Consider the following 57,671-nt stretch of genomic DNA (forward strand, 5'->3'; position numbering starts at 1 on the left):
GGTATAAAGAGGTGGAAGAATCCGGGTTTAAAAGCTTCCAAACAGTAGCAAATAGTATTCGCTTGAACTATCGATCAATTCTAAACTACTTTGTAAACAGAAGTACAAATGCCTCAGCAGAGTCCTTTAATGCCAAAATAAAAGCCTTTAGAGCACAATTTAGAGGTGTGAAGAATACTGAATTTTTCCTATTTAGACTATCCAGAATTTTTGCGTAGTCCCCAACTTTTAGGAATGATCCCTTTTGAACGTACTTTGAATGCTCTTTTTGTGTGCAATCTATGTGCGAATTTCAGACAATAAAAAAATCTCAATTACCTAGTAATGAGATAATTGAGATTGTGAATGTGCCCACGACTGGATTCGAACCAGCACGTCCTTGCGAACACCACCCCCTCAAGATGGCGTGTCTACCAATTTCACCACGTGGGCGAGGCGAATTGTGACCTGACTGGGGCTCGAACCCAGGACCCTCTCCTTAAAAGGGAGATGCTCTACCAACTGAGCTATCAGGTCATTCATTAAATCATTATTTAAATACAAAGTGAAGAACTTATTTTCTCGTTTTTCCAGGTTGCCAATTTCAACTTTGAACCTTCCCTTCGGCTTTGCTCAGGGACCAAATCTTCAACTTTGAATTTAATAGTGACCTGACTGGGGCTCGAACCCAGGACCCTCTCCTTAAAAGGGAGATGCTCTACCAACTGAGCTATCAGGTCATTATTGTTTTTCGCCGGATGGCGCGCCATTGCTGGCGGAAAGCCTCCTTCTCGGTAGGCGGGTGCAAATATAACATCAATAATTTATTTTTCAAGGTGATTTTACTATAAATTTGTGTTTTTTTTAGGTGAAGAGTATAACATATTGTTTTTAAATAGATTAAAGTTTTATGGTAATTGTATTGATCGGATATATGGGGAGTGGCAAGAGCGCCGTTGGTAAAGTATTGGCCGAAAACCTGTCCTGCACATTTGCGGATATGGACGACTATATAGAGGAAAAAGAACAAAAGACCATCCCGGAGATCTTCCGGGACAAGGGAGAAATTTATTTCCGGAAGGTGGAAAGCCGTTATTTACAGGAGATACTTTCCGGGGAAAAAGGCGCAGTGATATCTCTTGGAGGGGGCACCCCCTGTTACGGGGACAACATGGACCGGATAAAAGAGCTTGCGGACAAGGTTTTCTATCTGAAAGCATCCGTAGGAGAACTCACTGCACGACTGGGCAAAGAGAAGGATCACAGACCGCTGATAAAACACCTTTCTGATGATGAACTGGAAGAATTCATCCGAAAACACCTCTTTGAAAGGAATTTTTATTACCTCAGGGCTGATAGTACCGTGAATGTGGACGGAAAGACAATAGAAGATATTGCCGGGGAGATCATTTCCGGGATAAAGTAAGGAAAGACAATGGGGCTCGCACCGGGCCGGTTTTTTTCACGGCCTCTGACCGATCATTGCAGGTAAACGGCATTTCCTCCATTGCCGAACTCCACATGTACATGTTCCTGAAGCGAAGTGGACAGGGAAATTCCTTTAAAATCGGCCTTGACCGGGTAGCGCTTGTGGTTCCTGTCGATGAGTACCGCTGTTTTCAGTTTCTTGAGGGGGACATTCAGAAAGTGTTTTACGCCATAAATAAGGGTAGCACCGGAATTGAGAACATCATCTATAAGGACAACGGCCTTGTTCTGGTACAGGTCTTCCGGGATGGAGGTATATACGGGATTGGTGGGGTTTACTTTGTCTACCGTGACTTCGCACAAGGTTATTTTTAAACTGGAAATGTCTTCTAATGTCGTAGCGATCCTTTCTGCAAAAGTAAGGCCGCCGGAAACGATACCCGCCACAATAATTTCCTCTTCATTGACAAAGGTCTCGTAGATCTGGTAGGCGATCCTCTTGATTTTGTGCTCTATTTCTTCGTGATCCAGTATCTTGTTTTCTATGATGGTCATAACCTTTTATGTTTGATGACAGGAACAAAAATACACTATTTTTTCGGCCTGAGGATAAAAAAGAGTTCCCTGCCTGACCGTGGTTTTATGGAGTTGTAACAGCGTTCCATCGTTAGTATATCAAAGTGGGGGGAAAAATGCTCCAGGTACTCTTCTTTGCTTCCGCCAAAGGGAGGGCCTTCATCAGATAAAGGGAAGTCAAAGAGCAGGCCTGCAAGTTTTCCTGCCGGAGATAGCAATTGCTGCATTTTACGTGCGTATTCCGGCCTCGATTTCGGGGGAAGGGCACAAAAGAATGCCTGTTCCAGTATAAGGTCGAAAGACATGCTCAATGTAAAGAAATCCTGATGAAGCAACTGGGCATCCGGGAAGTCCGGAACCCGCTTTTTAAAATTGAGCAGGGGAGGCCGGGCAAAATCCAGGACGTATACATGTTTAAAGCCCTTCCGGAACAGGTATTCCGCTTCGTAACTGTTCCCGGCACCGGGGACCAGTATTTTCAGGGCCCTGTTTTCCAGCTGGTCTATATAGGTCTTGAGGGGAGTGGAGATATGTCCTATATCCCAAAAAGTATTACTGGAGTTGTATTTGTGTTCCCAGAATTGTTGAGTTCCGATATTCATGGCAGCAGGGTTTTAGTTCGGAGTTGATAAGTTTTGGAGTTCTTAGTTTTTTAGTAAGTGAATCCCACAACTAACAAACTCCAAAACTCCAAGACTCCAAAACCATTTTCATTCATCATCCAGGTAATCGTCAATGTCCCTCCGGTCTTTTTTGGTAGGCCTTCCGGTACCTTTTTTACGGTAGTGGTCTTTGGCGTATTTCAATAGTTCAGCACTTTCAAAGGCTTCCGGAGGTGTAGTGTCCTTGCGGTAAATATCGGTGAGTTTAGCCCCCACGCGACTGGCCGGGATGTCAAGGACGGTGAGCTCATAGTTGATCTGGTTTTTTCGCAGGCCGATCTTATCGGCAGGGTAAACCTCCCGGGAAGGCTTAACGGTCTGGCCGTTTATTTCCACATGTCCTTTCTTGCAGGCCTCCGTAGCCATGTTCCTTGTTTTATAATAGCGGACACACCACAAATACTTGTCAATTCGCATATGCTAACAGAAAATCTACGTTAATTTAAACAGTTTCTAAAAACAAATTTACAGAAAATTGTATCTTGCGCATTCAATTTTTTTACAATGATGAAGATAAACAGACTAGGTTTGATTGCTGCGGGGGCTTTGGCCTTTTTGAGTTCGTGTAATAATGACGATGACGGTGGAAGGATAGAAATTCGCGATCCGGCCGAAGTAAAAGCGGAGAACGATTCCGATATCAGGGAGTACCTGAGCACACATTTTTATAATTACGAAGAGTTTCAGGCTGCGGCAGATGCGGACAGTACGGATTTTGACTTTAAGATCGTTATTGATACCATAGCAGGAGAGAATAGTGATAAGATCCCTTTAATGGAACAGGTGGAAGAAAAGACGGTAGCTGTTGAAATCTCAGAAACGGAAACCCTGGACCATACCTTGTATTATCTGGTGGCCAGGCAGGGCGATAGCATTGCTCCCAAAAGGATAGATTCCACACTGGTAAGGTATAAAGGATTTTTGTTAAATGATGTTGTTTTTGATAGAAATGAGAATATCCCGGTATGGTTTAAATTAAAAGATATAACAGATGCCGGTTTTGGACAGGCTGGCAGGGGATTTGCAGAGTTTATGCCCGAATTGAACTCAGGAGGAAAGATCGAGATCAATGAAGAAGACGGTACTTATTCGATCAGTGGGGGTTATGGTGTGGGGATGGTATTCATGCCTTCAGGACTTGGATATTATTTCAGGGGACAGGGAAGTATTCCGCCATATGCTCCGATCGCATTTACGATAGATCTTTTAAGGGTTAAAGATGTCAAAGAAGAAGAATAGGGAGATAGGAGAGATCGGTCAATCACCATATAAAAAACGGTTTGGATTTTCTCCAAACCGTTTTTTTGGTTCAAAAGAAAGCCGTTGGAAACCTTCCGGGCCCAACCGGCTTTTTTGATTTAAAACTTATAAGACAGCCCGAAAATCACCTGGTTAGGCCTGCTGTCTATCGTTATGTCGCTATTGGTGTTATTATGGACAATTTTGGATTCGGAATCTGAAAGCCCTCTTTCCCAGCGTACATCAAGGCCGAGGCTGCCGAATTCCACCCCGAGGCCCATTTGCATGCCCAGCGTAAAGCTGTCGGTGTCTATGTCCTTAATATCCTCCGCATCGAAATCGGAATCGACAACAAACTGGAATGCAGGCCCTATAAAGCCATGTGCAAATCCGAGGAATTTTTTACCTACCAGGATAGGTACATCCAGTTTTTGCAGGTCAAAGTTTCCTTTGTTGCCCTGGTATTCGTATTCGCTGCTTATTTGAGTGTATACGAATTCCGGTCGGAGGTAGAGGCCAATGATCGGCACATCGCCACGGAGCCACACCCCGGCATGATAACCGGCTTTTCCTTTACCACCATCCAGTACATCTCCGGCCTGTTCTTTTAAATCTCCTGTTTTGTTGTAGTTAAAACCGGCCTTTACCCCAAAGTCGATCTGGGAAAATCCGACTGCACTTACAAAAAGCATAGCAATAATTAAAAGCGATCGTTTCATAGGTTTTGTTTAATTCCCGGGATTTTCTGATTTCCGGGAGGGTTAATAAATCTCTTTTTTCGGCTTAGCCCTGCATGTTAAAACTGGGTGTAGCCTGCTTTCTTTCCAATACCTTTTCAACGGCTTTTACTATCGCTTTATTGTTTAGTCCGTATTTTTCCATAAGCTGGTCCGGTGTGCCGCTTTCGCCAAAAGTATCGTTGGTAGCAATGAATTCCTGGGGTGCGGGATGGTTTTTAACCAATACCCTGGCTACGCTCTCTCCGAGCCCGCCGTAATAATTGTGTTCTTCTGCTGTGACCACACAACCTGTTTTGGCCACGGAGGCCAGGATAGCTTCCTCGTCCAGCGGTTTTATAGTGTGAATATTGATCACTTCGGCAGAAATGCCTTTGGCTTCCAGGGCCTCTGCGGCGAGGAGAGATTCCCATACCAGGTGCCCCGTAGCGATGATGGTAACATCGGTACCTTCATTGAGCAGTACGGCCTTGCCTATTTCGAATTTCTGGTCTTCGGGAGTAAAGTTGGCCACTTTTGGCCTTCCGAAACGGAGGTAAACCGGTCCCTGGTGTTCGGCGATGGCAATGGTGGCTGCCTTGGTCTGGTTAAAATCACAAGGGTTGATCACGGTCATTCCCGGCAACATTTTCATCAGCCCGATGTCTTCCAGTATCTGGTGGGTGGCCCCGTCTTCCCCGAGGGTAAGGCCTGCATGGGAAGCACATATCTTTACATTTTTACCCGAATAGGCGATGGATTGCCGTATCTGGTCGTACACCCGCCCGGTGGAAAAGTTGGCAAAGGTACCCGTAAACGGTATTTTACCTCCTATGGTAAGTCCTGCGGCGATTCCCATCATGTTGGCTTCGGCAATACCTATCTGGAAGAAACGTTCCGGATTTTCATCGATGAATTCCTGGATCTTAAGCGATCCTATGAGGTCGGCACAAAGGGCTACCACATTCGGGTTGGTACGGCCCAGGACGGTCATTCCGGCCCCGAATCCGCTTCTGGTGTCTTTTTTTCCTGTATCTGTATATTTTTTCATGTCGATCTTTCTGTTTTAAAAGGTTTAGGCACGTTTGAGACATACGACCCTCCACGTTTGAGACGCACGGCCGTGCGTCTCTACCTGGTGACCCAGGTATAGATTAATAGTCTCCTACGGTTTCCGGGTTTTGGGCCAGGGCGGTTTCCAGTTGTTCGTCATTGGGTGCCTTACCGTGCCATGCGTGGGTATGCATCATAAAATCAACTCCGTTACCCATGACCGTATGGAGCAGAACGCATACGGGCTTTCCTTTTCCGGTCCTGGTTTTGGCTTCTTTCATACCGTTGATCACGGCTTCGAGATTATTTCCTTCTTTTATTTCCAGTACATCCCAGCCAAAGGCCTCGAACTTGGCTTTGAGGTCGCCCATGGGGAGTACATCGTTCGTAGCTCCATCAATTTGCTGGCCGTTGTAGTCTACGGTGGCAATATAGTTGTCTACCTTATTTCCGGCAGCATACATAATGGCTTCCCAGTTCTGTCCTTCCTGTAATTCACCATCGCCGTGCAGGCTGTATACCAGGTGGTTGTCCTTGTTCAGCTTTTTGGCCAGGGCTGCACCAATGGCCACAGACATTCCTTGTCCCAGTGATCCCGAGGCTATACGCACTCCGGGAAGTCCTTCGTGGGTGGTTGGGTGGCCCTGTAAACGGGAATCGATCACGCGGAAGGTATTGAGCTCTTCCACCGGAAAATATCCCCTTCGTGCCAGCACGCTGTAATATACCGGAGAAATATGCCCGTTGGAGAGGAAGAACAGGTCTTCGCCGATGCCGTCCATCTCAAATTCGTCATTCAGTTCCATGATCTCGTTATACATGGCTACAAAAAATTCCGTGCATCCCAGGGATCCTCCCGGGTGGCCGGAATTTACTTTGTGTACCATCCGCAAAATATCCCTGCGAACCTGTGTTGCTAAGTCGTTTAGTTGTTGATTATTAGACATTTTTAACAGTTGAAATTATTCACCGGCAAAAATAAACTTAAAAAGGGCTTCCCCCAAACGTTTTCTGTGTTAGTTTTCAGGCTTTCACAAATTATTTGTTGAATTTGACCAAAAGTCAATCTAAAGTTAGAGGTTAGAAATACGAAGTACGAAGTTAGAAGTTGAAAATTCGGAGCCGAAGGCAACATCCAAAGACTTCTAACTTCGTACGTCTACCTTCGAACTTTAAAATATCCCTATCTTTGCCGACTGATTGATATTGTATTTATGGAGTTCGAATTACAGGCAAACGACCCCGGAAGCAAGGCCAGGGCCGGGAAGATCACCGCAGGCCACGGTGTTATAGAAACCCCTATTTTTATGCCCGTCGGAACCGTGGCATCCGTAAAGGGTGTGCACCAGCGGGAATTGCGGGAAGACATAAACCCGGATATTATACTGGGCAATACCTATCACCTCTACCTGAGGCCACAGACGGATATTCTGGAAAAGGCAGGAGGCCTGCACAAGTTTATGGGCTGGGAGCGGAATATCCTCACAGATAGCGGAGGCTACCAGGTGTATTCCCTGTCGGCCAACAGGAAGATCAAGGAGGAAGGGGTGAAGTTCAAGTCGCATATCGACGGTTCATATCATTTTTTCTCTCCGGAAAACGTAATGGAAATACAACGCAGCATCGGGGCAGACATTATTATGGCTTTTGACGAGTGTACACCCTATCCGTGCGATTACCGCTATGCCAAACGCTCCATGCACATGACCCACAGATGGCTCGATCGCTGTGTGGATCACCTGAAGAAGGTCCCGGAAAAATACGGGTACAGCCAGTCGTTGTTTCCCATAGTGCAGGGTTCGGTCTACAAAGACCTCCGGGAACAGTCTGCCGAGTATATAGCCGGTGTCGGTGCTGACGGTAATGCCATAGGCGGACTATCTGTCGGGGAGCCGGCAGAAGAGATGTATGCCATGGCCGAGGTGGTCTGCAATATCCTTCCCGAAGATAAGCCCCGCTATCTCATGGGAGTGGGAACCCCCGTAAATATTCTCGAAAACATTGCATTGGGCGTGGATATGTTCGATTGTGTGATGCCCACCCGTAATGCGCGGAACGGTATGCTGTTCACGGCCAATGGCATTATCAATATAAAGAATAAAAAGTGGGAGGACGATTTTTCTCCCATAGACGAAATGGGCATTACTTTTGTGGATACGCAATATTCCAAGGCCTATTTAAGGCATCTTTTTGCCGCAAATGAGTATCTTGGCAAACAAATTGCTACCATTCACAACCTGGGCTTTTATCTCTGGCTGGTTCGCGAAGCCAGAAAACATATCTTAGCCGGGGATTTTTACGAATGGAAAAATACCATGGTAAAAAGACTGGGGCAACGGTTGTAGCTACAAAATGTGGATGAGGAAATGGGCCAAGGCTAAAACAAGATTAAAAAGATAATACTCTCCCCTTTGGGGAGATGCCGCAGGCAGAGGGGATCCCCCCTTGATCCCCCCAAAAGGGGGAGATATTTGTCCTTATAAATATTAGTATTTCTTACCGGGATGCAAGCTCATAAGTTGTTTCGGCCAACACCGGTGGGAGATTTTAAACAACAAACTGTAAACAGTGAAAATAATAGATTGGTATATCCTCAAACGATACCTGGGCACCTTTACGGTAATGCTCCTGCTGTTCATTCCTATCGGGATCATGATCGACCTTTCCGAAAAGGTGGGGAAAATGATCGAACAGGAAGCACCGACCACCGAGATCATAAAATATTACATCAACTTTACCTTCTATTTCGCCAACCTGTTGTTTCCCATATTTCTTTTTCTTTCCATTATATGGTTTACGTCAAAACTGGCCAACAATACCGAGATCACAGCAATATTGAGCTCCGGAGTGCCCTATACCAGGTTTCTGAGGCCGTATCTTATGGGAGCCACTTTTGTTGCGGTCATTGCTTTTGTTATGGGGATGTTTATTGTTCCGTCGGCGAGTAAAGGATATAAGGAATTTTATTATAAATATTTAAAGAAAGGCAAGCAGGACCGGGAAACCACCAATCTATACAACCAGATCAACGATAACGATTATATCTATGTGAGTAGTTTCGATCCCAAAAACAAGATCGGATATAATTTTACCTTCGAACATTTTGAAGGAGAACAGCTCACTTACAAAATATCCGCAAGAAATATCCGGTGGATCGAAAAGGATAGTGTTTACAGGCTGTCCTCCTACGTAAAACGCAAGATAGGGGAGACTGATGACATCCTGGAAAAACAGAGCAGGATGGATACGCTTTTTTCCTTTAACCTGGACGATCTGACCCCCGTGTCTTATATTGCCGAGACCAAAAACCTTTTTGAGCTGAACAAATTCATCGAAAAAGAACAAAAGAAAGGGTCGGCCAATATCAATACCTATCTCCTGGTGAAATACAAGCGATGGGGGCTAATGGTGTCTGCATTTATTCTTACCATTATAGCTGTGGCTGTGTCGTCCAAGAAAAAACGGGGAGGGATGGGGATCAATCTTTTCCTTGGGATCGCCCTGGCATTTATCTTCATCTTTTTTGACCGTATCTTCGGTACGATGGCGGAGCAATCGGGATTTTCACCTTTGCTTGCGGCTGCCTTCCCCAATATCATATTCGGAGTGCTGGCGGTCTTTTTGCTGAACAAAGCCAAACAATGATAGATATGTAAGATTGAAGAAGACTGAACACAAAAAAATACGTAAGTTTGTAGGCTAATTAAATCAAAATATAAGTACCAATGGAATATTTGGATTTTGAATTACCCATTAAAGAATTAGAGGAGCAATTATCCAAGTGTAGGGTTATCGGGGAGGAGAGTGATGTAGACGTCACCGAGACCTGTAAACAGATAGACAAGAAACTGAAACAGACCAAAAGGGAAATATATAAAAACCTCACTGCCTGGCAACGCGTACAGTTGTCGCGCCATCCTTCCAGGCCGTATACGCTGGATTATATAAGAGCGATCTGCGGAGATACTTTCCTCGAGCTTCACGGCGACCGTACTGTAAAGGACGACAAAGCCATGATAGGCGGCCTCGGGAAAATTGAAGGGCAGAGTTTTATGATCATTGGCCAGCAGAAAGGATACAATACCAAGACCAGGCAATACCGCAATTTCGGGATGGCCAATCCCGAAGGATACCGGAAAGCATTGCGCCTGATGAAAATGGCCGAAAAATTCGGTATTCCCGTGGTATCCCTGATCGATACTCCCGGTGCATATCCCGGCATTGAAGCCGAAGAACGCGGACAGGGCGAAGCCATAGCGAGAAATATCCTGGAAATGACCCGGCTCAAAGTGCCGGTCATCGTGCTTATCATCGGAGAAGGTGCTTCCGGAGGAGCCCTCGGTATCGGTGTGGGAGATAGGGTGCTGATGCTGGAAAATACATGGTATTCCGTGATATCACCCGAGTCCTGTTCTTCCATATTGTGGAGAAGCTGGGAATATAAAGAACAAGCCGCAGAAGCCCTGAAGCTCACGGCCAAGGACATGAAAAAACTGCACCTGGTAGACGATATTGTCAAGGAGCCCCTTGGCGGAGCACATTCCGACAGGGAAGCCACCTTTAAAACCGTGGCCCAGGCCATTATAGAGAACTACGAAGAGCTGAAAAAACTCCCCACCGAAGAGCTCGTGGAAGACCGTATGGAAAAATATGCCAGTATGGGGGTGTATAAAAACTGATCTTCCTAAAATATCAACCGTCGTATTTTCCGGAATGGGAAATCAAAACACGAACCGAAGTAAAGAACTTCGGTTTTTTTTACATTTATGAACATAAAGTTGTAACTTGTTAACATGTTAAATGTTGACGAGAGGTGGATATAAAGTAACCCGATTTTTAAATAGTTAAACTTTCATTTTCTACATTCGCGTTTATGGAAAAAACAGGCCCTGTGTCCGGAATTAAAATAGAAAAACCAACCGCAGCTGCCGGTAGAGCAGGAATAATACCATTGGAAAGGGGAAAGCTACCTCCTCAGGCGCCAGATTTGGAAGAAGCAGTGCTGGGAGCGATGATGATCGACAAAAAGGGGGTGGATGAAGTTATTGATATTATACATCCGGATGCCTTTTACAAAGAAGCACACCGTTATATTTACGAGGCCATTGTAAAACTGTTCGAAAATACGGAGCCGATTGACCTGCTTACCGTTTCATCCCAGTTGAAAAAGGACGGTAAACTGGAACTTATAGGGGGGGATTTTTACCTGATACGGCTCACTCAGAAGGTCTCTTCTTCAGCGCATATCGAGTTTCATGCGCGTATTATCCTGCAGAAATTCATACAGCGAAGCCTGATCAAGATCTCTTCGGAAATTATCGAAGAAGCCTATGATGAGACTACCGATGTCTTTGACCTGCTGGACAGTGCCGAGGCCAAGTTGTACGAAGTGACCCAGGGCAATATCAAGAAGTCCTCGGAAACTGCTCAGAGCCTCGTTATGCAGGCCAAGAAAAAGATAGAAGAAATATCCAATAAAGAAGGGCTGAGCGGTATTCCGTCCGGGTTCGACAAGCTGGATAAGCTCACCTCCGGATGGCAACCCAGTGACCTTATTATCGTGGCAGCACGTCCCGGTATGGGTAAAACGGCCCTTACACTGTCCATGGCCCGGAACATGGCCGTTAATTCCAATACACCGGTGGCCTTCTTTTCTCTGGAAATGTCTTCCGTACAGCTCATTACCCGTCTGATTTCTTCGGAGACCGGACTGTCTTCCGAAAAACTGCGTACGGGGAAACTGGAAAAACACGAATGGGAACAGCTCAACGTCAAGGTAAAATCGCTGGAAAAAGCGCCCTTGTTTATAGATGATACACCTTCACTTTCCATATTCGACCTTCGGGCAAAAGCCAGGAGGCTTGCGTCACAACACGGAATAAAGCTCATTATTATCGACTACCTTCAGCTGATGACGGCCGGAGGAAGCCAGAAAGGAGGGAACAGGGAGCAGGAAATATCCACCATTTCCCGGAACCTCAAGGCCCTGGCCAAGGAGCTGAGCGTACCTGTGATTGCCCTGTCACAGCTTTCGCGTGCAGTGGAAACCCGTGGAGGCAGCAAACGCCCCCTGCTTTCTGACCTCAGGGAATCGGGAGCAATCGAACAGGATGCGGATATTGTGGCCTTTATCTATCGTCCGGAATATTACAAGATCGAAGAGTGGGACGATGAAGAACGTACCCCCACCCAGGGACAGGGAGAATTTATCGTGGCCAAGCACCGTAACGGGGGGCTGGAAAATATCCGTCTGAAGTTTATCGGACACCTCGGTAAGTTCGACAACCTGGACGATTTTGACTCGCCGTTTGAGTTCCAGTCCAAAATGAATGCTTCTGAAGATGATACCTTTAACCCGGGTAACCTGCCCAGTGCGGACGATGCCTTCGGAAGTTCCATGAATGACGGGCCGGGACCGGATGATGATAGTGATGTGCCTTTTTAATTATTGGAGAAATAGCAAACAACAAGTCTCAATAAATCACTATAAGCCGATTAAAAGTCAAAATAAAACCGGAGACCAGGCATTATAAGGAGAAGTTAACGTGTAACGCTTGTTTCCAAACTCTGTACTTCCAAACCTTTTCCGTAAATTTGATGCTAAACCCGTTTGTTATGCGTTTTAATCCATCATACAGGTTGTTGCTTGTTGTGCTCCTGCTGATGTCTGTCGTGTCGGTACGTGCTTCGCGTGTCCTGATACCGATGGATGCCGAATACCAGAAAGATCATCTGAAGGCATACGGTATAGCCTATTGGACACTTTCGAAGGATTTAAAGGTGCAGTGGCTGCTCAATTATCGCGGAGGGTCTTTTCTTCTGCCCGACAGCGAAGAAATACGTAAAGAATGTACGATAAGGGGTGTGTCTTACGAAGTACTGTCAGACAACAAGGCTAAAGGTATTCTGGATGAGATAAGCAGTCCGGCGAAGAACCAGGAGGCCGTAGTATTGGAAAAAGCACCCAGGATCGTGGTTTATTCGCCCAAAGGCAATGCGCCCTGGGACGATGCGGTGACCATGGTACTTACCTATGCCGAAATTCCATATGATGTGGTGTATGACGAAGAAGTGCTGGCAGACAAACTGCTTATGTATGACTGGCTGCACCTGCATCACGAAGACTTTACAGGGCAGTATGGTAAGTTTTACAGGGCCTATAAAATGGCACCCTGGTATATAGAACAAAAAAAGGAAGCAGAAAAACTGGCTGCCAAACTCGGTTATGACAAGGTGTCTGAAGCCAAACTCGCCGTAGCCCTTAAAATCCGGGACTATGTGGTGGGCGGGGGCTTTATGTTTGCCATGTGCTCCGCTACCGATAGTTTCGATATTGCCCTTTCGGCCGAAGGGGTGGACATCTGCGAACCCATGTTCGACGGGGACCCTTCCGATCCCAACTATCAGTCCAGGATCGATTATGACAAGACCTTTGCTTTTACCGGGTTTGCTTTGGAGAGAGACCCTAATGTCTATGAGTTTTCGTCCATAGACATGACCGCAAAACGCAGAATAGCCAGGGAGGTCGATTATTTCACCCTGATGGAATTTTCCGCCAAGTGGGACCCTGTGCCCACCATGCTCTGCCAGAACCACACAGCGCTGATCAAAGGTTTTATGGGGCAGACGACCAGTTTTAACCGGGGAGAGGTAAAATCTTCCGTATTGGTGCTCGGTGAGAACAAAGCCAACGGTGAGGCAAGGTATATTCATGGCATTAAGGGAAAGGGCTTCTTTACCTTTTACGGCGGGCACGACCCGGAAGATTATCAGCACAGGGTAGGGGACCCCAAGACAGAGTTGGAGTTACATCCCAATTCCCCCGGCTACCGCCTTATCCTGAACAATATCCTTTTTCCGGCAGCAAAAAAGAAGAAACATAAAACCTGAAGCGGGTATTACCCAAAACCTTCATCTGAAACCTGATCCGTATATGCATTTTTACCAGAAAGAGATACAGCTAGAACCCCGGGAAAGAGGGTTTCATATTATTACCGACGAAATACTGAAGGCCTTACCACAATTCAGGGATATCCGGGTAGGTCAGTTGCATGTCTTTATAAAACACACCTCGGCCAGCCTTACCATCAATGAAAATGCAGACCCTTCGGTAAGAGAAGATTTCGAAAGCCATATGAACACGGTGGTTCCGGAAAACGAACCTTATTATATCCATACCCAGGAAGGCCCGGACGATATGCCGGCACATATCAAGGCCTCGTTAATGGGGAGTTCGTTGACTATACCCATAACCTCCGGCCGGTTGAACCTGGGGGTGTGGCAGGGCATTTATCTTTGCGAACACCGAAACCACGGGGGAGGCAGGTCTGTTGTAATTACTGCTTTCGGGGTTTGATCCTATAACCCGGTTACAGCCATTTTTCGGGCTTCCAGCAGTTTTTCAAGGATATGTTCCACGCCGTGCTCGTCATTGCTCAAAGTTTGAAACCTGGCAGCATTCAGTACGTTGGGATGAGCATTTTTCATGGCATAGCTGAAATAGGCCTGTTCCATCATTTCCAGGTCGTTATTGTAGTCTCCGAAAACGAGGGTCTCTTCTTTTTTTACCTTTAGCAGTTTCTGGAGTTCCTGTAAGGCATGGCCTTTATTGGCATCCATACTTGAGACGTCGAGCCAGTTTTCGCCGGATACCTTGATCTGCAATGAGCTTTCCAGGTGACGTACATGGGGGTAGATGTTTTTTTCAGAGCCCTCAAAGCTGTATACGGCGATTTTCAGGGCTTTATCGTCCTTTATTTCGGTGAGGTCGGGAACCCTGGTGTATTCGTAGTAATACTCTTTGAACATATTTTCGAATGCGGTATTATCTGTTTCGATATAAGCGCGTTCTTTTCCGCACAACACAATGTAGGCATCTTCTATCGGGCGGAGCAGGGAAACGGTTTCATTAACAATATGGCCGGGCAGGGGTGTGACCAGCAATTCCTTTTCCTGTTGCCTAGTAATAGCACCATTTTCGGCGATGATGGTAATGTTGTCCCGGATGCTTTGTAGCTTTTTTACGATACTGTGATGTTGCCTTCCGCTGGCGGCAACGAAGTGAATGTCGTGCTTGCGGAGTTCTTCGAAAAGCTCAAAAAACCGGTCACTTACCTGGCTTTTGGAGTTCAATAGGGTGCCGTCCATATCGGTGGCTATCAGTTTTACCTGAGAGAGGTCCATAATAGCGATTTTTAAGGTGCAAAGGTAATGTACAATAAGGATTTTCCTTGTTAATGAGGTGTTATTTCCTTGTTAGATTGTGTATTCCGGTGGAGAAAACAAAAAATCCGGCCTTTACGACCGGATTTTGATAAGCGAAATATGATTAATAAACGTTTATTTTACTTTGTCCACAATTGCCTTGAACGCTTCCGGGTGGTTCATGGCCAGGTCGGCTAAAACCTTACGGTTGAGCTCGATGTTGTTGGCTTTTACCTTGCCCATAAACTGGGAGTAGGACAATCCGTGCAATCGGGCACCTGCATTGATACGGGTGATCCACAGTGCGCGGAAAGTTCTCTTTTTGTTCCTGCGGTCTCTGTACGAGTATAGCATTGCTTTTTCAACCGCATTCTTGGCAACGGTCCAAACGTTTTTACGTCTTCCGTAGTAGCCTTTGGCCTGTTTAAGGATCTTTTTTCTACGGGCTCTTGAAGCTACTGAATTTACTGATCTTGGCATAATTTTCTGTTTTTTTGTAGCAGGCGGCCGTTAACCGGCACTTTCCCTCGGCTCCCTTCGGCTCCACTCAGGGACCGTCATTTGGGAACCGGATTTAAAATCTCAGATCTAATATCTAAAATCTCAAATCTATTTGCCTGACTCCAGGGTTATACAATAATACTAACCGAAAGAACAATTATTTTAAACGCAATTGTTCTTTGATACTGTTAACGTCACTTTCGTGTACCAGGGTACTGTGCGTTAACGCCAGCTTACGCTTTTTGCTCTTCTTTGTAAGAATGTGGCTTTTAAAAGCGTGCTTTCTTTTAATTTTTCCGGAACCTGTGAGCTTAAATCGCTTTTTGGCACTGGATTTGGTTTTCATCTTAGGCATAATTCCTAAACTATTTTAATTATTTCGCTTATTTTTTAATTTTCTTCGGTGCGATGAACATAGTCATCCGTTTGCCTTCCAATTTGGGCATCTGTTCCACTTTTCCGTATTCTTCCAGGTCCTGGGCCAGTCTCAGGAGTAATATTTCACCCTGGTCCTTATACACGATGGAACGCCCTTTGAAAAACACATATGCTTTGAGCTTGGCGCCGTCCTTCAGGAACTTTTCGCCGTGTTTCTTTTTAAATTCATAGTCGTGTTCATCGGTTTGGGGGCCAAAGCGGATCTCTTTGACTACAATCTTGGCGGCCTTTGCTTTCAACGCCTTTTCCCTCTTTTTCTGTTCGTAAAGGAATTTTTTGTAATCCATGATCTTACAAACAGGGGGCGTGGCCTTGGGTGAAATTTCCACCAGGTCCAGTTCCAGTTCTTCAGCTTTGGCAAGGGCTGCTTTGGTTGGGTATACGCCGGTATCTACATTGTCCCCCACCAGTCGTACTTCCGGAACACGGATATCCCTGTTGGTCCGGTGCGGATTTTTATCCTCTCGTTGCGGACGCCGGTTTCTGTTAAATCTTCTTTTAATTGCTATGGCTTACAGATTTTTTAATTAAACTTCGTTTTTTAAAACTGTTTTAAAGTTCGGTTTATTTCTTCTTCTACCAGTTTGGCAAATGCGTCTACCGTAAGGGTTCCCACATCACCTTCACTGTGTTTTCTCACCGAAATAGTACCTTCCTTTTCTTCGTTTTCACCGACGATCAACATATAGGGAATTTTGTTCATTTCGGCTTCCCGGATCTTTTTGCCGATCGTCTCGTTTCGGTTGTCGGTTAGGGCGCGAATTTCGTAATTTTCCAATAAAATTAAAACTTTTTCAGCATATTTTTCATATTTCTCGCTGATAGAGAGAATAATAGCCTGTTCAGGCATTAACCACAGCGGGAAATTCCCTGCCGTATGCTCCAGAAGAATGGCTACAAAACGTTCTATACTTCCGAAAGGCGCACGGTGGATCATTACTGGCCGGTGCATTTCGTTGTCACTGCCCTTGTAAGACAGGTCAAAACGTTCGGGCAGGTTATAATCTACCTGTATGGTACCCAACTGCCAGCTTCTTCCCAAGGCGTCCTTGACCATAAAATCGAGTTTCGGGCCGTAAAAAGCGGCTTCCCCGGTCTCGATGACATAGTTGAGGCCTTTTTCTTTGGCAGCATTAATGATCGCATTTTCCGCTTTTTCCCAGTTTTCGTCACTCCCGATGTATTTTTCCGGAGTATCGGGATCGCGGAGGGATACCTGTGCGGTAAAATTCTCAAAGCCGAGCGAACCGAACACATAGAGCACCAGGTCGATCACGTTCTTGAATTCATCGTCGAGCTGGTCGGGTGTACAGAAAATGTGGGCGTCGTCCTGGGTAAAGCCTCTTACCCTGGTGAGCCCGTGCAGTTCCCCGCTTTGTTCGTAGCGATAAACGGTGCCGAATTCGGCATATCTCTTGGGCAGTTCTTTATAGCTCCACGGCCTGGCATTGTATATTTCACAGTGATGCGGGCAGTTCATGGGTTTCAGCAGGAATTCCTCACCTTCGTGGGGCGTGTGAATAGGCTGAAAGCTGTCTTCCCCGTACTTGGCATAATGCCCGGAAGTGACATAGAGTTCCTTTTGCCCGATATGTGGCGATACCACTTGTTCGTATCCCGCCTTTTTCTGGGCCTTTTTCAGGAAGTTCTCCAGGCGTTCGCGCAATGCGGCCCCTTTGGGCAGCCACAAGGGAAGTCCCTGTCCTACCTTGTGCGAAAAGGTGAATAGCTCCAGTTCTTTCCCCAGCTTCCTGTGGTCCCGCTTTTTAGCTTCTTCCAGGAGGTGGAGGTATTCCTTGAGTTCTTTCTGCTTCGGGAAGGACACCCCGTAGATCCGGGTGAGTTGTTTGTTGTTCTCGTTACCCCGCCAGTAAGCGCCGGCCGTATTGAGCAGTTTCACCGCTTTTATGATGCCGGTGTTGGGAATATGCCCGCCGCGGCAGAGATCGGTAAATGTGGAATGGTCGCAGAAAGTAATGGTGCCGTCTTCCAGGTTTTCGATGAGCTCTACTTTATATTCATTTCCCTGTTTCTTATAATAGTCGAGCGCGTCGGCTTTGGAAATGGAGCGCATTTTATAGTCGTATTTCCCCTTGGCGATCTCGAGCATTTTCTGTTCTATGGCCGGGAAATCTTTTTCTGATATGGTCTTGCCCCCCAGGTCAACATCGTAATAAAAACCGTGATCTATGGCCGGGCCGATGGTGAGTTTTACACCCGGATAGAGTTCTTCCAGGGCCTGGGCCAGTACGTGGGCCGAAGAGTGCCAGAAGGCTTTTTTGCCTTCGTCGTCCTTCCAGGTATATAACACGAGATTACCATCAGTTGTGAGCGGGGTTACCGTTTCTACCGTTGTGCCGTTAAAATTTGCAGAAATGACATTTCGTGCCAAACCTTCACTGATGCTTTTGGCAACGTCCATAGGAGTGGAATTTTTCGGGAATTCCTTTACAGAACCATCGGGTAGGGTAATCTCAATCATTAATTTTCGGTTTTTAAGATGCAAAGATAAGGGGAAGTAATCAAGCATGCAATACGAAAGGTGTTTTCCGAAGGGCAAATGTGTTATAAGTGGAAAAACGGGGTGCTCGGTAATCAGTAACCGGTATTCAGTGTTCCGGTTAATTAACGTGAATAATGGATAAGAAAAAAGGCTCCCCTCCTCAGGCGAAGACACGTGCTGAGCTTGTCGAAGTAGGGGTGTCCCGCTTGCGGGACGGGGAGTTTGACCTGGCCCAAACCTTAGGTATAACTCTGAATTTTTATATTTTTCCCATAGCTTGGGCTTTCAAACTCCCGATATCTCGGGACAGGCTCTCCGATCCCGATTAAAATCGGGACCACCTCCCTTCAGAAGAAGGGAGGAGCTCTTTGGAAAAATTCAAATAAGGGTATTGTTTAAACCACCTTCATTTCAAAGAGCTTATCCATTATTCACGTTAATTACTGATTACCGGATACCGATTATCAACCTCAGTCTTCGTTCAGCCTGCCGTTCTGGGTACAGTCGAAGGATCACATAAACTCATTTTACGGGTTCCCGGAGAATGGTCTTCAGTCTTTCGGGGGGAGTTTTTCTGAAATCAGACAGGTAGATCTCGTGGTGGTGGCCGTTTTTCTTCAGGTTGTGTTCCCGGATAAAAGAAATAATTTGCTGAAGGGTTTTGGGTTCCGAGGAAAAGGGGCCTGTATGAAGCATCTGAACGCATTTTCCTTCGTGCATCCGGAACAGGTGTACATCTCTGGCGATGGAGGGCCCTTTTTTTGATAGTACCGATATGATAGCTTCCTTCGTTTCTTTTTCTGAAACATAGTCTGGCATTCTTATTAACAGGCGGTAGAACCATTCTTCCCTGGGAACTTCTGTGGGGGTGGAGGCAGGGGTGAGTTTTGGGAATTTACGCTCGTCATACCACCACAACCCTTCCAGTTTCGGGACCACGAAATCCCTGTCTTGTTTTTTAAACATGAATTTGATCGTATAAGCGATAGGATAAAGCGCCTGTATTCTTTCTGTAAATTCAGGCGCAGAAGGATCGCCTTTTCCGGTGATGGAGAGGTACTGCACCGGGCCAATTTCAACGATTTCGGGTTTGCCCTTAGCGGTATAATATTTTTTATGTGCTTTGGTGAGGTTTAGTTTTTCCATGAGAAACAAGTTTTTATGTATGTGCCAAATTAAAGATGGCCAGTGACAGCCCTATGTCAGCAATACAAAAAGATGTTTCCGGGGGAGATTGTGTTCAGGTTTGGAGTCATTAACTTTCGTCACGGATGTGTGTTATTTTTCTGTCTTTGAAGTCGAAGATAGATCTGCCTTTCAATGTTATAGTATCACCTTTTTTCATTCCGTTTGGGAGATCCTGAGCCAGGATGCCGGTATAGTTGATGTCAACCGTTACCGTGTTGTTGTTTTTGTTTATGGAGGTAATGGCCTGTTTCCTTTGGCTGAAAAAAGCTATGGCTTTCCGGGCCTGCTGTTCGAAATCGAAGATTCCGCGGAGGGTGAGATCTGTTTTTCCGCCGGAAACATTCTCAAAAAGAATATCCGGGTGCAGGTCATTGAGCATACCTTCTATATCAAAATTGTTGTACGCCTCGATATAGTTTTTAACGATTTGTTCCTGGTCAGTCATTTTTTTTGCTTAAAATGGTTTTGCCAGGAATAAAGATAAACATTTAAGATGTAACCGGGTGTTTCGGGGAGCTGTGCTTTATCAGTAATACCAGCCCGAAAAATGTTAGAAACCCGTTGAGGATAAGGATGAAAAACCCGAATTCAAAACCAAACCAGGCCAGTGCGCGATCTGCAATAATATAGGAGAGTATGGGAGAAAGCACACCAATAAGGGGAACCAGTTTGTCATAGACCTTCCACTTAGTGAACAGGCCAAAACTGAACAATCCCAGCAAGGGACCGTAGGTGTATCCGGCAAAGACAAAGAGTTTGGCAATGACGCTTTCGTTCCTGATAATATATTTGAATGTAATAATGACAAGGATGAGTACGATGGAAGTAAGTATATGTACCTGCTTTCTGATCCTGATCTGTTTCTTTTCGTCATATCTTTTTTCGATATTCAGGATATCCACACTGAACGAAGTGGTGAGCGAAGTAAGCGCACTGTCCGCACTGCTGTATGCCGCAGCGATAAGCCCTATGAGGAAAAACACAAAAACCCCTGTGCCCAGGTGATTTTTAGCCAGGACGGGAAACAGGTCGTCCTTGTGGGCATCGATGCCGTATTGTTGTCCGTATACGGTGAGAAGCAATCCCAGGGACAGAAAGAAGAAATTGACAATAACGAGTACTACGGTAAACCAGAACATATTCTTCTGGGCGTCTTTCAGGCTTTTGCAGGTGAGGTTTTTTTGCATCATGTCCTGGTCCAGCCCGGTCATCACCACAGCGATAAAGGCTCCGGAAAAGAATTGTTTCCAGAAGTAATCGGCGCTTTTAAAGTCGTCGAAAAAGAACATTTTGGACAGCTCGCTTTGCGATATGTATTTTACGATCCCGACATCGGCAACACCCAGGTCCTGATAGACCGAATATGTGGCCACCCCCACGGCAATGAGCATAAAAAGGGTTTGCAGCGTATCGGTCCAGACGATGGTCTTTATACCCGATTTAAAGGTGTAGAGCCATATCAGTATAATGGTCAGGGTTACCGTGGCCCAGAAAGGGATTCCTATTTCATCAAAAATGATCACCTGCAGCACATTGGCGATAAGAAACAGGCGAAAACTGGCACCTACCACCCGGGAAATGAGAAAGAACGAGGCCCCTGTTTTATAACTGCTACGGCCAAAGCGTTCACCGAGATAGGTGTATATGGAAGTGAGGTTGAGGCGGTAGTACAACGGCAGGAGTACCGTTCCTATAATAAAATAACCTAGAATATACCCGAAAACGACCTGTATATAGCTGAATTTCGAGGCCTCGACCCATCCCGGAACGGAAATAAAGGTAACCCCGCTCAGCGATGCCCCGATCATCCCGAAGGCTACGACATACCAGGGCGATTGCCGTTTGGCCTTAAAAAAGGTTTCGTTGCTGTCTTCGTCTTTTCCGGTAAGGTAGGATATAAGGATCAGCACTCCGAAATAGGCAGCTATAATGAGAAGTATATATGTCGGTTGCATAAAAGAGCCCGGTTTTTTGAGCGACCAAAGTACAAAAAAGAATGATTATCCGGATACCCTGGTTGTTTTTCAGGTCCGTATGAAATTTTTAATCAATGTGTTGATGAGTCAAGGCGATGTGCCGGGCAGAGCCGAAGGGTGCCAGTTGTAGAATTGTCACCTGGGCACATGATCAAATTAACTCAATTATCTTATAGGCCCGGGTTGAACTCTACCCTGAATTTCGTATTTTTGCGGGTATGGAATTCTCCTCTAAATTATTGGAAAATGCGGTCCGGGAAGTGTCGCAGTTGCCTGGTATAGGCAAGCGAACAGCCCTGCGGCTGGTGTTGCATTTACTCCGGCAGCCGGCAGAACAGACCGAAAAGCTGTCTTATGCGCTCCGGAACCTGAGAAGTGAAGTGAAATACTGCAGGAGCTGTCACAATATTTCCGATACCGATTTGTGTGAAATATGTGTCAATCCCAAACGCGACGAATCCCTGGTATGTGTGGTAGAAGACATACGCGACGTCATGGCCATAGAGAATACAAGTCAGTATAAGGGGCTGTACCATGTGCTGGGCGGAAAAATATCGCCTATGGACGGTATCGGCCCGAATAATCTGAATATTTCAACCCTGGTGGATAAGGTGAAAGAGGGGAAGATCAGGGAAATTATTTTCGCCCTGAGTTCCACTATGGAGGGCGATACGACCAATTTCTATATTTATAAACAGATAGAACCCTATGGTGTAACCACTTCCACGATCGCAAGAGGTATAGCCATCGGGGACGAACTGGAGTACGCGGATGAGATCACCCTGGGGCGCAGTATTTTGCATCGCATCCCGTTTGAAAATTCCCTGAAAGGATAGGGGGGGCGAAAGTTACAGGTTACAGGTTACAAGTTAAATTCAAACCTGCAACTTGTAACTTGTAACCTTAAATACGGACTCTCAACGTTCAGATTAAGACAGGTTTATCCTAAAAGAGGTGGGAAATAGCTGTAAAGAAATAAAAGTGGTTTATTTTCAATAAAAAACAGTTATTTTGATTAATTTCGCAATCGAAAAACAAAAAAGCATCTTTAAATTATTGATATGGCAAAATTCGAACTTAAATTGCCCAAAATGGGGGAAAGTGTTGCAGAAGCAACCATTACATCATGGCTAAAAGAGGTGGGAGATACCATTGAGATGGATGAGGCGGTTTTGGAGATAGCTACGGACAAGGTAGATTCGGAAGTGCCCAGCGAAGTGGATGGAGTGTTGTTGGAAAAACGTTTTGATGTGGATGATGTGGTGGAGGTAGGACAGGTGATTGCCGTGATCGAGACGAACGGAGAAGTGGTGGAAGGAGGAGAGCAGGAAGGTGCCCCGGAGGAAATGGTGGCCGAAGTAGAGAAAACCGTGGAGGTTGCTAAAGAAACGACAGCACCTGTTACAGCAGAAGCGACAGATTTTTCTGCTTCCGAAAGGTTCTATTCTCCCCTGGTAAAAAATATAGCTAAAAAAGAAGGGGTATCCCTTGACGAACTGGAAAGTATATCCGGTACGGGAAAAGACGGGCGGGTAACAAAGAACGACATTCTCGGTTACCTCGAAAACCGCGGAACACAAAAACAGGAGCCTGTACAGGCAGCAGGCCCGGCAAAAGAAACCGGCAAGAAGGCAGAAATGGTACATGTGCCCCCGGTGATAAGCGGAGAAGACGAGATCATCGAGATGGACAGGATGCGGAAACTCATTTCGCATCACATGATACAAAGCGTGCAGACCTCGGCTCACGTGCAGAGCTTCGTGGAAGTGGACGTCACCAATGTTGTCCACTGGCGCAATAAGAAAAAAGGAGAGTTTGAAAAACGCGAAGGTGAAAAACTGACCTTTACCCCGATATTTATGGAAGTAGTGGCCAGGGCGTTGCGCGATTTCCCCATGATGAACATCTCTGTGAACGGTGATAAGATCATCAAAAAGAAAAATATCAACCTGGGTATGGCGGCAGCCCTTCCCAATGGCAATCTCATCGTTCCGGTAATCCGCAATGCAGACCAGCTGAATCTTGTGGGACTGGCCAAACAGGTTAACGACCTGGCAAAAAGAGCCAGGGAAAACAAGCTGAAACCGGACGAAGTACAGGATGGTACTTATACGGTGACCAACGTAGGTACTTTTGGCAGCATTATGGGAACACCTATTATCAATCAGCCTCAGGTGGGCATACTCGCCCTGGGGGCCATACGAAAGATGCCTGCAGTAATCGAAACCCCCGAAGGCGATTTTATAGGAATACGGCATAAGATGTTCCTGTCCCACAGCTATGACCACCGGGTAGTTGACGGGGCGCTGGGCGGTATGTTCGTCAAGCGTGTGGCCGACTATCTCGAGGCCTGGGATCCGGACAGGACCATATAAAATCTCAAGCTGTTGTTTGAGGACGTAAGACTGCAGGACTTATGACTCATCGTCTTGTATCCGGATAAGAGATCATATATCCTTATGAAAAAACCCTGAACATTGTTCGGGGTTTTCTTTTGCAATCTGTATCTTTACCGTGATTTAAGGATAAGAAATTTTTAGTATTTGTAATGGAACTTAAACTTACCAGACCCATCTGTTTTTTTGATCTGGAAACGACAGGAACCGATGTAGCCAAAGACCGGATCGTTGAAATATCGGTCCTCAAAGTATACCCCAACGGCAATAAAGAGAGTAAGACCTGGTTGGTAAACCCGGAAATGCCCATACCCGAACCCTCTTCCGCCATTCACGGCATCACAGACGAAAAGGTGGCAAACGAACCTACATTCAGGGAATTGTCCAGGGAGATTTATAATATGATAAAGGACAGTGACCTTGCCGGATATAATTCCAACAGGTTCGATATTCCGCTGCTGGCCGAGGAAATGTTGCGCGCCGATGTGGATTTTGATATGAAAAACCGTCTCGCCGTGGATGTACAGACCGTTTTTCACCTCATGGAAAAACGGACCCTGGAAGCCGCATATAAATTTTATTGCGATAAAGACCTGGCCAATGCCCATTCTGCAGAGGCCGATACCACCGCAACCTACGAAGTGCTGAAATCACAGCTCGACCGGTATGACCAATTGGAAAATGACATTAAGTTTCTCTCTGAATTCACTACGAGAAAACAAACGGCAGACTTTGCCGGGTATATCGTGTTTAACGAACAGGGGGAAGAAATGTTCGGTTTCGGTAAACACAAGGGGAAACTGGTAGAAGAAGTACTCGAAAAAGAACCGGGTTATTTCGGCTGGATCTTAAATGCCGATTTTCCGCTCTACACTAAAAAAGTACTGACCGCGATCAAATTGCGGAAACTGAATAACAAACTTTCCTGAATACCTGAAAATGAAAAGCAGACGTAAGACAACAGGACTTAAGATATAAGACCTGAGATTATTGGGTGATTTTAGATATTTCATCTTTTTAAGATAGTCATACGTCCTATGTCTTAAAGTTCTAAGTCCAATAATCACCATATTATACAAATGAAAATAATCTGCATAGGGAGGAACTACACCGAGCATATCGAGGAACTGGCCAATGAAAAGCCTGCGGAGCCGGTGATCTTTATGAAGCCGGATTCTGCCCTGCACAGGGAAAAGGTCCTTTACATACCGGATTTTAGCGACGATGTGCATTACGAAGTGGAGTTACTCGTTAAAATAAACAAGGTAGGAAAACATATCGATACCCGGTTTGCTCATAAATATTATGACGAAATAGGCCTGGGAATAGATTTTACGGCAAGAGACGTACAGGCAAAACTCAAGGAAAAGGGGCTGCCCTGGGAAAAAGCCAAGGCTTTTGACGGTTCTGCCGTGATCGGGGAGTGGCGCCCAAAAGATGAGTTCACCAATATAAACAACATCAATTTCCGCCTGGAAAAGAATGGAGAAGCGGTGCAAAAGGGCAATACGAACCTGATGCTCTGGAAAGTGGATGAGCTCGTTGCCTACGTATCCCGGTATTTTACATTGAAAAAAGGTGATGTCATTTTTACCGGTACCCCGGCCGGAGTTGGTAAAATAGATCCGAATGATTATCTTGAAGGCTTCTTAGAAGACAGGAAATCGTTTGCTCTGACTATAAAATAAATGGTCTGAGCATAACTCTGAACCTCAAAACTTTACCCCCCTAAACACGAAAATATGCCATATAATCTCGAAAAACTGGAAGAACTGTCCGGCGGAGACAGGGATTTTATAGTCTCTGTGGTCTCCGTATTTGTGGAAGAAACCCCTTCGGACCTGCAAGACCTGGAACAAGCCGTAAAAGCAGGGAATTACGATGCCGTTTACAAACAGGCACACAAGATAAAACCCAATGTGGACCTGCTCGGTATGGAAGGTACCAAATCGCTGATACTGCAAATGGAGGGGCAGGCTAAGATGAATGACGGGCTGCCGGCCATAGAAGAGATGTATACCCTGATTGCAGGACAGGTACGGGAAGTTATTACGGAGTTAAAAACTGATTTTTCACTTTAATGCAGGCCGAGATCATCACTATCGGCGATGAGATCCTCATCGGGCAGATCGTAGACACCAATGCGGCTCATATGGCCCGGGAGCTGAACAGGATCGGGATATCCGTATACCAGGTCACCTCTGTACAGGATGAGAAAAACCATATCTTACAGGCTCTGAAAGAAGCCGGGGGCCGGGCAGAAGTGGTTGTTATTACCGGCGGACTGGGCCCTACAAAAGACGATATCACCAAACACACGCTCTGTGAGTTCTTCGGCGATACGCTCGTACGTAATGAAATGGTGCTGGCCCATATCGAAAAATTATTTGCCAAATACATAGATGCCCCCATATCCGACCTGAACCGGAACCAGGCGATGGTCCCTTCCAGGGCTACGGTTTTGATGAACCGCTATGGAACGGCACCGGGCATGTGGCTCGAAAAAGACAGGACAGTCTTTATATCCCTGCCCGGAGTACCTTATGAAATGAAGGCTTTGATGGAGGATGAGGTGCTGCCCAGGTTGCAGGAAGCATACGATCGTCCCTATATCCTGCACAAGACTGTGATCACCTACGGTATGGGCGAAAGTGCCCTGGCCGATCGTATAGAAGACTGGGAAAACAGCCTGCCTCCCTTTATAAAACTGGCCTATCTGCCCCACCCGGGCAAGGTGCTGCTGAGGCTTACCGCAAAGGGAACGGATAAAAAAATGCTCGAAACAGCAGTAGACGAAAAGATCAGGGCCCTGCATCTGCTTATTGGCGATATGGTCTACGGCATGGAAAACGACCAACCCCTCGAAGCTCTTATCGGGAAAGCCATGTCCGGAAAAAATATAACCCTGGCCCTGGCCGAGAGCTGCACTGGTGGCAAGGTTGCGGAACAGGTGACCTCGGTGCCCGGAGCATCTGCCTATTTCCGCGGAGCGATAGTGAGCTATTCCACGGCAGTGAAAACCGATGTGTTAAAGATCCCCGAAACCCTTATAGACAAACACAGCGTAGTCAGCGCAGAAGTGGCAGAAGCCATGGCCCGCGGGGCACAGCAATTGTTAAAATCTGATTTTGCCATATCAACAACAGGGAATGCAGGCCCTGAAAAAGGAGAATCCGATGCCGATGTAGGTACAGTATATATAGGAGTAGCCACCCCGCATAAGGTCTATTCGGAAAAATTCAATTTCGGAGCCCCTCGGGAGAAAGTGGTGAACAAGGCCGCAAACAGGGCGCTGGAGATACTTTGGAAAGAAATTTTAAAAAATTGATATTCACACTTGCCTGTCACTTAAAAATTTCGTTAATTTGCACCCTGTTTTTAGATAACTAATAGTATAGAAGAAATGTCAAGAGTTTGTGAGCTTACAGGAAAAAGGGCAATGGTGGGAAACAATGTTTCTCATGCGATGAACAAGACAAAACGTAAATTCAACGTTAACCTTACCAAAAAGCGCTTTTACATTCCCGAAGAAGACCGTTGGATCACGTTGAAGGTCTCTACTTCCGCATTGAAAAATATCAACAAAAAAGGGATCTCTGCGGTATTGAAAGAAGCAAAGGCAAAAGGATTTTACAAATAATCGTTTGTTAAGAAAAGCATAGAAAGATGGCAAAGAAAGGAAACAGAATCCAGGTGATTTTAGAGTGCACCGAGCACAAAGAGTCCGGTAAGCCTGGAACATCGAGATACATCACAACCAAGAACAAAAAGAATACTCCGGATAGGTTAGAGGTTAAAAAATACAACCCTATCCTGAAGAAAATGACCGTTCACAAAGAAATTAAATAATTCGATATTTTTGTAGAAAATATCAAATAGTACCAACTGGATATTTTTACAGAAAATATCAAATAGCATAGAGTCATGGCAAAGAAAACCGTAGCAACCTTACAGACCAAATCGAAGAGATTGACCAAAGCCATAAAAATGGTAAAATCTCCGAAATCAGGCGCATATACTTTTGTAGAATCGGTTATGGACCCTTCAATGGTTAATGATTGGTTGAACAAAAAGTAAAAGTTCACAATATTTTATATATATAAGCTACTTTCATATCGGAAGTAGCTTTTTGTTTTTATATCTTTGGGGCAGGTAGTTATTAAGATATCAGGATATTGAATTATTGGGAGATACTATGATATTCCTGCAGCTCAATAATCTGATAACCCACTAACCTGTCACCCCGAGCGTAGTCGAGGGGCAATAACTCAGTGACCGAACAACATGAATCTCTTTAAGAAAATATTTTCTTCGGAAAAGAAGGAAACCCTGGACAAGGGGCTGGAAAAGACCAAAACCAGTTTTTTCAGCAAGTTGAGCAAGGCCGTAGCCGGGAAATCAAAGGTGGATGATGAAGTGCTGGACAACCTCGAAGAAGTGTTGGTAACCAGCGACGTGGGTGTGGAGACCACTCTGAAGATCATAGAACGTATAGAAGACCGGGTTTCGCGCGATAAATATCTCGGAACAGAGGAACTCAACCAGATACTCCGCGAGGAAATTGCCGGACTGCTATCTGAAACCAATATAGGCGAAGCTACCGAATTTACAATCCCTGAAGATAAAAAGCCTTATGTGATCATGGTTGTCGGGGTAAATGGTGTAGGAAAGACCACCACCATAGGCAAGCTGGCCTACCAGTTTAAAAAACAGGGCAAGAAAGTGGTGTTGGGTGCAGCCGATACTTTCAGGGCCGCAGCCATAGACCAGTTGCAGATCTGGGCAGAAAGGGTAGGGGTGCCTATCGTAAAACAGAACATGGGCAGTGACCCTGCATCCGTAGCCTTTGATACGCTGAAGTCCGCCATAAACCAGGATGCCGATGTGGTGATCATAGACACTGCCGGAAGGCTGCACAACAAGGTAAACCTGATGAATGAGCTTTCCAAGGTAAAACGTGTAATGCAAAAAGTGGTAGGCGATGCCCCTCACGATGTGCTGCTCGTACTCGATGGCTCCACCGGGCAGAATGCTTTCGAACAGGCTAAACAGTTTACCAAAGCTACCGAAGTGACCTCCCTGGCCGTAACCAAACTGGACGGAACCGCCAAAGGAGGTGTGGTGATAGGTATTTCAGACCAGTTCCGTATCCCCGTAAAATATATCGGTGTAGGAGAAGGGATCGAAGACCTCCAGGTATTCAATAAATACGAATTTGTGGATTCTTTTTTTAAATGATCCGTAAAAATAAACAGTGAATCATGCCCTGTCAAAATCTATTGACAGGGCTTTTTTTATACCGGAAATTACAAGGCTTTGTATGCTGGAATAAAGTTCAATTGTTAAAGATTGTTAATGAACCTTTATTCAATGTAACAATATGTGCATTTTCACGACTTTTCATATTATCTTGATCCTTTTTTTAAACGACTAACCCGAATAATTCAAAATCTCTATGAAGAAAATTACAATGGCGATAGTGATCTGTCTTTTTACCGGATCGTTATTTGCCCAGGAAAACGCACGATGGTTGCGGTATCCGGTTATTTCCCCGGATGGAAAGACCATCGTATTTGGTTACATGGGGAATCTCTACAAGGTGGGTTCCGCAGGAGGAACGGCTGTTCCCCTCACAGTGGGTGATGCTCATAATATGCGTCCCGTTTGGAGCAGGGATGGAAAAACCATTGCTTTTGCCAGTGACCGTTACGGCAATTTTGATGTATACACCATGCCGGCAACAGGGGGAACCCCGGTGAGACTTACGTATAACAGTGCGGACGATTTTCCGTATGACTTTACTGTAAACGGCGGTTCGGTACTTTTCGGAAGCGGCCGTAACGCCCCGTCCCGTAGCGTTCGTTTTCCCGGCCCCGGTTATTTTAAAAACCTCTATACCGTTCCCGTAAAAGGTGGCCGCCCGCTGCTGGTCTCAGCCGCAGGAGCAGAGGAAGCACACTACAACGGAGATGGTACCAGCATAGTTTTCCAGGACAGGAAAGGTTATGAAGATCCGTGGCGAAAACACCACACCTCTTCGGTGACCAGGGATATCTGGCTATACGATACGGTCAAAAACGAGTACAAACAACTCAGTACTTTCCGGGGAGAGAACCGCGATCCCGTATTTAGTGCCGATGATGCTTCAGTGTATTACCTCAATGAAAAGGACGGCACCCAGAACCTGTATAAAAGATCACTGGCCGGAGGTACGGAAGAACAACTGACCTCATTCAGTGGTTTTCCGGTGCGTCACCTAAGCATTTCCGGTGATGATACCACAACCTTTACCTGGAAAGGTGACATTTATGTTCTGGCACCAGGCGGAGCGCCCCGGAAACTCGATATCCGGGTGATGGACGATGCCGCTTTTCAGATGATGAAGAACATGGATATTCACAGCGTCACCGAGTTTGCCGTAAACCCCAACGGAAAGGAGATCGCTTTTGTAAACCGGGGAGAGGTCTTTGTCACCGGAATGGACGATGCCAGGACCAAGAGGGTTACAGAAACCCCCGGACAGGAAAGGATGATAAGCTGGTCTCCGGATGGAAAAACACTGCTGTTCTCGGGAGAACGCAATGGTAGCTGGAGTGTATACAAGGTTACTTTAAAACGCCCTGACGAGAAGTATTTTTACGCCTCCACAGTACTCGATACAGAAGCCGTAGTGGCTACCGGTGCCGAGGAATTTCAGGCGGAATATTCCCCCGACGGAAAGAAGATCGCCTTTATTGAAGAGCGCAATATCCTTAAGGTACTGGACCTGGACAGCGGAAAAAAGGTAACAGTATTCCCCGAAGGCCGTAACTACTCTTATAGCGATGGCGACTGGTCTTACCGGTGGAGCCCGGACAGCAAATGGTTGCTGGTAGATGACAATAAAGGATATTTTTTTAACAAGAACACCGCCCTGATCAAGGCCGATGGTACCGGAAAGATCTTTCACCCGGTAAACGGAGGTTTTGGAGAGGGAAGCCCCAAATGGGCGCTCGATGGCAAGATGATGACGTATAAGAGCAGTCGGGAAGGAAGAAAATCGCTGGCGTATCAGGGGAGCAGGGAAACCGATATTTATGCCGTGTTTTTCAACCAGGAAGCCTATGACCGCTTTGTACTGAGCAAGGAAGAATTTGAACTTCTCAAGGAAAAGGAAGAAGAAGACAAGAAGGAAGACGAAGAAAAAGAAGAGAAAAAATCAGGGAAAAAGAAAAAAGAGAAGAAAGAAAACAAGAAACCCCTGGTCCTTGACCTTGAAAACCTGGATAACCGAAAGGTAAAACTCACTATAAACAGCTCCAGTATCAGTGATTATGTACTGAGTGAGGATGCAGATAAGGTGTATTACCTGGCTGCTTTTGAAAAAGGTTATGATCTCTGGGTTACCGAACCCAGGACCAGGAAGACCAAGGTCCTGGCCAAACTCGGAGGCAGCCCGAGCGGTATTGAGATCAGTGAAGACGGAAAGACATTATACCTGAGCAACAAAGGCAAACTGGTAAAAGTAGATGCCGAAAGCGGAAAGGTAGAAAATATAAAGATCGATGCCGATATGGTTGTAGATGCTGCGGCCGAGCGCCAATATATGTTTGAGCATATGTGGCGACAGGTAAAGAAAAAATTCTATGACCCCGATATTCACGGTATAGACTGGCAGATGTATCACGACGAATATGTGAAATTCCTCCCTTACATCAATAATAATTACGACTTTCAGGAACTGTTGAGCGAACTTCTCGGAGAACTCAATGCTTCCCATACCGGGGGACGTTTTTATCCGGACAGGGAAAAAGGTGATCATACAGCGTCCCTGGGCCTGTTGTTCGACGAAACCTATTCCGGGGAAGGTATCCGCATATCCGAAGTGATCGCCGGGGGGCCGTTTAACACGGCGAAAAGCAGGGTAAAGGCCGGGGATATTATCACAAAGATCAACGGAAAGACCATTGGCGCCGGAGAAAACTGGAACAAGTACCTGGTGAATATCCGTAACAAGAATGTATTGCTCACTGTAAAGAGTGGTAATTCCACCTTTGACGAAACTGTAAAACCCGTTTCCAAAGGAGCAGAAGGGAAGTTGATGTACAATCGCTGGGTGAAAACAATGGAGAACATGGTCGATTCCCTCAGTGACGGCCGTCTGGGATATGTGCATATACAGGGCATGAACGACGGCAGCTTCCGGGACGTCTACGAAAACGTGCTCGGCAAAAACCTGGACAAGAAAGCCCTGGTCGTCGATACCCGGTTTAACGGAGGCGGATGGTTGCACGACGACCTGAATACATTTCTCGGCGGTAAGGAATACCTGAAATTTGCTCCCCAGGGGCACCTGGTGAAAGGAGGGGAACCCATGTCGCGCTGGACCAAACCCAGCATTGTGGTTATGAGTGAAGGGAATTACAGCGATGCCTTTATCTTTCCTTATGTATATAAACAGAACGGTATAGGAAAACTGGTGGGAATGCCCGTAGCAGGGACAGGAACTGCCGTGTGGTGGGAGCGTCAGATCGATCCTTCGATCATATTCGGTATCCCCATGGTGGCCACTATCGGAGAAGAAGGCAGACCTACGGAAAACCTGGAACTGGAACCGGATATCCTGGTACCCCTGCCATATAACGATTTCCTGAGCGGAAAAGACCCCCAATTGGAAACGGCAGTCAGGGAACTACTGAAAGAAACAAAATAACAGAGCATATAAAAGGCCCGGTAAAAACGCCGGGCCTTTTCTTATAAACTTTGTGTCTTAGTGTCTTTGTGGCTGTTTACCTTTTCACTACTTTTGCACTCCAAATACGTGCAGCACAATGAGGACCAAGTCTCTGAAAAAGAATAAAATAAATGTAGTTACCCTGGGGTGTTCCAAAAATGTTTACGACAGTGAAGTGCTTATGGGGCAACTGAAGGCCGGAGGCAAGGAAGTTGTCCATGAAGAAGAGGGGAACATCGTGGTGATCAATACCTGTGGTTTTATCAATAACGCCAAGGAAGAAAGCGTCAATACTATTCTGGACTTTGTACAGAAGAAGGAAGAAGGCGTTGTAGACAAGGTCTTTGTTACAGGCTGCCTCAGCGAACGCTATAAGCCCGACCTGGAAAAGGAGATCCCCGATGTAGACCAGTATTTCGGTACTTCCGACCTTCCTGTGCTCTTAAAAGCCCTCGGCGCGGATTACAAACATGAGCTTATAGGCGAACGGCTGACCACTACCCCGAAAAACTACGCTTACCTCAAGATAGCCGAAGGCTGCGACCGCCCCTGTTCGTTCTGCGCCATTCCCCTGATGCGGGGAAAACACCGGAGTACTCCTATCGAAGAACTGGTCATGGAAGCGGAAAAACTGGCCGCAAAAGGCGTAAAAGAACTGATCCTTATTGCCCAGGACCTCACTTATTACGGCCTGGACCTCTATAAAAAACGAAACCTTGCAGAACTCTTGCGTGAACTGGCAAAGGTAGATGGAATAGAGTGGATTCGCCTGCATTATGCCTTTCCCACCGGATTTCCGATGGATGTGCTGGATGTTATGCGTGAAGAACCGAAGATCTGTAACTATATAGACATTCCGTTGCAACACATTTCCGATCCCATCCTGAAATCAATGCGGAGGGGTACAACAAAGGCCAAAACCACAAAATTGCTGCACGATTTCCGGGAAGCCGTGCCCGATATGGCCATCCGTACTACACTGATCGTCGGTTATCCCGGGGAGACCGAAGAAGATTTCCTGGTGCTGAAAGACTGGGTACAGGAAATGCGTTTCGAGCGGCTCGGATGCTTTGCCTATTCCCACGAAGAAAATACTCATGCCTATACCCTGGAAGACGATGTGCCGGAAGAAGTAAAGCAACAGCGGGCGGCGGAGATCATGGAAATACAATCACAGATATCCTGGGAACTGAACCAGGAAAAGATCGGCAAAACCTATCGCTGTATCATAGACCGGAAGGAAGGGAACTACTTTGTGGGACGGACCGAGTTCGATTCGCCCGATGTAGACAATGAAGTACTTATCGATGCTGCGAAGCACTATGCGAGGACCGGAGAGTTCACGGACATAAAGATCACCGAAGCCTCCGACTTTGACCTGTATGGCGAGCCGGTATAAAAATAAATACCAGACCCCAAACTTCAGAATATTTTTCCGGGGAAATGATTTAAACTTCTTAAAAAAACATAAGGCTCCTCCCTTTTGACAAAGGGAGGTGTCACACCTGCGGTGTGACGAAGGGTTAGAAATCCCAGGCCATTGATAAAACGCAAACGTTTGGAATTAAATGCCAGAGCCTGGGCATGGTCAAACTCCCCGTCCCACTAAAGTGGTCCACCCCTCTTTGTCTAAAGAGGGGAGGGGAGCTTTAAACCTTATGCTTTTTTAAGAAGTTTAAATCACTTTGGAGCGTTGGGTTTCCCGCCTCCTGATATTTCCCGGTAACTACGACTGCAACAACTCTATCATAATATCCAGTTCTTCCACTAATTTTTCATTGTTGCCGCTATAACCTACCGACCTGAAATTGATCCGTCCTTCCGGTCCTATAATCACCTTAGTGGGGATACCTTCCACACCGTATTTGTCGACAATATCAAATTCCCGGCTTCCTTCTGTTACCGGAGTATCCAGTAAAACCTGAAAAGAGTATTTATTCTGATTGATAAAGTTTTTTACAGTCTTTTTACGGACTTCCGGCTTACCGCTTTCCCAGGTATTGACAAACAAAAATTCCACATTGGGATCGTTTTCGTATTTAGTCACAGCGTTCTGCATTCCGGGAAAGGAGTTTTTACACGGTCCGCACCAGGTAGCCCAAAAATCCAGGATCACAACTTTTCCTTTCATGGAACTGAGGGCAACATCTTTTCCCTCCAGGTTTTTCAAGATAAAATCCGGGGCTTCCTCGTCGAGCATGTTCTCCCTGGCTTCTTCCAGTATTTTAGCCCGGGCAACTTTTTCGAGACCGGAGAGGTAGGTGTCAAATCCTTCTTCTGAACCCTTGTTCTCTGCATAGGCAGATTTCAGGTATTCTTTTATTTTTTTCGTGGAAGCACCTTCGCGTATAAATTCCCCGGCTTTTTCCTGTGCAGTGTCGTAACTTTTGTCGGCCAGGAGGAACTGGATGTAGCGTTCGTTGACCTCCGGAGATTTTCCTTCTCCTATAGCTTCTGCCTGATATTTTACGGCCTCTTTTACCTGTCCTTGTTGAAAAAGGATAAAGGCATAGGTGTCTGCATACATTCTGTAACTGCCCTCCAGGTTGCTTTTGTATTGGCTTTCGGAAAACTGATCGGGCTTGTCTTGAAGGTTTTGCTGGAGAGAGCGGACGATGTCCAGGGATTTTTTGGAGATCCCGGCAGCAAGATCGAGATCTTTTCCTTCTTCGGCCAGCTTCCAGGCCACACTGTTATATAATCCTGTTTTTTCCCTGCTCTGTTCCGGGATTTGGTCGGCATATCGGGTAAATGCCTCATAATTGTTCTGATCGGCATATTCTTTGGCCAGCACATACAGCATGAAATTTTTTCCGTCCGTATCGCTAAAGGAATTTGCATATTCCTTCAACAGCTCTTCTTTTTTAGTGATATCTTTTTCTTCGTAAAATTTCTTTGATAATTCTCTTTTGGCCAATGTTCCTTTAGGATAAGCAGCTATGGATTTTTCGGTCAGGGTTTCTGCCACAGAGTCGTTCCCCGTAACGTTATGCAGTGCCACCAGGGTAGTGTAATCTTTGTCGGTGAGCTTCTCCCTGCCCTGGTATGCGGCAATACGTTCTTTGATCCATTTTTCTCCCTCTTCCTTGTTTTCTTTATACAATATTCTCGGATAGATATTGTCCCAGATACCCACTATATCCGGATGAGCGGAAAACTCCTGTTTAAACAGGGCAATCGATGAATCCCTTTCCACTTCAACATCCATAGATCTTCCGTAATAACTTTGGTAATAGGAAGCAATGCTGGCCAGGGTACCTTTAAGTAATTCCCCCTTTTCGGTATAAAGCGGTAATACAAAACCCTGTTTATCATTACTGTCAAATTCGCCGCCTGCTTTAAAAAGAAAGGTCACGGCTGTTGCAGAATCGGGAATGGCCAGAGCTCCTTCCCATTTCCCGGAAGCATCTTTTATCGGGATGTCTACGGGATACATATTATTGTGAACAGCATAATAGTAATAAGCTGAAGGGGCTTCTTTATCTGTGGTATACCTGATGTACAGGGAATCTCCCGGGCTCGGTTTTTCCTTGGAGATGTAAAGGGAGCCTATCGTCTTTCCCTGGTCAGCCTCCGGTTTTTCATTTTTGCAGGACATGAAGAACACGCTTGCACAAACAATTAATAAACAAGATGTAGTTTTCATAATTTTCAAATTACTTTTTACGGTTGACTACATCAATATACGACGATATGTGAGAAATATCTCTTTTTTTGTCCGGAAACATAAGTTTTTTAACAAAAACAGCCGTTCCTAGTACAATTTGGCTGTAACGATAACCGGGTAATGATCGGAAGCGAACCTTGCGCCACGCTGGATGTCCAGCACATGGTGTTTGTATATTTCTATATTCCCCTTAAAGAAGATATAGTCGATAACGTGATGTTTTTCCGGGTCCGGATCGATCTTCCAGCTATTAAAGGTATATCCGGGGCCGTAGCTTTTTTTTGCCTTTCCGGAAGTGTTCAGAATGTCCTTGTCGTTATCGATGACCTTGTAGGCTTTTGAATCGGGAGTGGAATTGAAATCGCCTGTAATAAAGGCAGGGAGTTCTCCGGCAATTTCCTTTACCCGGGCTGTGATGAGCCTGGCACTTTCCTCGCGGGCCTGCTTTCCCTTGTGGTCGAAATGGGTGTTAACGAAATAGAATGTTTTCCCCGTATTGCGGTCCCTGAACTTTGCCCAGGTAACGATACGCGGCAGGGCAGCATCCCAGCCCACAGAACCGACCTCTTCGGGGGTTTCGGACAGCCAGAAGGTCTCGTTCTGCAAGAGTTCAAAGCGGTCTTTCCGGTAGAGAATGGGGGAGAACTCTCCTTTGGTCCTGCCGTCGTCCCTTGCTACACCTACGTGGGCGTAACCCGGCAGGAGGGTAAGGAGGTCCTGTAATTGCGAATACAGCACTTCCTGTGCCCCGACAATATCGCCACCGAAAAAGGAAATACTTTCGGCAACCCATTCTTTCCGGTTTTTCCAGGCATTGATACCGTCATCCGGGTTGGCATAGCGGATATTATATGAAAACAATGTAAGTGTGGAATCGTTTTTTTGCATCGGGTTTCCGTGTATGGTTTGTAACAGGAACAATCCGTATACTAAAAATAATGTTGCTCTTTTCATATGTATATTTTTTATTTGTTTTTCAACGGTCATGCTTCGACAAGTGATATACTGAGTTTACCGAAGTGCTCAGCACAGGCATGGAGCACCCGTATTCATGCTTGTTTATGTTAAAGGAAACTTTATCATGGGGGTTTCATTTTGAATAAATTTAAGTTTAGGGCTGCTTTTGCCCGAAGTCGGAGGCCATAACTTCAAACCTCCGACTCCTGACTTCCGACTTCGGACTTCTAACTCCCCTCAGTTACCATCCGGGGTTTTGTTCCAGATTGGGGTTTAGCTGTAATTCCACCCGGGGAATGGGATAAAGATAATCTTTATCTTCATCAAATGTTCGATTGTTAAATGTAGGGTGCGGATCTATGAGATTGTCAGCGTCCAGAAAGACATCCGAATTTATTTTCAGGTACTGGATACCATCCACCTGATTGTCGGGGGCATCGCCTTCATACAGGACAATATCGATATCCCCGTCGCCTTCCAGGTCGTATTCTCCTGCACCGGGCAGATAGAGCCCCCGAAGCGGCCGGGTGATCTTTTGGCCTGCTTTCCACCGGACGATATCGTCCCACCGGAAGTCTTCCATATACAATTCTATACGGCGTTCCCGGCGTATTTCCAGGATCACGCCTTTGTTAGCCCCGTTTATATTGAGGTATTGATCTGCCATAAAAGGGTCGGGGGTGGCATTGGCCTCTGCCATTTGAATATTGGGCATGCCTACACGGTCGCGAATGAGTTTTATGGAAACATCCAGGTCTGCCTGTGTCAATATCCCCAGTTCTGCTTTGGCTTCTGCATAATTGAGCAGTACCTCGGCATAACGGAAGAGGGGGAGATCTGTTATAGACTCGTCATAGGTGTCGTATTGCGGTTCGTTTACGAATTTAATGGGCTGATACCCGGTAACGGTAGCCCCCATATTGGGAGGGAGGGTAATGTTCTCTCCCATCCGTGTATAGCCGGGAGCTCTTACCGTTTGAGACAAACGCGGGTCCCTGTTTGTCATTTCTTCGGTGAACGACATGCTGTTGTGATCCGGATTGTCGGTAAAACGGGAGCCGTCTGCATTCAGATAGCTGTTTACCAGGTCTTTTGGCATTCCGGGCCTGCCGTAGGAAGAAGTGGTCATATAATAATTGGCCTTGTGGTCCACGGCCTGTGAGGTCAGGAACTGCCTGGCCAGTATCATTTCGTCAGTAATGGCGTCGTGGGAGGCGAAAAACACCATATAGTCTTCTTTCGTATTGCCCGTACTGTATATCTTATAGGGCGAATCGTTCATCAGTTGTTCTGAGGCCTGGTATGAAGCCGTAAGGTATTTTTCGTATCCATCCATCCCCCGGTATTTCATATAAGTACCTTCGTAGAGGCCCACCCTCGATTTCAGGGCCAGGGCCGTCCATTTGGTAATGCGGAACGCCTGGGTGTTGTCGTCCAGGTTTTCAATGGCAAAATCGAGGTCTTCTATTATTTTATCGGTAACAGACCCTCTGGGATCACGCGGTTTTTGAAGGGCTTCTTCGTCCGTGGGGTCTATGGTCTGTTCGTACCAGGGTACATCCCCGAAACGCCTTAGCTTGTCAAAATAAAACCAGGCCCTGAAAAAACGGGCAACACCGCCAAAGTGTTTTTTTGCGGCCTCATCTTCACATCTTTCGTAGTTTTCCAGGAAGTAATTAATGTCCCGGAGGTATTCCCAGGACCATCCTTCATTCTTTTTTGTGGTAGGGACGATCCTCGCTCCCCGCATCTCTTCGCTCAGGGTTGTTTCTATGATATTATCGGCAGCCCGGTCCCCGTTGTAGATCCCTTCTTCGGGGAACATCCTGTAGAAATTGTTAGTGTATAGTTCCAGGTCGCTCGCCTTGATAAAAAAGTTTTCGGGGGCAACCTCAGAAACGGGATCTCTGTCCAGAAGGTCTTTATCGCAACTCCATATGACGGACAAAAGCAGTACTATTATGATATGTGTTTTTTTCATCGTATAAGGGGTTAAAATTCAAGAGATAGTCCTAACGAATATGTTTTTAAGAACGGATAAGTCTGTGCCTTCGACCGGCTGCTGGATTTACCGTTGGCCGTAGAGGAGTCGTTGAAATCCAAAGTGCCACTTGCAGCTTCCGGGTCTATGTATCCGGTAAGGCCGGTAAAGGTAAACAGGTTCTCTCCGCTAAAATAGAACCGGGCACTTTTTAAGGGGAGTTTGGCTATGATACTTTCCGGCAGGGTGTAACCTACCGTGAGGTTTTTAAGGCGGAGATATGAAATATCCTGCAGGTACCTGTCACTTGCCACTCCGAGTTCTTTATTGTCGCCTAAGGCTGTATACCCTACCAATCGGGGATAAAAACCGTCCGGGTTTTCCGGGCTCCACATATTATCGGCCAGGTCTTTTCGTATAAAGGAGTCGTACGGACGGTTGTACATGGCCCAGAACGACCTGGAATCGCCGTGTGGATACCAATCCTGTTTGGCCACTCCCTGGAAGAACAGGGACAGGTCAAAGCCGTTCCAGTCTGCGTTTACGGTAAAGGCGTAGGGGAACCTGGGCGTGGTGTTGCCTATGACAGACCGGTCTCCGGGATTGTCCAGTGTATTTTCACCTTCATTGATAATGCCATCGCCATTGAGGTCCGTAAATTTCACATCGCCCGGCTGCAAGCCTCCTGTACTGTATATCTGGCTGGAAACATAGCTTTGGTCTGCGTGTTGTTCGATCTCTTCTTCAGAACGGAACAGGCCGTTGGAGTGGTATCCCCATATTTCGCCTATTTCCATGCCTTTGTAATAATCGACCAGGCTGTTGTTCGGATTGTCAAAACGGGTGATCGCAGTGATGGTATTGGAGAGGTTTCCCGTAATAGAAAAATGGAAGGGTTTGTCTCCTAATGTGAAAGCGTCGGCATAGGTCAGGGAAACTTCAAAGCCCCGTGTCCTCAGATCTGCGGCATTTTCCTGGGGCGATGCTGTTCCGAGGACGGCCGAAAGTGTTTTCCCCTTGGTGAGCATCCCTATTGTATTTCTCTGAAACCAGTCGAAACTACCGGACAGGTGATTGCTGAACAGGGAGAAATCGACCCCGAAATTCAGGGTGTTTACTTCTTCCCAGGTAATGTCGAGAGGGTTTAGTTTGGGAGAAGAAATGTATTCGAGCCTGCTTCCGTCCATGGCATAACCGTTATCCGTATTTTTGGGAAGGGTGGGAGTGTATGGGTAATAGTCTGCGACATAGCGGTTCCTTGCCCTGTCGAATTTCGTGATATTCTGATTTCCGAGCGCACCATAGGAAGCGCGGAGTTTAAGGGAGTTCACCGTGTTCTCCAGTCCCTTGAAGAAAGGTTCTTTGCTGATCACCCACCCCGCAGATACGGAGGGGAAGAAGCCCCACCGGTCGTCTTCGGGAAAGCGGGAAGAGCCGTCATACCTGCCGTTCAGCTCCAGGAGGTATTTGTCCCTGAAATTGTAGTTCAGCCGGGAAAAATACCCGCGCAGCGCCCATTCATAGCCACTCCCGTCTGTTTCCGGGTTTTTGGTCCCCAGGCCGAGGGAGTTGAGGTCGTCCGATATGTTATCCTGTTTGCTGGCCCAGAAACTTTTCATCCGGTAGAACTCCTGGTTATATCCTATCATGGCCTTGAGGGTATGGTCTCCGAAGGAATGCACATAGTCGGTATAGGCATTGATGACATTGTAGGTGGCCCGGTCTGAAAATTCTTTGAGCTTATCTTCCCCGAATGTACCTATTTCCCCGGGATAGATGGAATATGGCACCTTTACGGACCTTTGCGAACGGGCCAGGTTATTTCTCCGGATGGCATAGCTCAGGTGAACATTCATCTGGGGCAGGGGTTTTATATTGGCAGTAATGGTGTTGGTGAGTTCGTCCTCGTCGGTGATCTCCCGGCCTTTTCCGTAGAGCAGGGACGCATAGATACCGTCTCCTACCGTATAATTGTTAAGCTCTGTCCTCCAAAGTGCTGTTCCGTCGGGGTTTGTAGGGTTGTAAGAGGGGAGGGCGTGGACCCAGATGAGGCTTCCCCAGGGCTCACCCCATCCGTACTGGCTTCCGCCGTGTATGACCTCATGGCTTTCATTGTACTGGATGTTGTTGGACAGTGTAAGCCAGTCCGTAATGTCGATGTCAAACTTTCCCCTGAGGTTATAGGTCCGGTAAGGATCGTCCTGTACTTTCAGGATGCCTACGGTTTCGTAATTCCTGAAGGAAAAGAGTGTCTTTATCTTTTCACTTCCCCCGGAGACGGACAGGTTATAGGTTTGCGAAGGCATGGATTTGCGGAAAAAGGTATTCCACCAATCGGTATGCCCGTAGTGTACGTATTGTTCTTTTCCGTTTCTCATGTCCACTATGGTGCGGGCCAGGGAAGGATCTTCGGCAACCTTTCTCAATTCTTCGTAATCGGCCTCCGTATATCCGGTGTAGGAGTTCCCGGTAGCCCGACGGAAAGAATCATCGACCAGTTTTGCCACCCGGTAAGGGTCCGTCAGAAAATCGGTCCTTGTCGTGGCTGAAGACCATGCAATATTGCTGTTAAAAGAAACGCTCATCACCCCTTCGCGGGCTTTTTTGGTCGTGACCAGAATAACGCCAAATGCTCCCCGGGCACCATAAATTGCCGATGCCCCTGCGTCTTTGAGAACACTGATGGAAGCCACATCGTCCGGATTTACCTTGCGGATATCCCCTTCGATACCGTCAATAAGCACCAGAGGAGAACCTCCGTTGATGGAAGTAAACCCGCGGATGTTTATTTTAACGTCGTCCCCGGGGCGGCCACTGTTTTTTCCGATGTTCAGTCCCGGGCTCAGTCCCTGCATACCCGAACTTAAATTGGCTACGGGGCGCTGGGTAACGTTTTCCGTATTTACAGTATTTACAGCACCGGTCAGGGATTCCCTTCGCTGGCTTCCGTAGCCGACAACGACCACTTCATCCAGCCCGGTTACATCTTCCTGTAAACGGACATGTATTCCCTGGCTGGCGGTGACCTCTCTTGTTTTATATCCGAGATAAGATACCACAAGTATATCCTGTCCTTCTGCAGCTTCGATCGAAAAGTTTCCGTCAAAATCAGTTACTGCTCCCTGGGAGGTGCCCTTTACGGTGATGCTGGCTCCCGGTACAGGGATGTCATTCTCGTCGGTTACCGAACCCTGTATAGCGGTCTGTTGCAGATTTGAAGCAGGAACGGAGCCTGCCTTTACAGAGATTGTAGTGTTGTTGATGTTGTATTTGATTCCCAGGTTTTTAGATAGGAGGTCCATAATCTCCTTGACACTGATGTTCCCGTTATGGACACTGACTTTTTTATCCAGATGGGTTATTTCATCGGGGTAGATAAAGGTGAAAGGGGTTTGCTTTTCTACGGTTTTAAAAACTTCCGTAAGAGATACGTCGTTTAATTTCAGGTTGACAAAAGTATTTTCTGCTTTTTGGGAATACACCGTGCCGGCAGTAATTCTGTTTACGGCAAAAACCAGTAAAAGTACCGTAGTATACACCACGGGCTTTTTAAGGCTGAACGAAATGAAATACATAATTTCAATATCTTTGTTTTAGTTAATTAATTTTGGCGAATTAGTTTTCTGTATGTCCCGGTATCGGCGGCAACCGGTATCGGGATTTTGGTTTAGGGATAATATTGGTGCTACATAGGTCTTATTTTTGAGTGGAACATGGTTTTGCGAATATGGTGATGCGGCCGGTTTGTCCGACCTCGTATTCTATATCATAGATAAAACTCAGGCTTTCCAGGATGTCTTCCAGGCTTTGACCCGAGTACGAACCGCTGATGGTACACTTTTCATATGACGGGGAGCCCAGGTGGATATCTGTATTAAACCTCCTGTTGAGCGTAGCGACCACCTGCAATAACCCCGCTTGATTAAAAACGATGTCCCCCCTGGTCCAGGAAGTATACCGGGAAGCCTGCACGGTATCCTTTATCAACTTTTGAAGAACAGTGTCTAAAGTAACCCTTTCGTTCTTGGTCAGGTAAACCGGGCCTTTGTTGCTGGCTGTGACTTTTACCTTTCCGGTAGCAACGGTAACCGAAGGAGGGCCGCTGTGATAATTGCTTACCACAAAACTGGTGCCCAGTACTTCCGTTTTAAAGGATTGGGATAACACTACAAAAGGGCTATCCTCGTTTCTCCTTATCTCGAAATAGGCTTCCCCCTCCAGTTTTACTTCCCTGATCTTTTGTTTGAATGCCCGGGGATAGGAGATCTTACTGCCGGAATTGAGGTATACTACGGACGAATCATTCAGTACTATTTTTAATTGTTTGCCCTTGTCTGCCATTCGGGTGATGTACCGGTCGGTTTTCATGAAATAAAAAGCGGCAGATGCAGACAGTATTAAAAAAGCGATGGCAGCAGCGATTTTGGGAATGGAGAAGCGCCGCCTTTTTTTCTCCTGTCCGGGAGTATTGGACAGGGCCCCGGATACTTTTTTACGCAGCCTGTCCTGCAAGGCAGGATCGGGCGGGGCCTCCTGCGGCTCATGACCTTCTTTTTGCATCAAGGTAAAAAAATCTTCCACTTTTTGCTTTTCTTCGGGGGTACAGGTATCGTTCAGGTATTTTTCCAGTAATTCCTTAAACTTTTTTTCCATCATAAACGCTCACATGCTTTACTAATGGAGTACCCGGAAATCTAAAACCACCTACGCAAAACCATGTTTTTAACATTTAATTAACATATAAAGGGGGAATATCCCGGGATATCGGGACGAAGCTGCTTTGGCACATAACAATGTTTAAGAAGTTGTATCAAAGTATAGTTACATGCCAAAAAATAACGGATCTGCAAGATCAGAAAAGATGGATGAAATATAGCATTCCAACAGGGAAATTGAACTTAAGCACCTCAATCTCATTCAGTCTCCCTCTCACTTTCTCACCTTCTCAGTTTCTCACCCTAAAGGGATAAATCCGGACTATTTCCTAACACAGCAGGCTCAATACTAAGAGTATAATGTCCAGGCGGTATGTGGTAGAGGCCCTCAGCAATTGCAGGGCTTTGTGGATATGGTTTTCTACCGTACTTACCGAAATATTAAGTTGATGCGCTATTTCTTTGTTGCTCATATTGTTGTAGTAGCTCAGGGTAAAAACCTCCCGGCACCTGTCCGGTAATTTTTCCGCTACAACGGTGTTGACCTGTGCCAGTAACCTGTGCGTGTTTTTTTCTTCTTCCGGGGTTTCGCTATACGCCAGGGCAAGACCTGCTTTTTCCAGTTGAATTTTATCCAGGCGCCTGGCCCTTAATTTTTTGGCACATTGATATTTTACGGCCTTGTAGAGATATGCCTTATGGTTGGTAATGGAAGTAGTGCGGTAACGGTTCCACAGGTCTATAAAGATTTCCTGGACAATATCTTCCGCGGCATTGTTATCGCGCATTATATTCATTGCATAAGTGTAAAGCTCATGCCAATATCGGTTAAAAATCAGGTTAAAATCTTCAGGGCCGGTATGGTCTGTTTTCTTACACATAGATCTGAGGGGGAATTTCAGCAAAAGTAAAAATGGAATACATCGATCACATTAAATTAGGGTAAAGTTTATGCTACCATATTTTACCTGAAGATGTGATTATGCCCTATCAAACTTAAGCAAAGAAATTTATCTTTGCAACCAGTAGTCAGGTGTAACCTACATTTTCAAAATATGAACAGAGTATTTTTTTTAATAGTGATCCTCGTTTTACAGATCTCCTGTAAGCAGTCAGATAAATCTGAGCCCAGGAGAATAACCGGGGTTTCCATAACTCCCCTGATGGAAGACTCCATGAGTGTACGGGCGATAGAAATAACCCCGGCAGGTACCCTGTGGTTTGCCGATGACCGGGGGCGTTACGGTTATTTTCGCTATGGAAGCGACCATCCCGTTCTGGATTCCATAACCTATGATGCCATTGTTCCACATTTCCGCGCCATAGCTTCCAACGGCAGGGATATATTCCTGCTGGGAATAGGCAGCCCGGCCCTGTTGTTTAAAATAAATGAGGAAGACCCGCCTAAGCTGGTCTACCGGGAAGAACACAAAAAGGCTTTCTATGATGCCATGACCTTCTGGAATGAAAATGAAGGGATAGCCATGGGAGACCCTACGGGCGATTGCCTTTCCGTACTGATTACCCGGAATGGAGGGGATAGCTGGTCTAAAGTGCCCTGTAACAAGCTACCCCTGGTAAAAGAAGGGGAGGCGGCCTTTGCGGCGAGCAATACCAATATTGCCGTGAAGGGCAATAAGACCTGGATCGTTTCCGGCGGATTGCGGAGCAGGGTTTTCTATTCTCCGGACAAAGGGAATACCTGGGAGGTATACGACGCCCCCGTGGTACAGGGTGAACCTACCCTGGGCCTGTATTCCGTAGACTTTTGGGACAAAAACCACGGTATTGCCATAGGTGGCGACTATACCCGGCCCAGAGATAACACGGCCAACAAGGTCATAACCACAAACGGCGGAAAGACCTGGGAGCTGATAGCCGACAAGCAGCCGCCCGGCTATCGTTCGTGCGTACAGTACGTTCCCGGGACCGGGGGAAAAGAGGTGGTAGCAGTCGGTTTTGAAGGGATCTCATTTTCCGGCAACGGTGGCCGAAGCTGGAAACCGCTCTCAAAAGAAGGCTTTTATACCATTCGCTTTTTCAATGATTCCACAGCCTATGCCGCCGGGAAAGGAAGACTGGCAAAACTCGAGCTTACAAAGCAGAAAGTGAAATAGGGAGACGGGGTGAAGAGGTGACGAGGAGATAAGGAGATCGGGAGAAAAATAGGGATAATGCCCGGTGAGACATTGAGATCATTCGGTAATTGATTCATAATATAACCCAAAACCTGCAACCTGCAACCTACAACCTACAACCCGAAACCGGCATAACTCCCGGTGATAGCCCTATAACAACTTTTGATAACTTTTTATATTCAATTCCTATTAAATATCCTACTTTTGTTAAGCAAATTAAACAGGAGTTAATCATGTCAGATACTGTAGAAAGAATAAAATGTCTTATCATAGGGTCTGGGCCTGCTGGCTATACGGCGGCTATCTATGCTGCCCGGGCAGACCTGAAACCCGTAATGTATACAGGAATGGAGCCCGGAGGGCAGCTTACCACCACCACAGAGGTGGACAATTTTCCGGGATATCCCGAAGGTGTGGACGGCCCTACCATGATGGTCCAGTTGCAGCAACAGGCCGAGCGTTTTGGTACTGAGGTAAGAATAGGAATGGCCACTGCGGTGGAACTCAGCAGCGAAAGAGGAGGCATTCACAAGATAACCATAGATAATTCCAAACAGATAGAGGCCGAGGCCGTGATCGTTGCTACCGGGGCATCTGCCAAATACCTGGGGATCCCCAGTGAACAGCGTTTGCGCGGGGGTGGTGTTTCCGCCTGTGCTGTATGTGACGGCTTTTTCTACAAAGGTCAGGATGTGGCCATTGTTGGAGGAGGAGATACTGCGGCCGAAGAAGCAACTTACCTGGCAAATATCTGTTCAAAAGTGACCATGCTGGTGCGAAAAGGAGAAATGAGAGCTTCCAAAGCCATGCAACACCGCGTAGAAAATACACCGAACCTGGAAGTCAGGTATTTCAGTGAAGTGGATGAGGTAGTGGGTGACCAGGTGGTGGAAGGCCTCCGCATCGTGAATAACCAGACCGGGGAAAAAGAAGAAATAAAAATAACAGGATTGTTTATAGCCATAGGGCATAAACCTAATACCGATATATTTAAAGGTCAGCTGGACATGGACGAGACCGGGTATGTCATTACCGAGGGAAAATCTACCAAGACCAGCAAGCCGGGCGTTTTTGCCAGCGGAGATGTTCAGGATAAGGAATACAGGCAAGCCGTAACAGCAGCCGGAACCGGCTGTATGGCAGCCCTGGATGCCGAAAGATACCTGGCAACCGTAAAATCTCCCGAAGAAGTAGAAAGCTAATAGGGAAGTTAGAAGTTAGAGGTACGAGGTACGAAGTTGAATGATCTTCAATTTCGTACCTCTTCTTTTTAATGCCCGGAGGTTTGCTTTACCCGGTTCCCGAGCCCTTCGGCACTTCGACTTTGCTCAGTGCAGGCAGGCTCAGGATAAACTGAAGCCGAGGGACTATTTTCGTACTTCCCTCAGTATTTCTTTTAATTTCGCCCGATCGTTCATATAGGGTTCCAGGTCCAGCAGGTCTACTTTGCGGAACTCGATGGGGTGGCTTTCGCTCTGGAGGGAAATATAGCCGCCTTTGAGCAATTCCCCGTCTTTTTTGACTTCAGGATCAAAGTTGGAAACCGAACCATCGCCGATCTGTGGTTTGTAATAGGTGAGTACCGTGTCCCTTTCAACGATGTGATGTATAACAGAATCAGCCAGGACCAGCATATCCATGCGTACCCATTGCTCGCCGTGGTAAGTCTTGGAACTGGAGTTCAGGCAGTGTGGAGTATAGAGAGTGTCGCTGATAACCACATTGGTACCGGGAGTGCAGAGATTGCCCGTGGGACGGTCGTTGGTGCCATCACCTCCCAGGATCTGCGCCTCGATAGATATCGGGAAATCCTGGTCTTTGAGCATGCTTTCCGGTGATTGCCCGTGGAGCATGGCCCCGCTGTTGCGTAAGGCCCAGCCTTCACCTCCCGGAGCCTGGTCGCCCGTAAAGCGGTATTTCAGCCTCAGCAGATAGGCAGAGAAAGGCTTTTTGTAGAACATATGGCCGTATTGCTGGTCGAAATCCTCGTATCCGTCATAGCTCACTTTTATCAACCCGTCTTCCACCCGGAAAGTGTTGGCATAATTGTCTCCCAGGTCGTGTTTTGATATCTTTATTTTCCAGTCGTTCAGGTCCTTCCCGTTAAAGAGGTGTATCCATTCTAAGGATTTTTCCTCGGTTTTTACTGTTTCTTCAACAGTCGGTTTTTTCTCGGTCTTCGTTTGACAGGAAACGATCAGGGCCCCTAAACATAGGGTACATAGCAGTTGCTTCATGGTATTAATGGATTTTAAAATAAGTGATAAACTTACACAAAAAATCAATTCCTTTCAATATTTTAATGTTTATGTTCTTTAGATGTTAAAAAACATTTAGTATGTGTTACAATAAAGTTAAATAAATGTAATATTGTTATATTTGGGTTTCAACTGAATAATAACAAAACTTAACTAACACATGAAAAGACTGCTATTGGTCACGCTTATCGCGTGTACTTTTTTTTGTTTTACGGGCTATGCCCAGGTGACAGGAACCATTACGGACCCGGAGAATACTCCCCTTCCGGGGGTGAGCATTGTAATTATGGGTTCGACCACAGGAACCACTTCCGATTTTGACGGGAAATACAGTATCAACGCTTCTGAAGGCGATGTCCTACAATTTTCCTATGTGGGGATGACCACCGTTACCCGGACGGTAGGGGAATCAGATATCATTGATATAGTACTCGAAGAAGATGCCGAGGCATTGGATGAGGTCGTGGTTACGGCATTGGGAATAGAACGGGAGAAAAAGGCTTTGGGATATGCCTCCCAGCAATTGAATTCCGATCAGCTTTTGGAGGTTCCCGAAACCAATGTTGTAAGTGCTCTTAGCGGTAAGATCGCAGGAGCACAGATCTCTACCCAGGGAGGTGCGCCGGGACAGGGAGCGAGGATCGTTCTCAGAGGGGTTAATTCCCTGGATCCGAATGCAGAAAACCAACCTCTGTTTGTTATAGACGGGATCCCTGTCAGTAATGACTCTTATACCACAGGAGGAGGGGAGAGTCGGGGAATGACTAACAGGGCTGGAGACATCAATATGGAAGATGTGCAAAATATCTCTGTCCTGAAAGGAGGAGCGGCGACCGCATTATATGGAGTAAGGGGAGCCAATGGAGTGGTCATAATTACCACACGAAAAGGAAAAGCAGGAAGAACGGAGTTCAATATTTCCGCTTCCACTTCTTTTGATGAGGTCAATAAATTTCCGAAAACCCAGAAAACATATACCCAGGGCTGGAAAGGCGAATACGACCCCAATAGTTTTTGGCCCACCTGGGGACCGAGTGTTGAGGAGGCCAGAAAGATAGACCCGTCTCATCCGGACCTGTTCAATAATTATAAAAATGCTTATAAGAACGGGCATTCTACCAATATTAACTTCAGCGCTTCCGGTGGTACTGAGAAATCTACCTTTTATGCGGCACTTTCCAAATTCGATCAGGAAGGGGTAATTCCCTTTTCTGATTATGGGAAAATATCAGCAAAACTATCGGGGGACTTACAGCTTTCAGACAAAATAAAGATAACCGGATCTGCCAATTTTATCAATTCCGGAGGCGCACGGGTCAATATCGATAGGTTTAATACAAGATTGATTTACTGGGCTCCTCGTGTGGACGTAAATGATTATGAGTTTGAAAACGGAACGATGAAAGGGTATCAATTCGACGGAAAAGAAGGTAATAACTCTATTTACGGTGCTAAAACCAACAGGTTTGTGGACGACGTTAACCGCCTTATAGGTAACTTAGGCTTTAATTATACTCCTGTTGAGGGATTGGATATCAGTTACAGGTTTGGCATAGATTATTATAACGACAGCCGCAAAGCAACTGCTCCCGGCCCGAGAGAAGATGTTGAAGACGAGAATATTTTCGGGGATAATGAATTGGGGCATATAATAGAAACCAGAATTATTAGTGAAGACCTTACTTCTAACCTGATGGCTTCTTATATCAGAGACCTGGGAGAAGATTTTACCCTTACGGTACGGGCCGGATGGGATGTCTTTCAACGCAAATACGATCGCGTAACTACCTCGGGGGAAGAATTGGATGTGTGGAATTTATTTCACCTGAGTAATGCGGCAAATATCACCACTTCCCAATTCATTTCAAAGTTCAGGGTAGTGGGGCTCTACGGAGAAGTGGGAATTTCTTATAAGGACTTTCTTTATCTCACGGTTACCGACCGGAATGACTGGGCATCTACCCTGCCTGAAAAAAACAGGTCATTTAATTACCCCTCCGTAAGTGGAAGTTATGTCTTTACAGAGACCATGGATATGCCTCAATGGTTCAATTACGGTAAAGTAAGGGCTTCCTGGGCACAGATAGGTAAAGACCCGCAAATCGCATATCTGACTTCCGACGTATACCAGTCTGATGAAGACAATTTTCCTATTGAAAATGTGACAGGGTGGACACGCCCGGAAAACAAGGCAGATCCTGACTTGCTTTCTGAAAAAACCACGGAAATAGAATTCGGTACCGAACTTCGTTTTTTTGACAACAGGTTAAGTCTGGATGTATCCTGGTATCAATCCAATGCCAAGGATCAGATTATACGTATTCCGTTGCCTTTTTCCACAGGCTATAAGTTTTATTCCACCAATGCCGGGGAGATCGAAAATACGGGATGGGAGATTATGCTGAATGCCACTCCGGTACAGAGCGGGGATTTTTCATGGAACGTAGGGGTGAATTTTTCGAACAATAAAAACGAGATCGTGGCCTTGAAAGAGGGTATAGAAAGTGTTTTTCTGGACAGTGAATTCGGCTATGTGGGCAGTGATGCTTCACAGGTGCTTTATGCAGGGCATGCTTATGGAAATATCCTGGGTACCAGTTATGCAAGGTATTACGAAAACCCGGGAGACGAAGATCCGCTGGTGGTAGATAAAAACAGGCCCATACTTATAGGGGAAGACGGCTTCCCGGTGATCGACAGGGGGCAAAAAATAATAGGAAATTCCACACCCGACTGGATGATGAACATCAGGAACCAGGTGAACTACAAAAATTTTTCCCTGGCATTTAACTTTGATTTCAGGCAGGGGCTTGAAAAGTTCAACAACCTGGGAAATTTCCTCTCGGCCTTTGGCACGGCAGATTATACGACGAACAGGAACGAGACTATAGTTTTTGAGGGAGTGACCGCCGATGGCAGCCCGAACACCAAAGAAGTATATCTCGGTCAGGGTATCGGACCGGATGGTGAAGATTACGGGGATGGATTTTACAGGAATGTGCACAGGGCGGTCACCGAGAATTTCGTGGAAGATGCTTCCTGGGTAAGGTTAAAAGATGTGACCCTGACCTATAACTTCCCGAATGCGATTCTCGAAAAACTGAGTATAGCAAGGGCGAGCATATCCCTTTCCGGGACCAATCTCTGGCTCAGTACCGATTACAGTGGTTTTGACCCGGAAACTTCTGCCAGAATAGGAAATGCCGACGGTTTTGCCGGTATGGGATCTTTCCCGGGGCTTAGGTCTTATGCTGCTACACTGCGTTTAACCTTTTAATAAGAAAACTATGAAATTTAGATCGATATATATTTTACTGTTCATTTTGTCTTTATCCGTTATTGCATGTGATGACTATCTGGATATCAATGAAAATCCCAATGGGGCAGAAATCCCTCCGTTAAAGGGATTACTGGCTTATACCACCCATCAGACTGCTGTGAACACATACAGGTTAGGAACGACGACGTCTTACTATACCCAGTATTTGGCATCTCCGAACGAGGCAAGTGCTACGGATATACAGGAGAGAGTAAATACGGATAACTCATGGGAAAATATTTATGAAGTGATGTCCGATGCATACGATATAGAGGCACTTGCCACGGAATCCAACTCGCCACATTATGTTGGAGTTTCCAAGGTTTTAATGGCGGCAAACCTGGGAATGAGTATTGATGTTTGGGGTGGTGTTCCTTATTCGGAGGCTCTTGCCTTTGAAACACTGACCCCGGCCTATGACAATGATGAGGCATTGTATACAACGGTGATCTCCCTGCTGGATGAGGCTGTTTCAGAATTGGATAAAGCCAACGAGGGAACGGAACTCGATCCGGATAGTGATTTTATTCACGGAGGGGGTACAGAAGCATGGATAAAGACAGCCTATGCTTTAAAAGCAAGGTATCTCAATCATCTTTCCGGTACCGATAAATACGATCCGTCTGCCGTTTTAAATGCCCTGGATAACGCTTATGAAAGCAATGACGATGACGCACAGGTTACACAATTCCAAACCCGGAACCCCTGGGCCCAGGTTGCCCTAAGCAATGAACAACTCGTTTTGGGAGGGTGGCTCTCCGAACAGCTTATAGATGCTATGAACGGGACTACTTTTGATGTCTTTGACCCTCGTTTGCCATTGATCACGGAACCATTTCCCGTAGAGTCCGGAGGAGATACCATAACCATATACAGGGGTACGGTAAACGGCGCCGGGAGAATCGGGGACGGGACCATACAGGCCGAATGCTATTTAACTACCGGGGGATTCTATTCTTCGACCAATGCTCCGCTGATATTAATATCTTATTCGGAGTTAAAATTTATAGAAGCTGAGGTAAACCTTCACGAAGGGAATAGCGCAGCGGCCTACGATGCCTATTTGGCAGGTATCCGGGCCAACATGGAAAAAGTGGGAGTAGCAGCCGGAGACATTACGGCCTATACTTCCGATGCAACCGTAGCAGTGGGTACGGCAATAACCACAGATGATATTTTCAGAGAAAAATATATAGCCATGTTTCTGCATCCCGAATCGTGGGTCGACGCCAGGAGATTTGATTATGGCTATAAAGACTTTACCCTGCCCGAAAACCACAATTCACTGTTAAATGGCCAGTTCATCCGGCGGTTCGATTATCCCGATACCGAATACCTCAGGAACAGAAATAATGTTCCGGAAGTCGAATTACTGACCAGAATATGGTGGGACAATGACTAATTGATAAAATGACGAACGGCGCTGCACAATTTTGAAATATCCTCCCTCGTATGGTAAGCAGAGATCACAATACGCTGCACCAGGGAAGACCGGGCGTCGGGATACGGAAAAGCCGTAGTGATGATTCCCTTATCCAGCAAATAGCGGGTAAGGGATTCTTCTTTGTAGCTATATGCCGGATGGCCTTTTATACCGTTAAAAATATCCGTGCCGGAAATATATCGTTCGAAATCCTTCAGGTTGTCCTGAAGTTTTTTTCTTTGAATGTCATACACGGGCAATGCATCCCTGAACGTGGCCAGCATGGCAGGAGATGCAGGGCTTGCCCCTGCAAAAACCGGATTATCCCACAATCGGCGGATAACAGCCCCGGAAGAAAAAATGGCTCCGGCCTGTATGCCAAATCCCTTGCTCATAGAGCCGCATACGACCAATTCTTTAAACGGTATCTGTTCCAGTCTTTTGTAAACTCCTTCTCCTTTGTTTCCCATGATCCCCAGGCCATGTGAATCATCGGCGATAAATATGGTCTGCTCGGCAGGGAGCTGTTCATACCAATGGTTTTCATACAGGTTTTGTTCCGGGGTAACGGAATCGCAGAGCACAACAGGGGTTTTATCCGGATGTGACCCGGCAAAGTCCCGGACATCCTGTAAAAGTTGTCCATGTGTAGCATATGGCCTTCCACCGGGGTGTATTAATGCCGGATGAGTGCCCGGAGCGTGGAAAAAAGTATATTCTTCTTCAGAAAATGATTGCAGGGTCAGTTGTCCGGCCAGGAATCCCGAGGAAACCGACAGGGCGGCTTCACTGCCGATAAGCCCGGCCATAATGGTCTCGGCTTCTTCATAGATACTGAGGCGTACATTAGCTTTCCTGGAAGCAGCATAGCCCGTACCGTATTTAAGGATGTTGCTTATTAGAATATCGCAAAACCCGGGTAGCGTAGGAAGCCCCAGATAAGCCGTTCCCCCGAAATAGAGGTGGTTTTTTCCGTTGTTATTTACCGTGCGGCCGGGAAAAGAATCAGTAGAGTGTATCATGCGATGAGCGCTACTCCCGACCCGGGCTGTTTCGGGAAGATTACTTTTCCGTGATCTTCGATAATAACCCCGGTAGCAATATCCTTTTTGAGCAGCATGGCCCCGTCCATGTCCACATAATCCAGTTGGGGCAGTAGCTGTGCAATGGCAGAGATACCCACGGTAGATTCGGTCATACAGCCCACCATGACTTTCAGCCCCAGCGACCTTGCCTTTTCGATCATCCTGCGGGCAGGGGTGAGGCCACCACATTTGGTAAGTTTTATATTGATACCGTGAAAATGCCCCCTGCACTTTTCCACATCGCTTTCCACAATACAGCTTTCATCGGCAATAACGGGCAGGGCACTTTTGGCCAGGACCTTTTTCATGCCTTCCCAGTTGTCTGCTTTTAGGGGTTGCTCTATAAACTCTACGCCCAGTTCCTTGAGTTGATATGAATTTTCAATGGTCTCTTCCGGGGTCCATGCGCAGTTGGCATCCACGCGAAAGGTGGCGTCGGTGTGCTCTCTCAAAGTCTTTATAATGGCTACATCGTGATTGGTACCCAGTTTTATCTTGTAGAGGGGCCAGGGTTTTTCTTGCATCTTTTCCACCATCTTTTCTATGGTGGCAATACCTATGGTATAGTTGGTTATGGGATATTTTTCCGTGTTGTAGCCCCATACCCGGTGGAGCGGTTTGTTCTGGATCTTCCCGTAAAGGTCGTGCGCGGCCTGGTCCAGGGCGCAGATAGAAAAATTGGTCAGTCCCTGCCCGATGAGAAAATCGTGAAAAGCCTCCGGGGTGGTAAACTCCATTTCGGCGATACGGTTTTCAATAGTGCCGATCTCTTCTGCCATGGAAGCCGTGGAGATATTGTAGTAGGGGTTGGACGTAGCTTCGCCATATCCTGTCTTGCCATTGAGTGACAAACAGGCGACAAGCGTATCCTGGAAATCATGGGATTCCCTGGAAATACTGAAAGTATGCTTCAGTTCCAACTGGTATTTTTTGAGCTGTATTTTCATCATTTAAAGTTAGAGGTACGAAGTTAAAAGCTGGGGGAGGGGAAATGAAAAATCCGGGATGGAAATCCATGGTAAACGTATCATAAAATTATATTTTCAGGTTTGGTGACTTATAGTGATTGATAAATGTTTATTGTTATACGCCCAACCCATGAACCGGGTAAATAGGACCCTTTACATTTTCTTTATTTGCCCGGACAAAAATTAACCTCCGATTTCGTACCTTTAACTTCGTACTTCTAACTTCACACTTAGCTCTCTACTTCTTCCGTATTTTTATTGGCAACATAGCCAAACAGCTTTTTCTCCTTGATAAGGTCGGCCACACCTTCGGGGAGCATGTCTTCCCAGCCTTCCTTGCTATCGGCTATCATTTGCAGTACTTCCCTGGAATAAATGTCAAGCGTATTGCTGTCGAAATCGGTAATGTCGACCACTTTTCCGTTGAATTTAAAGAACTTGTAGAGTTCTTTCATCCTCGGGTGTACCTTGAGGTTGTCGCTGGTGATGATCTCTCCTGTTTTTGGGTCTTTCATAGGATAGAGATATACTCTCAGGTCCTTGAAGAAGAGTTTTCCGAAAGCCTCGAGTATGCCACCGCTCAGATGGCGATAGTATTTTTCGTCAAAAACGTCCACCAGGTTGTTTACACCCATGGAAAGTCCCATTCTGCATTTGGTATAGCGCGAGAAGTATTCCACGAGTTTGTAATATTCCTGGAAATTGGAGATCATTACGGTTTGTCCGAGGGAACAGAGGAGTTCTGCCCGGTCCATAAAATCCTGTTCATCGATTTCGCCTTCTGCACGGAGGTTGGACAGGGTGATCTCGAAGATCACTTCGGTCTTTTTGGGGTCGACCTTTCTCTCTTTCTTGAACATTTCAAAGGCCCGCTTGTACATGGTCATGTTCACTTTGGTCACCGGGCGGAAGCTACCGCGAAGCCCCAGGATGTTCTTTTTATAGAGCAGGGCTGCAGGAAGGATATTGTTACCGTCCGGGCCGAACATCACGGCTTCGGTCATTTCGTTTTTTAAGAGTTGCAGGCTCATCAGCCTGTTGTCCACGTGAAGGAATCTCGGCCCTGAAAAATTGACCATGTCTATTTCCAGGGTGTCCTTGTCAATGTTGTCGTAAAGGTATTTGAGCAGCTTTTTGGGCTTGTCGTGCTTGTAAAAAGCGCCGTAGATAAGGTTAACTCCCAAAATGCCGAGGGTTTCCTGCTGCAAACGCGCATCGGTCTGGTGAAACCTTATATGAAGGATGATCTCGTTGTAATTTTCCTTGGGATCGGCCTGGAAACGGATACCCACCCAGCCGTGGCCCTTGTATTTTTTGGTGAAGTCGATCGTCGCTACCGTGTTTGCATAGGTGAAAAAGAGTTTATTGGGGTGTTTTTTCCTGGAGATCCGTTCTTCGACCAACCGGGTTTCGTGATCGAGCATTTTCTTTAAGCGCGATTGGGTGACATACCTGCCGTCTTCTTCCAGTCCGTATATGGCATCGCTGAAATCTTTGTCATAAGCGCTCATCGCTTTTGCAATGGTTCCGGAAGAGGCGCCCGCCCGGAAAAAGTTACGAACGGTTTCCTGGCCTGCCCCTATTTCGGCGAAAGTTCCGTAAATGTCTTCGTTCAGGTTAATTCTTAACGTCTTAGCCTTGGTTGAAGGTACATTTTCTATTTGCTTGTCCCCCTTTAAAACAATTGTCATCTGCTGTGCGTTTTATTTGGAACAAAGTTAAAAATAATCGTTAAGTTTTCCGGGTGAATCCGGGGATTATTTTTTACGGGTTACACCCCCCTTTATCCCCCCCTCAAGGGGGGAGCCATTCTTCTTTTTCATGAAGAACCGTTCTTAATACAGGAATAATCCTCCCCCCTTGAGGGGGGATAAAGGGGGGTGTCCTTCCTACAATCTTTTTTACGTAATTTAGCGACATATTGAACAAAACCTAAAATCTGCGATTTGAAAATTACATTTTTAGGCACAGGAACTTCACAGGGGATCCCCATCATAGGGAGCGACCACCCGGTATGCCTGAGCGACGATCCCAAAGACAAACGCCTCCGGGTATCGGTCATGGTGGAATGGGGCCGCTACTGTTATGTCATAGACTGTGGTCCCGATTTCCGGCAGCAGATGCTCCGGGCCGGGGTTTCGCGTATCGACGGCATTCTTTTTACGCACGAACATGCCGACCATACCATGGGGCTGGACGATATCCGCCCTTTCTTTTTCCGCCAGGGCGATATTCCGATCTACGCACATCAAAGGGTGCTCGGCGAACTGCGACAGCGTTTTCCTTATATATTTGTCAACGGAAAGGAAAAATACCCCGGTGCCCCGGGTGTAAGGGAATACGAGGTGGTGAATGGTAAACCCGTACTGCTGGGCGGTATGGAGGTCATTCCCGTCAATGTTATGCACAACCGCCTGCAGGTCTTCGGGTATCGCTTCGGCGATTTTGCCTATCTCACCGATGTAAAGACCATTGCGGAAGAAGAGATCGAAAAGGTGGTGGGTGTAAAAGCGCTGGTCATTAATGCATTGCGTTTAAAGCCACATCCTTCTCATCTTAACCTGGAAGAAGCCCTGCAAATGGTGGAAAGGATAAAACCTGAAAAAGCCTATTTTACGCATATAAGCCATATGCTCGGATTTCATGCG

50 protein-coding genes and 3 tRNA genes (1 of these 53 running past the window's edge) are annotated in these 57,671 nt (G+C 46.3%); 26 read left to right on the forward strand and 27 right to left on the reverse strand.

What is annotated here, in order from left to right:
* Positions 1-218, forward strand: a 218-nt coding sequence (locus tag KN811_RS16055) for a transposase (protein WP_247716396.1), incomplete at its 5' end; no start/stop codon positions are given.
* Positions 219-348: 130 nt separating this feature from the next.
* Here KN811_RS16055 and KN811_RS16060 read toward each other — a convergent pair.
* The 3 genes from KN811_RS16060 to KN811_RS16070 form a co-directional block, all read right to left on the reverse strand.
* Positions 349-432: transfer RNA gene (locus KN811_RS16060), tRNA-Leu, on the reverse strand.
* An 11-nt stretch (positions 433-443) separates the two neighbouring features.
* A tRNA-Lys gene (locus KN811_RS16065) sits at positions 444-516 on the reverse strand.
* Between the two features lie 130 nt (positions 517-646).
* Positions 647-719: transfer RNA gene (locus KN811_RS16070), tRNA-Lys, on the reverse strand.
* 170 nt (positions 720-889) lie between these two features.
* Here KN811_RS16070 and KN811_RS16075 point away from each other — a divergent pair.
* The gene (locus KN811_RS16075; protein ID WP_187966073.1) at positions 890-1,405 is read left to right on the forward strand and encodes a shikimate kinase; all 516 of its coding nucleotides are present in this window, start codon (positions 890-892) and stop codon (positions 1,403-1,405) included.
* A gap of 53 nt (positions 1,406-1,458) precedes the next feature.
* Here the strand turns inward: KN811_RS16075 and KN811_RS16080 are convergent, their stop codons facing one another.
* The 3 genes from KN811_RS16080 to KN811_RS16090 form a co-directional block, all read right to left on the reverse strand.
* Positions 1,459-1,956, reverse strand: coding sequence for a phosphoribosyltransferase family protein (locus tag KN811_RS16080; RefSeq protein ID WP_187966108.1), 498 nt, complete (start codon positions 1,954-1,956; stop codon positions 1,459-1,461).
* 41 nt (positions 1,957-1,997) lie between these two features.
* On the reverse strand, positions 1,998-2,585 hold the full coding sequence (locus tag KN811_RS16085) for a methyltransferase domain-containing protein (RefSeq protein ID WP_187966074.1): 588 nt from the start codon (positions 2,583-2,585) through the stop codon (positions 1,998-2,000).
* Between the two features lie 108 nt (positions 2,586-2,693).
* Positions 2,694-3,062 carry an RNA-binding S4 domain-containing protein gene (locus KN811_RS16090; RefSeq protein WP_187966075.1) on the reverse strand — a complete coding sequence of 123 codons (369 nt, stop codon included), beginning with the start codon at positions 3,060-3,062 and terminating at the stop codon, positions 2,694-2,696.
* An 87-nt stretch (positions 3,063-3,149) separates the two neighbouring features.
* On the opposite strand from KN811_RS16090, the gene KN811_RS16095 reads away from it, so the two are divergent.
* On the forward strand, positions 3,150-3,884 hold the full coding sequence (locus KN811_RS16095) for an FKBP-type peptidyl-prolyl cis-trans isomerase (protein WP_187966076.1): 735 nt from the start codon (positions 3,150-3,152) through the stop codon (positions 3,882-3,884).
* A gap of 119 nt (positions 3,885-4,003) precedes the next feature.
* On the opposite strand, the gene KN811_RS16100 is transcribed toward KN811_RS16095, so the two are convergent.
* The 3 genes from KN811_RS16100 to KN811_RS16110 all read right to left on the reverse strand — a co-directional run bounded on the left by KN811_RS16100 (position 4,004) and on the right by KN811_RS16110 (position 6,600).
* Positions 4,004-4,603: an outer membrane beta-barrel protein gene (locus KN811_RS16100; RefSeq protein WP_187966077.1), complete on the reverse strand. Its 600-nt coding sequence runs from the start codon at positions 4,601-4,603 to the stop codon at positions 4,004-4,006.
* A 64-nt stretch (positions 4,604-4,667) separates the two neighbouring features.
* Positions 4,668-5,651, reverse strand: coding sequence for a transketolase family protein (locus KN811_RS16105; protein ID WP_187966078.1), 984 nt, complete (start codon positions 5,649-5,651; stop codon positions 4,668-4,670).
* A gap of 103 nt (positions 5,652-5,754) precedes the next feature.
* A complete protein-coding gene (locus tag KN811_RS16110; RefSeq protein WP_187966079.1) occupies positions 5,755-6,600 on the reverse strand; it encodes a transketolase in 846 nt (281 codons plus the stop codon).
* Positions 6,601-6,867: 267 nt separating this feature from the next.
* On the opposite strand from KN811_RS16110, the gene tgt reads away from it, so the two are divergent.
* The 6 genes from tgt (at position 6,868) to KN811_RS16140 (ending at position 14,009) form a co-directional block, all read left to right on the forward strand.
* The gene (gene tgt / locus KN811_RS16115) at positions 6,868-7,998 is read left to right on the forward strand and encodes a tRNA guanosine(34) transglycosylase Tgt (RefSeq protein WP_187966080.1); all 1,131 of its coding nucleotides are present in this window, start codon (positions 6,868-6,870) and stop codon (positions 7,996-7,998) included.
* Positions 7,999-8,221: 223 nt separating this feature from the next.
* Complete coding sequence (locus tag KN811_RS16120) at positions 8,222-9,298, forward strand: LptF/LptG family permease (protein ID WP_187966081.1); 1,077 nt, start codon at positions 8,222-8,224, stop codon at positions 9,296-9,298.
* Between the two features lie 80 nt (positions 9,299-9,378).
* Positions 9,379-10,332, forward strand: a complete 954-nt coding sequence (locus tag KN811_RS16125; RefSeq protein ID WP_187966082.1) for an acetyl-CoA carboxylase carboxyltransferase subunit alpha — start codon at positions 9,379-9,381, stop codon at positions 10,330-10,332.
* A 194-nt stretch (positions 10,333-10,526) separates the two neighbouring features.
* The gene (gene dnaB / locus KN811_RS16130) at positions 10,527-12,098 is read left to right on the forward strand and encodes a replicative DNA helicase (RefSeq protein ID WP_187966083.1); all 1,572 of its coding nucleotides are present in this window, start codon (positions 10,527-10,529) and stop codon (positions 12,096-12,098) included.
* Positions 12,099-12,316: 218 nt separating this feature from the next.
* Positions 12,317-13,543 (forward strand): asparagine synthetase B, encoded by a 1,227-nt coding sequence (locus tag KN811_RS16135; protein ID WP_425596673.1) that lies wholly within the window; start codon positions 12,317-12,319, stop codon positions 13,541-13,543.
* A gap of 43 nt (positions 13,544-13,586) precedes the next feature.
* Positions 13,587-14,009 carry a secondary thiamine-phosphate synthase enzyme YjbQ gene (locus KN811_RS16140; RefSeq protein ID WP_187966085.1) on the forward strand — a complete coding sequence of 141 codons (423 nt, stop codon included), beginning with the start codon at positions 13,587-13,589 and terminating at the stop codon, positions 14,007-14,009.
* Positions 14,010-14,011: 2 nt separating this feature from the next.
* Here the strand turns inward: KN811_RS16140 and KN811_RS16145 are convergent, their stop codons facing one another.
* The 8 genes from KN811_RS16145 to KN811_RS16180 form a co-directional block, all read right to left on the reverse strand.
* Positions 14,012-14,836: an HAD family hydrolase gene (locus KN811_RS16145; protein ID WP_187966086.1), complete on the reverse strand. Its 825-nt coding sequence runs from the start codon at positions 14,834-14,836 to the stop codon at positions 14,012-14,014.
* 156 nt (positions 14,837-14,992) lie between these two features.
* Positions 14,993-15,337: a 50S ribosomal protein L20 gene (rplT, locus tag KN811_RS16150; RefSeq protein WP_187966087.1), complete on the reverse strand. Its 345-nt coding sequence runs from the start codon at positions 15,335-15,337 to the stop codon at positions 14,993-14,995.
* Positions 15,338-15,515: 178 nt separating this feature from the next.
* Complete coding sequence (gene rpmI / locus KN811_RS16155; RefSeq protein WP_053971854.1) at positions 15,516-15,713, reverse strand: 50S ribosomal protein L35; 198 nt, start codon at positions 15,711-15,713, stop codon at positions 15,516-15,518.
* Positions 15,714-15,741: 28 nt separating this feature from the next.
* Positions 15,742-16,305, reverse strand: a complete 564-nt coding sequence (gene infC / locus KN811_RS16160; protein ID WP_216334905.1) for a translation initiation factor IF-3 — start codon at positions 16,303-16,305, stop codon at positions 15,742-15,744.
* Positions 16,306-16,337: 32 nt separating this feature from the next.
* Positions 16,338-18,278, reverse strand: coding sequence for a threonine--tRNA ligase (gene thrS, locus KN811_RS16165; RefSeq protein WP_187966088.1), 1,941 nt, complete (start codon positions 18,276-18,278; stop codon positions 16,338-16,340).
* Between the two features lie 543 nt (positions 18,279-18,821).
* Positions 18,822-19,445, reverse strand: a complete 624-nt coding sequence (locus KN811_RS16170) for a GyrI-like domain-containing protein (RefSeq protein ID WP_187966089.1) — start codon at positions 19,443-19,445, stop codon at positions 18,822-18,824.
* A gap of 109 nt (positions 19,446-19,554) precedes the next feature.
* Positions 19,555-19,932 (reverse strand): nuclear transport factor 2 family protein, encoded by a 378-nt coding sequence (locus KN811_RS16175; protein WP_187966090.1) that lies wholly within the window; start codon positions 19,930-19,932, stop codon positions 19,555-19,557.
* 43 nt (positions 19,933-19,975) lie between these two features.
* Complete coding sequence (locus KN811_RS16180) at positions 19,976-21,442, reverse strand: sodium:solute symporter (RefSeq protein WP_187966091.1); 1,467 nt, start codon at positions 21,440-21,442, stop codon at positions 19,976-19,978.
* Between the two features lie 239 nt (positions 21,443-21,681).
* Between KN811_RS16180 and recR the strand changes: the two genes are divergently transcribed.
* The 12 genes from recR (at position 21,682) to rimO (ending at position 33,971) form a co-directional block, all read left to right on the forward strand.
* Positions 21,682-22,299: a recombination mediator RecR gene (gene recR / locus KN811_RS16185; RefSeq protein ID WP_187966092.1), complete on the forward strand. Its 618-nt coding sequence runs from the start codon at positions 21,682-21,684 to the stop codon at positions 22,297-22,299.
* Between the two features lie 225 nt (positions 22,300-22,524).
* Positions 22,525-23,838, forward strand: a complete 1,314-nt coding sequence (locus tag KN811_RS16190; protein ID WP_187966093.1) for a dihydrolipoamide acetyltransferase family protein — start codon at positions 22,525-22,527, stop codon at positions 23,836-23,838.
* Between the two features lie 173 nt (positions 23,839-24,011).
* Positions 24,012-24,788: a 3'-5' exonuclease gene (locus KN811_RS16195; RefSeq protein ID WP_187966094.1), complete on the forward strand. Its 777-nt coding sequence runs from the start codon at positions 24,012-24,014 to the stop codon at positions 24,786-24,788.
* 150 nt (positions 24,789-24,938) lie between these two features.
* Positions 24,939-25,547, forward strand: a complete 609-nt coding sequence (locus KN811_RS16200) for a fumarylacetoacetate hydrolase family protein (RefSeq protein WP_187966095.1) — start codon at positions 24,939-24,941, stop codon at positions 25,545-25,547.
* Between the two features lie 54 nt (positions 25,548-25,601).
* On the forward strand, positions 25,602-25,940 hold the full coding sequence (locus tag KN811_RS16205) for an Hpt domain-containing protein (RefSeq protein ID WP_187966096.1): 339 nt from the start codon (positions 25,602-25,604) through the stop codon (positions 25,938-25,940).
* Entirely contained in the window at positions 25,940-27,187 is a 1,248-nt protein-coding gene (locus KN811_RS16210; protein WP_187966097.1) for a competence/damage-inducible protein A, read from the forward strand. The genes KN811_RS16205 and KN811_RS16210 overlap by 1 nt, the downstream gene beginning before the upstream one ends.
* Positions 27,188-27,262: 75 nt before the next feature.
* Entirely contained in the window at positions 27,263-27,499 is a 237-nt protein-coding gene (gene rpmB / locus KN811_RS16215) for a 50S ribosomal protein L28 (RefSeq protein WP_187966098.1), read from the forward strand.
* Between the two features lie 26 nt (positions 27,500-27,525).
* The gene (gene rpmG / locus KN811_RS16220; RefSeq protein ID WP_187966099.1) at positions 27,526-27,708 is read left to right on the forward strand and encodes a 50S ribosomal protein L33; all 183 of its coding nucleotides are present in this window, start codon (positions 27,526-27,528) and stop codon (positions 27,706-27,708) included.
* A 75-nt stretch (positions 27,709-27,783) separates the two neighbouring features.
* A complete protein-coding gene (locus KN811_RS16225) occupies positions 27,784-27,936 on the forward strand; it encodes a DUF4295 domain-containing protein (protein ID WP_187966100.1) in 153 nt (50 codons plus the stop codon).
* 207 nt (positions 27,937-28,143) lie between these two features.
* Positions 28,144-29,097, forward strand: a complete 954-nt coding sequence (gene ftsY / locus KN811_RS16230) for a signal recognition particle-docking protein FtsY (protein ID WP_187966101.1) — start codon at positions 28,144-28,146, stop codon at positions 29,095-29,097.
* Positions 29,098-29,314: 217 nt separating this feature from the next.
* On the forward strand, positions 29,315-32,551 hold the full coding sequence (locus KN811_RS16235) for a S41 family peptidase (RefSeq protein WP_187966102.1): 3,237 nt from the start codon (positions 29,315-29,317) through the stop codon (positions 32,549-32,551).
* A 118-nt stretch (positions 32,552-32,669) separates the two neighbouring features.
* Positions 32,670-33,971 carry a 30S ribosomal protein S12 methylthiotransferase RimO gene (gene rimO / locus KN811_RS16240; protein WP_187966103.1) on the forward strand — a complete coding sequence of 434 codons (1,302 nt, stop codon included), beginning with the start codon at positions 32,670-32,672 and terminating at the stop codon, positions 33,969-33,971.
* 327 nt (positions 33,972-34,298) lie between these two features.
* On the opposite strand, the gene KN811_RS16245 is transcribed toward rimO, so the two are convergent.
* From KN811_RS16245 to KN811_RS16270, 6 genes are all read right to left on the reverse strand, one after another.
* On the reverse strand, positions 34,299-36,218 hold the full coding sequence (locus KN811_RS16245) for a TlpA disulfide reductase family protein (protein WP_216334898.1): 1,920 nt from the start codon (positions 36,216-36,218) through the stop codon (positions 34,299-34,301).
* Between the two features lie 108 nt (positions 36,219-36,326).
* The gene (locus KN811_RS16250; protein WP_187966105.1) at positions 36,327-37,193 is read right to left on the reverse strand and encodes an endonuclease/exonuclease/phosphatase family protein; all 867 of its coding nucleotides are present in this window, start codon (positions 37,191-37,193) and stop codon (positions 36,327-36,329) included.
* 244 nt (positions 37,194-37,437) lie between these two features.
* On the reverse strand, positions 37,438-39,177 hold the full coding sequence (locus KN811_RS16255) for a RagB/SusD family nutrient uptake outer membrane protein (protein ID WP_187966106.1): 1,740 nt from the start codon (positions 39,175-39,177) through the stop codon (positions 37,438-37,440).
* A gap of 11 nt (positions 39,178-39,188) precedes the next feature.
* Positions 39,189-42,752 (reverse strand): TonB-dependent receptor, encoded by a 3,564-nt coding sequence (locus KN811_RS16260; RefSeq protein ID WP_247716532.1) that lies wholly within the window; start codon positions 42,750-42,752, stop codon positions 39,189-39,191.
* A gap of 121 nt (positions 42,753-42,873) precedes the next feature.
* Complete coding sequence (locus KN811_RS16265; RefSeq protein ID WP_187963872.1) at positions 42,874-43,833, reverse strand: FecR family protein; 960 nt, start codon at positions 43,831-43,833, stop codon at positions 42,874-42,876.
* Between the two features lie 328 nt (positions 43,834-44,161).
* Positions 44,162-44,713: an RNA polymerase sigma factor gene (locus KN811_RS16270; RefSeq protein WP_187963873.1), complete on the reverse strand. Its 552-nt coding sequence runs from the start codon at positions 44,711-44,713 to the stop codon at positions 44,162-44,164.
* Between the two features lie 174 nt (positions 44,714-44,887).
* Between KN811_RS16270 and KN811_RS16275 the strand changes: the two genes are divergently transcribed.
* Positions 44,888-45,949, forward strand: a complete 1,062-nt coding sequence (locus KN811_RS16275) for a WD40/YVTN/BNR-like repeat-containing protein (RefSeq protein WP_187963874.1) — start codon at positions 44,888-44,890, stop codon at positions 45,947-45,949.
* 254 nt (positions 45,950-46,203) lie between these two features.
* The gene (trxB, locus tag KN811_RS16280; RefSeq protein ID WP_187963875.1) at positions 46,204-47,172 is read left to right on the forward strand and encodes a thioredoxin-disulfide reductase; all 969 of its coding nucleotides are present in this window, start codon (positions 46,204-46,206) and stop codon (positions 47,170-47,172) included.
* 165 nt (positions 47,173-47,337) lie between these two features.
* Here trxB and KN811_RS16285 read toward each other — a convergent pair whose 3' ends face one another.
* Positions 47,338-48,207: a 3-keto-disaccharide hydrolase gene (locus tag KN811_RS16285; protein WP_187963876.1), complete on the reverse strand. Its 870-nt coding sequence runs from the start codon at positions 48,205-48,207 to the stop codon at positions 47,338-47,340.
* A gap of 181 nt (positions 48,208-48,388) precedes the next feature.
* Between KN811_RS16285 and KN811_RS16290 the strand changes: the two genes are divergently transcribed.
* Complete coding sequence (locus KN811_RS16290; RefSeq protein WP_187963877.1) at positions 48,389-51,505, forward strand: SusC/RagA family TonB-linked outer membrane protein; 3,117 nt, start codon at positions 48,389-48,391, stop codon at positions 51,503-51,505.
* Positions 51,506-51,515: 10 nt separating this feature from the next.
* Positions 51,516-52,949 carry a SusD/RagB family nutrient-binding outer membrane lipoprotein gene (locus tag KN811_RS16295; RefSeq protein ID WP_187963878.1) on the forward strand — a complete coding sequence of 478 codons (1,434 nt, stop codon included), beginning with the start codon at positions 51,516-51,518 and terminating at the stop codon, positions 52,947-52,949.
* Here KN811_RS16295 and KN811_RS16300 read toward each other — a convergent pair.
* From KN811_RS16300 to KN811_RS16310, 3 genes are all read right to left on the reverse strand, one after another.
* Positions 52,946-53,992, reverse strand: a complete 1,047-nt coding sequence (locus KN811_RS16300) for an aminotransferase class I/II-fold pyridoxal phosphate-dependent enzyme (protein WP_187963879.1) — start codon at positions 53,990-53,992, stop codon at positions 52,946-52,948. The two genes, KN811_RS16295 and KN811_RS16300, sit on opposite strands and share 4 nt — an antisense overlap.
* Positions 53,989-55,002 (reverse strand): dipeptide epimerase, encoded by a 1,014-nt coding sequence (locus KN811_RS16305; RefSeq protein WP_187963982.1) that lies wholly within the window; start codon positions 55,000-55,002, stop codon positions 53,989-53,991. The genes KN811_RS16300 and KN811_RS16305 overlap by 4 nt, the downstream gene beginning before the upstream one ends.
* A 251-nt stretch (positions 55,003-55,253) precedes the next feature.
* Entirely contained in the window at positions 55,254-56,714 is a 1,461-nt protein-coding gene (locus KN811_RS16310) for a TonB-dependent receptor (protein ID WP_187963880.1), read from the reverse strand.
* Positions 56,715-56,969: 255 nt separating this feature from the next.
* Between KN811_RS16310 and KN811_RS16315 the strand changes: the two genes are divergently transcribed.
* A protein-coding gene (locus KN811_RS16315) for an MBL fold metallo-hydrolase (protein WP_187963881.1) crosses the window boundary here: on the forward strand, positions 56,970-57,671 show its 5' portion. Its footprint extends 66 nt past the window's final position; 702 of the gene's 768 nt are visible here — the first part of the coding sequence; its start codon is at positions 56,970-56,972; its stop codon lies beyond the right edge, outside the window.

It is taken from the genome of Sinomicrobium weinanense (genome assembly GCF_018863395.1).
Lineage (GTDB): Bacteria > Bacteroidota > Bacteroidia > Flavobacteriales > Flavobacteriaceae > Sinomicrobium > Sinomicrobium weinanense.

What these genes read in the sequence shown, in the direction of transcription:
- KN811_RS16075 (WP_187966073.1), top strand. Translation starts at nt 890, where the DNA reads ATGGTAATTGTATTGATCGGATATATGGGGAGTGGCAAGAGCGCCGTT.
- KN811_RS16085 (WP_187966074.1), bottom strand. Translation starts at nt 2,585, where the DNA reads ATGAATATCGGAACTCAACAATTCTGGGAACACAAATACAACTCCAGT.
- KN811_RS16090 (WP_187966075.1), bottom strand. Translation starts at nt 3,062, where the DNA reads ATGCGAATTGACAAGTATTTGTGGTGTGTCCGCTATTATAAAACAAGG.
- KN811_RS16095 (WP_187966076.1), top strand. Translation starts at nt 3,150, where the DNA reads ATGATGAAGATAAACAGACTAGGTTTGATTGCTGCGGGGGCTTTGGCC.
- KN811_RS16100 (WP_187966077.1), bottom strand. Translation starts at nt 4,603, where the DNA reads ATGAAACGATCGCTTTTAATTATTGCTATGCTTTTTGTAAGTGCAGTC.
- KN811_RS16105 (WP_187966078.1), bottom strand. Translation starts at nt 5,651, where the DNA reads ATGAAAAAATATACAGATACAGGAAAAAAAGACACCAGAAGCGGATTC.
- KN811_RS16110 (WP_187966079.1), bottom strand. Translation starts at nt 6,600, where the DNA reads ATGTCTAATAATCAACAACTAAACGACTTAGCAACACAGGTTCGCAGG.
- tgt (WP_187966080.1), top strand. Translation starts at nt 6,868, where the DNA reads ATGGAGTTCGAATTACAGGCAAACGACCCCGGAAGCAAGGCCAGGGCC.
- KN811_RS16125 (WP_187966082.1), top strand. Translation starts at nt 9,379, where the DNA reads ATGGAATATTTGGATTTTGAATTACCCATTAAAGAATTAGAGGAGCAA.
- dnaB (WP_187966083.1), top strand. Translation starts at nt 10,527, where the DNA reads ATGGAAAAAACAGGCCCTGTGTCCGGAATTAAAATAGAAAAACCAACC.
- KN811_RS16135 (WP_425596673.1), top strand. Translation starts at nt 12,317, where the DNA reads ATGTCTGTCGTGTCGGTACGTGCTTCGCGTGTCCTGATACCGATGGAT.
- KN811_RS16140 (WP_187966085.1), top strand. Translation starts at nt 13,587, where the DNA reads ATGCATTTTTACCAGAAAGAGATACAGCTAGAACCCCGGGAAAGAGGG.
- KN811_RS16145 (WP_187966086.1), bottom strand. Translation starts at nt 14,836, where the DNA reads ATGGACCTCTCTCAGGTAAAACTGATAGCCACCGATATGGACGGCACC.
- rplT (WP_187966087.1), bottom strand. Translation starts at nt 15,337, where the DNA reads ATGCCAAGATCAGTAAATTCAGTAGCTTCAAGAGCCCGTAGAAAAAAG.
- rpmI (WP_053971854.1), bottom strand. Translation starts at nt 15,713, where the DNA reads ATGCCTAAGATGAAAACCAAATCCAGTGCCAAAAAGCGATTTAAGCTC.
- thrS (WP_187966088.1), bottom strand. Translation starts at nt 18,278, where the DNA reads ATGATTGAGATTACCCTACCCGATGGTTCTGTAAAGGAATTCCCGAAA.
- KN811_RS16170 (WP_187966089.1), bottom strand. Translation starts at nt 19,445, where the DNA reads ATGGAAAAACTAAACCTCACCAAAGCACATAAAAAATATTATACCGCT.
- KN811_RS16175 (WP_187966090.1), bottom strand. Translation starts at nt 19,932, where the DNA reads ATGACTGACCAGGAACAAATCGTTAAAAACTATATCGAGGCGTACAAC.
- KN811_RS16180 (WP_187966091.1), bottom strand. Translation starts at nt 21,442, where the DNA reads ATGCAACCGACATATATACTTCTCATTATAGCTGCCTATTTCGGAGTG.
- recR (WP_187966092.1), top strand. Translation starts at nt 21,682, where the DNA reads ATGGAATTCTCCTCTAAATTATTGGAAAATGCGGTCCGGGAAGTGTCG.
- KN811_RS16190 (WP_187966093.1), top strand. Translation starts at nt 22,525, where the DNA reads ATGGCAAAATTCGAACTTAAATTGCCCAAAATGGGGGAAAGTGTTGCA.
- KN811_RS16195 (WP_187966094.1), top strand. Translation starts at nt 24,012, where the DNA reads ATGGAACTTAAACTTACCAGACCCATCTGTTTTTTTGATCTGGAAACG.
- KN811_RS16200 (WP_187966095.1), top strand. Translation starts at nt 24,939, where the DNA reads ATGAAAATAATCTGCATAGGGAGGAACTACACCGAGCATATCGAGGAA.
- KN811_RS16205 (WP_187966096.1), top strand. Translation starts at nt 25,602, where the DNA reads ATGCCATATAATCTCGAAAAACTGGAAGAACTGTCCGGCGGAGACAGG.
- KN811_RS16210 (WP_187966097.1), top strand. Translation starts at nt 25,940, where the DNA reads ATGCAGGCCGAGATCATCACTATCGGCGATGAGATCCTCATCGGGCAG.
- rpmB (WP_187966098.1), top strand. Translation starts at nt 27,263, where the DNA reads ATGTCAAGAGTTTGTGAGCTTACAGGAAAAAGGGCAATGGTGGGAAAC.
- rpmG (WP_187966099.1), top strand. Translation starts at nt 27,526, where the DNA reads ATGGCAAAGAAAGGAAACAGAATCCAGGTGATTTTAGAGTGCACCGAG.
- KN811_RS16225 (WP_187966100.1), top strand. Translation starts at nt 27,784, where the DNA reads ATGGCAAAGAAAACCGTAGCAACCTTACAGACCAAATCGAAGAGATTG.
- ftsY (WP_187966101.1), top strand. Translation starts at nt 28,144, where the DNA reads ATGAATCTCTTTAAGAAAATATTTTCTTCGGAAAAGAAGGAAACCCTG.
- KN811_RS16235 (WP_187966102.1), top strand. Translation starts at nt 29,315, where the DNA reads ATGAAGAAAATTACAATGGCGATAGTGATCTGTCTTTTTACCGGATCG.
- rimO (WP_187966103.1), top strand. Translation starts at nt 32,670, where the DNA reads ATGAGGACCAAGTCTCTGAAAAAGAATAAAATAAATGTAGTTACCCTG.
- KN811_RS16245 (WP_216334898.1), bottom strand. Translation starts at nt 36,218, where the DNA reads ATGAAAACTACATCTTGTTTATTAATTGTTTGTGCAAGCGTGTTCTTC.
- KN811_RS16250 (WP_187966105.1), bottom strand. Translation starts at nt 37,193, where the DNA reads ATGAAAAGAGCAACATTATTTTTAGTATACGGATTGTTCCTGTTACAA.
- KN811_RS16255 (WP_187966106.1), bottom strand. Translation starts at nt 39,177, where the DNA reads ATGAAAAAAACACATATCATAATAGTACTGCTTTTGTCCGTCATATGG.
- KN811_RS16260 (WP_247716532.1), bottom strand. Translation starts at nt 42,752, where the DNA reads ATGTATTTCATTTCGTTCAGCCTTAAAAAGCCCGTGGTGTATACTACG.
- KN811_RS16265 (WP_187963872.1), bottom strand. Translation starts at nt 43,833, where the DNA reads ATGATGGAAAAAAAGTTTAAGGAATTACTGGAAAAATACCTGAACGAT.
- KN811_RS16270 (WP_187963873.1), bottom strand. Translation starts at nt 44,713, where the DNA reads ATGTGTAAGAAAACAGACCATACCGGCCCTGAAGATTTTAACCTGATT.
- KN811_RS16275 (WP_187963874.1), top strand. Translation starts at nt 44,888, where the DNA reads ATGAACAGAGTATTTTTTTTAATAGTGATCCTCGTTTTACAGATCTCC.
- trxB (WP_187963875.1), top strand. Translation starts at nt 46,204, where the DNA reads ATGTCAGATACTGTAGAAAGAATAAAATGTCTTATCATAGGGTCTGGG.
- KN811_RS16285 (WP_187963876.1), bottom strand. Translation starts at nt 48,207, where the DNA reads ATGAAGCAACTGCTATGTACCCTATGTTTAGGGGCCCTGATCGTTTCC.
- KN811_RS16290 (WP_187963877.1), top strand. Translation starts at nt 48,389, where the DNA reads ATGAAAAGACTGCTATTGGTCACGCTTATCGCGTGTACTTTTTTTTGT.
- KN811_RS16295 (WP_187963878.1), top strand. Translation starts at nt 51,516, where the DNA reads ATGAAATTTAGATCGATATATATTTTACTGTTCATTTTGTCTTTATCC.
- KN811_RS16300 (WP_187963879.1), bottom strand. Translation starts at nt 53,992, where the DNA reads ATGATACACTCTACTGATTCTTTTCCCGGCCGCACGGTAAATAACAAC.
- KN811_RS16305 (WP_187963982.1), bottom strand. Translation starts at nt 55,002, where the DNA reads ATGAAAATACAGCTCAAAAAATACCAGTTGGAACTGAAGCATACTTTC.
- KN811_RS16310 (WP_187963880.1), bottom strand. Translation starts at nt 56,714, where the DNA reads ATGACAATTGTTTTAAAGGGGGACAAGCAAATAGAAAATGTACCTTCA.